Annotated in this window: 51 protein-coding genes, 3 tRNA genes and 1 pseudogene (2 of these 55 only partly in view); 7 read left to right on the top strand and 48 right to left on the bottom strand. The window is 59.2% G+C overall.

Going from position 1 to position 57,671, the window contains the following annotated elements:
* The 25 genes and pseudogenes from pheT to uvrB all read right to left on the bottom strand — a co-directional run.
* A protein-coding gene (pheT, locus tag AC1KVG_RS12370; protein WP_481094577.1) for a phenylalanine--tRNA ligase subunit beta crosses the window boundary here: on the bottom strand, positions 1–750 show its beginning. Its footprint begins 1,629 nt before the window's first position; the window shows 750 of its 2,379 coding nt (coding positions 1–750); it begins with the start codon at positions 748–750; its stop codon lies beyond the left edge, outside the window.
* A 111-nt stretch (positions 751–861) separates the two neighbouring features.
* Entirely contained in the window at positions 862–1,857 is a 996-nt protein-coding gene (gene pheS, locus AC1KVG_RS12365) for a phenylalanine--tRNA ligase subunit alpha (RefSeq protein ID WP_016903312.1), read from the bottom strand.
* Between the two features lie 290 nt (positions 1,858–2,147).
* Positions 2,148–2,507 (bottom strand): 50S ribosomal protein L20, encoded by a 360-nt coding sequence (gene rplT / locus AC1KVG_RS12360; protein WP_006449140.1) that lies wholly within the window; start codon positions 2,505–2,507, stop codon positions 2,148–2,150.
* A gap of 10 nt (positions 2,508–2,517) precedes the next feature.
* The gene (gene rpmI, locus AC1KVG_RS12355) at positions 2,518–2,715 is read right to left on the bottom strand and encodes a 50S ribosomal protein L35 (protein WP_006449141.1); all 198 of its coding nucleotides are present in this window, start codon (positions 2,713–2,715) and stop codon (positions 2,518–2,520) included.
* A gap of 240 nt (positions 2,716–2,955) precedes the next feature.
* A complete protein-coding gene (gene infC / locus AC1KVG_RS12350) occupies positions 2,956–3,498 on the bottom strand; it encodes a translation initiation factor IF-3 (RefSeq protein ID WP_080639730.1) in 543 nt (180 codons plus the stop codon).
* A gap of 48 nt (positions 3,499–3,546) precedes the next feature.
* On the bottom strand, positions 3,547–5,451 hold the full coding sequence (gene thrS, locus AC1KVG_RS12345; protein WP_481094576.1) for a threonine--tRNA ligase: 1,905 nt from the start codon (positions 5,449–5,451) through the stop codon (positions 3,547–3,549).
* A 295-nt stretch (positions 5,452–5,746) separates the two neighbouring features.
* Positions 5,747–6,043, bottom strand: a pseudogene (locus AC1KVG_RS12340) (VirB4 family type IV secretion/conjugal transfer ATPase); the annotation flags it as partial.
* Positions 6,044–6,109: 66 nt separating this feature from the next.
* Entirely contained in the window at positions 6,110–7,372 is a 1,263-nt protein-coding gene (locus AC1KVG_RS12335; protein WP_481094575.1) for an XVIPCD domain-containing protein, read from the bottom strand.
* Positions 7,373–7,550: 178 nt separating this feature from the next.
* A complete protein-coding gene (locus AC1KVG_RS12330) occupies positions 7,551–8,327 on the bottom strand; it encodes a hypothetical protein (RefSeq protein WP_481094574.1) in 777 nt (258 codons plus the stop codon).
* Positions 8,328–8,459: 132 nt separating this feature from the next.
* Positions 8,460–8,873, bottom strand: a complete 414-nt coding sequence (locus AC1KVG_RS12325) for a DUF4189 domain-containing protein (RefSeq protein WP_481094573.1) — start codon at positions 8,871–8,873, stop codon at positions 8,460–8,462.
* Between the two features lie 116 nt (positions 8,874–8,989).
* Positions 8,990–10,099, bottom strand: coding sequence for a TrbL/VirB6 family protein (locus tag AC1KVG_RS12320; RefSeq protein ID WP_481094572.1), 1,110 nt, complete (start codon positions 10,097–10,099; stop codon positions 8,990–8,992).
* 96 nt (positions 10,100–10,195) lie between these two features.
* Positions 10,196–10,945 (bottom strand): hypothetical protein, encoded by a 750-nt coding sequence (locus tag AC1KVG_RS12315; RefSeq protein WP_481094571.1) that lies wholly within the window; start codon positions 10,943–10,945, stop codon positions 10,196–10,198.
* A gap of 63 nt (positions 10,946–11,008) precedes the next feature.
* Positions 11,009–13,462 (bottom strand): VirB4 family type IV secretion/conjugal transfer ATPase, encoded by a 2,454-nt coding sequence (locus AC1KVG_RS12310; protein WP_481094570.1) that lies wholly within the window; start codon positions 13,460–13,462, stop codon positions 11,009–11,011.
* 103 nt (positions 13,463–13,565) lie between these two features.
* Positions 13,566–13,877 (bottom strand): VirB3 family type IV secretion system protein, encoded by a 312-nt coding sequence (locus AC1KVG_RS12305; RefSeq protein ID WP_481094569.1) that lies wholly within the window; start codon positions 13,875–13,877, stop codon positions 13,566–13,568.
* Complete coding sequence (locus AC1KVG_RS12300) at positions 13,870–14,283, bottom strand: TrbC/VirB2 family protein (protein ID WP_043907616.1); 414 nt, start codon at positions 14,281–14,283, stop codon at positions 13,870–13,872. The genes AC1KVG_RS12305 and AC1KVG_RS12300 overlap by 8 nt, the downstream gene beginning before the upstream one ends.
* Positions 14,284–14,341: 58 nt before the next feature.
* Positions 14,342–15,166, bottom strand: a complete 825-nt coding sequence (locus AC1KVG_RS12295) for a lytic transglycosylase domain-containing protein (protein ID WP_481094648.1) — start codon at positions 15,164–15,166, stop codon at positions 14,342–14,344.
* 62 nt (positions 15,167–15,228) lie between these two features.
* Positions 15,229–16,278 (bottom strand): P-type DNA transfer ATPase VirB11, encoded by a 1,050-nt coding sequence (gene virB11, locus AC1KVG_RS12290; RefSeq protein ID WP_005996067.1) that lies wholly within the window; start codon positions 16,276–16,278, stop codon positions 15,229–15,231.
* Between the two features lie 5 nt (positions 16,279–16,283).
* Positions 16,284–17,453: a TrbI/VirB10 family protein gene (locus AC1KVG_RS12285; RefSeq protein WP_481094568.1), complete on the bottom strand. Its 1,170-nt coding sequence runs from the start codon at positions 17,451–17,453 to the stop codon at positions 16,284–16,286.
* Positions 17,450–18,217: a TrbG/VirB9 family P-type conjugative transfer protein gene (locus AC1KVG_RS12280; protein WP_006449258.1), complete on the bottom strand. Its 768-nt coding sequence runs from the start codon at positions 18,215–18,217 to the stop codon at positions 17,450–17,452. Before AC1KVG_RS12280 ends, AC1KVG_RS12285 begins: the two co-directional genes overlap by 4 nt.
* On the bottom strand, positions 18,214–19,221 hold the full coding sequence (locus AC1KVG_RS12275; RefSeq protein WP_115040687.1) for a VirB8/TrbF family protein: 1,008 nt from the start codon (positions 19,219–19,221) through the stop codon (positions 18,214–18,216). Before AC1KVG_RS12275 ends, AC1KVG_RS12280 begins: the two co-directional genes overlap by 4 nt.
* A 129-nt stretch (positions 19,222–19,350) precedes the next feature.
* Positions 19,351–19,761: a TcpQ domain-containing protein gene (locus AC1KVG_RS12270; protein WP_006449256.1), complete on the bottom strand. Its 411-nt coding sequence runs from the start codon at positions 19,759–19,761 to the stop codon at positions 19,351–19,353.
* A 345-nt stretch (positions 19,762–20,106) separates the two neighbouring features.
* Positions 20,107–21,780: a type IV secretory system conjugative DNA transfer family protein gene (locus AC1KVG_RS12265; protein WP_481094567.1), complete on the bottom strand. Its 1,674-nt coding sequence runs from the start codon at positions 21,778–21,780 to the stop codon at positions 20,107–20,109.
* A gap of 37 nt (positions 21,781–21,817) precedes the next feature.
* Positions 21,818–22,060, bottom strand: a complete 243-nt coding sequence (locus AC1KVG_RS12260) for a hypothetical protein (RefSeq protein ID WP_023904420.1) — start codon at positions 22,058–22,060, stop codon at positions 21,818–21,820.
* A 190-nt stretch (positions 22,061–22,250) separates the two neighbouring features.
* Positions 22,251–22,325 (bottom strand) — tRNA-Val (locus AC1KVG_RS12255).
* A gap of 97 nt (positions 22,326–22,422) precedes the next feature.
* The gene (uvrB, locus tag AC1KVG_RS12250) at positions 22,423–24,444 is read right to left on the bottom strand and encodes an excinuclease ABC subunit UvrB (RefSeq protein ID WP_023904433.1); all 2,022 of its coding nucleotides are present in this window, start codon (positions 24,442–24,444) and stop codon (positions 22,423–22,425) included.
* Positions 24,445–24,595: 151 nt separating this feature from the next.
* Here uvrB and AC1KVG_RS12245 point away from each other — a divergent pair, with 151 nt between their 5' ends.
* Together AC1KVG_RS12245 and AC1KVG_RS12240 are read left to right on the top strand one after the other, a co-directional pair.
* Entirely contained in the window at positions 24,596–25,129 is a 534-nt protein-coding gene (locus tag AC1KVG_RS12245) for a GspH/FimT family pseudopilin (protein WP_481094566.1), read from the top strand.
* Positions 25,130–25,186: 57 nt separating this feature from the next.
* A tRNA-Asn gene (locus AC1KVG_RS12240) sits at positions 25,187–25,263 on the top strand.
* Positions 25,264–25,778: 515 nt separating this feature from the next.
* Here AC1KVG_RS12240 and AC1KVG_RS12235 read toward each other — a convergent pair.
* The 6 genes from AC1KVG_RS12235 to AC1KVG_RS12210 are packed head-to-tail and all read right to left on the bottom strand — an operon-like array spanning position 25,779 to position 32,585.
* On the bottom strand, positions 25,779–26,201 hold the full coding sequence (locus AC1KVG_RS12235; protein ID WP_481094565.1) for a type IV pilin protein: 423 nt from the start codon (positions 26,199–26,201) through the stop codon (positions 25,779–25,781).
* 21 nt (positions 26,202–26,222) lie between these two features.
* Positions 26,223–29,999: a PilC/PilY family type IV pilus protein gene (locus AC1KVG_RS12230; RefSeq protein ID WP_481094564.1), complete on the bottom strand. Its 3,777-nt coding sequence runs from the start codon at positions 29,997–29,999 to the stop codon at positions 26,223–26,225.
* Positions 30,000–30,008: 9 nt separating this feature from the next.
* The gene (locus AC1KVG_RS12225) at positions 30,009–30,539 is read right to left on the bottom strand and encodes a pilus assembly PilX family protein (protein ID WP_481094563.1); all 531 of its coding nucleotides are present in this window, start codon (positions 30,537–30,539) and stop codon (positions 30,009–30,011) included.
* The gene (locus AC1KVG_RS12220; protein WP_481094562.1) at positions 30,536–31,516 is read right to left on the bottom strand and encodes a PilW family protein; all 981 of its coding nucleotides are present in this window, start codon (positions 31,514–31,516) and stop codon (positions 30,536–30,538) included. The genes AC1KVG_RS12225 and AC1KVG_RS12220 overlap by 4 nt, the downstream gene beginning before the upstream one ends.
* An 11-nt stretch (positions 31,517–31,527) precedes the next feature.
* Positions 31,528–32,046: a type IV pilus modification protein PilV gene (gene pilV, locus AC1KVG_RS12215; protein ID WP_481094561.1), complete on the bottom strand. Its 519-nt coding sequence runs from the start codon at positions 32,044–32,046 to the stop codon at positions 31,528–31,530.
* Positions 32,043–32,585, bottom strand: a complete 543-nt coding sequence (locus tag AC1KVG_RS12210) for a GspH/FimT family pseudopilin (protein ID WP_481094560.1) — start codon at positions 32,583–32,585, stop codon at positions 32,043–32,045. The genes pilV and AC1KVG_RS12210 overlap by 4 nt, the downstream gene beginning before the upstream one ends.
* A gap of 139 nt (positions 32,586–32,724) precedes the next feature.
* Between AC1KVG_RS12210 and AC1KVG_RS12205 the strand changes: the two genes are divergently transcribed.
* Positions 32,725–33,762 (top strand): sensor histidine kinase, encoded by a 1,038-nt coding sequence (locus AC1KVG_RS12205; protein ID WP_481094559.1) that lies wholly within the window; start codon positions 32,725–32,727, stop codon positions 33,760–33,762.
* 7 nt (positions 33,763–33,769) lie between these two features.
* Here the strand turns inward: AC1KVG_RS12205 and ppnN are convergent, their stop codons facing one another.
* The 5 genes from ppnN to grxD form a co-directional block, all read right to left on the bottom strand.
* Positions 33,770–35,155 carry a nucleotide 5'-monophosphate nucleosidase PpnN gene (gene ppnN / locus AC1KVG_RS12200; protein WP_115040428.1) on the bottom strand — a complete coding sequence of 462 codons (1,386 nt, stop codon included), beginning with the start codon at positions 35,153–35,155 and terminating at the stop codon, positions 33,770–33,772.
* Between the two features lie 105 nt (positions 35,156–35,260).
* Positions 35,261–38,455: a TonB-dependent receptor gene (locus tag AC1KVG_RS12195; protein WP_481094558.1), complete on the bottom strand. Its 3,195-nt coding sequence runs from the start codon at positions 38,453–38,455 to the stop codon at positions 35,261–35,263.
* 555 nt (positions 38,456–39,010) lie between these two features.
* Complete coding sequence (locus AC1KVG_RS12190) at positions 39,011–39,610, bottom strand: YhgN family NAAT transporter (RefSeq protein ID WP_006450537.1); 600 nt, start codon at positions 39,608–39,610, stop codon at positions 39,011–39,013.
* On the bottom strand, positions 39,607–40,350 hold the full coding sequence (locus tag AC1KVG_RS12185; RefSeq protein WP_481094557.1) for an SDR family NAD(P)-dependent oxidoreductase: 744 nt from the start codon (positions 40,348–40,350) through the stop codon (positions 39,607–39,609). The genes AC1KVG_RS12190 and AC1KVG_RS12185 overlap by 4 nt, the downstream gene beginning before the upstream one ends.
* Positions 40,347–40,667: a Grx4 family monothiol glutaredoxin gene (grxD, locus tag AC1KVG_RS12180; protein WP_006450539.1), complete on the bottom strand. Its 321-nt coding sequence runs from the start codon at positions 40,665–40,667 to the stop codon at positions 40,347–40,349. Before grxD ends, AC1KVG_RS12185 begins: the two co-directional genes overlap by 4 nt.
* 121 nt (positions 40,668–40,788) lie before the next feature.
* On the opposite strand from grxD, the gene AC1KVG_RS12175 reads away from it, so the two are divergent.
* Entirely contained in the window at positions 40,789–41,367 is a 579-nt protein-coding gene (locus AC1KVG_RS12175) for a superoxide dismutase (RefSeq protein ID WP_481094556.1), read from the top strand.
* A 162-nt stretch (positions 41,368–41,529) separates the two neighbouring features.
* Here AC1KVG_RS12175 and AC1KVG_RS12170 read toward each other — a convergent pair whose 3' ends face one another.
* Together AC1KVG_RS12170 and purE are read right to left on the bottom strand one after the other, a co-directional pair.
* Positions 41,530–42,675, bottom strand: a complete 1,146-nt coding sequence (locus tag AC1KVG_RS12170) for a 5-(carboxyamino)imidazole ribonucleotide synthase (protein ID WP_481094555.1) — start codon at positions 42,673–42,675, stop codon at positions 41,530–41,532.
* Positions 42,672–43,175: a 5-(carboxyamino)imidazole ribonucleotide mutase gene (gene purE / locus AC1KVG_RS12165; protein WP_006450542.1), complete on the bottom strand. Its 504-nt coding sequence runs from the start codon at positions 43,173–43,175 to the stop codon at positions 42,672–42,674. Before purE ends, AC1KVG_RS12170 begins: the two co-directional genes overlap by 4 nt.
* A gap of 58 nt (positions 43,176–43,233) precedes the next feature.
* On the opposite strand from purE, the gene AC1KVG_RS12160 reads away from it, so the two are divergent.
* The 3 genes from AC1KVG_RS12160 to AC1KVG_RS12150 all read left to right on the top strand — a co-directional run bounded on the left by AC1KVG_RS12160 (position 43,234) and on the right by AC1KVG_RS12150 (position 45,500).
* On the top strand, positions 43,234–43,503 hold the full coding sequence (locus AC1KVG_RS12160; protein ID WP_023904445.1) for a Trm112 family protein: 270 nt from the start codon (positions 43,234–43,236) through the stop codon (positions 43,501–43,503).
* On the top strand, positions 43,500–44,384 hold the full coding sequence (gene nadC / locus AC1KVG_RS12155; protein WP_481094554.1) for a carboxylating nicotinate-nucleotide diphosphorylase: 885 nt from the start codon (positions 43,500–43,502) through the stop codon (positions 44,382–44,384). The genes AC1KVG_RS12160 and nadC overlap by 4 nt, the downstream gene beginning before the upstream one ends.
* A gap of 63 nt (positions 44,385–44,447) precedes the next feature.
* Positions 44,448–45,500, top strand: a complete 1,053-nt coding sequence (locus AC1KVG_RS12150) for a DUF2272 domain-containing protein (protein ID WP_481094553.1) — start codon at positions 44,448–44,450, stop codon at positions 45,498–45,500.
* A 228-nt stretch (positions 45,501–45,728) separates the two neighbouring features.
* Here the strand turns inward: AC1KVG_RS12150 and pnp are convergent, their stop codons facing one another.
* The 10 genes from pnp to AC1KVG_RS12100 all read right to left on the bottom strand — a co-directional run.
* Positions 45,729–47,843, bottom strand: coding sequence for a polyribonucleotide nucleotidyltransferase (gene pnp, locus AC1KVG_RS12145; RefSeq protein ID WP_229011885.1), 2,115 nt, complete (start codon positions 47,841–47,843; stop codon positions 45,729–45,731).
* Between the two features lie 168 nt (positions 47,844–48,011).
* Positions 48,012–48,272, bottom strand: coding sequence for a 30S ribosomal protein S15 (rpsO, locus tag AC1KVG_RS12140; protein ID WP_006450548.1), 261 nt, complete (start codon positions 48,270–48,272; stop codon positions 48,012–48,014).
* 156 nt (positions 48,273–48,428) lie between these two features.
* Positions 48,429–49,355 carry a tRNA pseudouridine(55) synthase TruB gene (truB, locus tag AC1KVG_RS12135; protein ID WP_481094552.1) on the bottom strand — a complete coding sequence of 309 codons (927 nt, stop codon included), beginning with the start codon at positions 49,353–49,355 and terminating at the stop codon, positions 48,429–48,431.
* Positions 49,356–49,437: 82 nt separating this feature from the next.
* Complete coding sequence (gene rbfA / locus AC1KVG_RS12130) at positions 49,438–49,830, bottom strand: 30S ribosome-binding factor RbfA (RefSeq protein WP_006450550.1); 393 nt, start codon at positions 49,828–49,830, stop codon at positions 49,438–49,440.
* Between the two features lie 173 nt (positions 49,831–50,003).
* A complete protein-coding gene (gene infB, locus AC1KVG_RS12125) occupies positions 50,004–52,715 on the bottom strand; it encodes a translation initiation factor IF-2 (protein WP_043889306.1) in 2,712 nt (903 codons plus the stop codon).
* Between the two features lie 95 nt (positions 52,716–52,810).
* The gene (nusA, locus tag AC1KVG_RS12120) at positions 52,811–54,322 is read right to left on the bottom strand and encodes a transcription termination factor NusA (RefSeq protein ID WP_006450552.1); all 1,512 of its coding nucleotides are present in this window, start codon (positions 54,320–54,322) and stop codon (positions 52,811–52,813) included.
* 4 nt (positions 54,323–54,326) lie between these two features.
* Entirely contained in the window at positions 54,327–54,917 is a 591-nt protein-coding gene (gene rimP / locus AC1KVG_RS12115) for a ribosome maturation factor RimP (RefSeq protein WP_481094551.1), read from the bottom strand.
* 211 nt (positions 54,918–55,128) lie between these two features.
* Positions 55,129–55,205 (bottom strand) — tRNA-Met (locus AC1KVG_RS12110).
* A gap of 203 nt (positions 55,206–55,408) precedes the next feature.
* Positions 55,409–56,869, bottom strand: a complete 1,461-nt coding sequence (gene nuoN / locus AC1KVG_RS12105; protein ID WP_043908815.1) for an NADH-quinone oxidoreductase subunit NuoN — start codon at positions 56,867–56,869, stop codon at positions 55,409–55,411.
* A 36-nt stretch (positions 56,870–56,905) separates the two neighbouring features.
* Positions 56,906–57,671: the 3' portion of an NADH-quinone oxidoreductase subunit M gene (locus AC1KVG_RS12100; RefSeq protein WP_023904453.1), read on the bottom strand. The gene runs 737 nt beyond the window's last position; 766 of the gene's 1,503 nt are visible here — the last part of the coding sequence; the start codon falls outside the window, past its right edge; the stop codon is at positions 56,906–56,908.

The raw sequence follows: 57,671 nt of genomic DNA, 5'->3' as shown, positions 1-57,671 counted from the left end.
ATCCACCAGCAGCGACACCTGCCGCACGCCACAGCGACGCAGGCGCTCGGCCAACCACACCGGCGTTTTTGCCGCCGGGTCGATGCCTTCGATCACACGACCGCAGTAACGCGGGGCCTCGTTGCCGGCCTCCAGCTCCACTGCCAAGGTACGCGTCGACACCGGCGCCACCGCGCCCGCATCAAAAGCCACCACTTCGCTGGCGCATGCGGCCGCCACATCGAAGGCGATACCGCGCACGCTGAAACAATCTGCGCGATTGGGCGTGAGCTTGATCTCGATGCTGGCATCGGGCAGCCCCAGATACTCGGCCAGGGCCTGACCCACCGGCGCATCGTCCGGCAGCTCGAACAGGCCGGACGCGTCGCTGTCCAGACCCAGCTCCTTGGCCGAACACAACATGCCGTTGGACGCCACACCGCGCAGCTTGGCTGCGGTGATGGTCAGCGCACCGATCTGCGCACCGACCAGCGCCAACGGCGCCACCAGACCGGCACGCGCATTGGGCGCGCCACACACGATCTGCAGCAACTCGCCCTGCCCTGCGTCGACGCTGCAGACCTGCAGACGATCGGCCTCCGGATGACGCACCGCCTCGACGATGCGCGCCACCACCACCTGCCCCAGCGCCTCGCCCAGTGGCGTGACCTCTTCGACCTCCAGACCGATCGCCGTCAGCGTCGCGGCAAGTTCGTCGCGGCTGGCCTGGATGGGAACGTGGCTGCGCAGCCAATTTTCAGAGAATTTCATGAGGAGCCGGGATTGGGGATTCGGGATTTGAGATTCGTAAAAAACAGTCGACGGGGGGCGGGACGAGGGCGCTGTTGCGAATCCCCAATCCCGAATCCCCAATCTCCGCCGTCAGGCGAACTGCCTGAGGAAACGCACATCGTTCTCGAAGAACGCGCGCAGGTCGTTGACGCCGTAGCGCAGCATCGCGAAGCGCTCCACGCCCAGGCCGAACGCGAAGCCGGTATAGCGCTCCGGATCGATGCCCACGCTGCGCAGCACGTTCGGGTGCACCATGCCGCAACCCAGCACTTCCAGCCAGCGCGTGCTGCCGTCGGGCTGCTGCCAGGCGATGTCCACTTCCGCACCCGGCTCCACGAACGGGAAATAGCTGGGGCGGAAACGCATTTCGAAATCGCGCTCGAAGAACGCACGCACGAACTCGGACAAGGTGCCCTTGAGGTCGGCGAAGTTGGAATGCTCGTCCACCAGCAGGCCTTCCACCTGATGGAACATCGGCGAATGGGTCTGGTCCGAATCGGAGCGATACACCTTGCCGGCCGCGATCATGCGCAGCGGCGGTTTGTGTGCATCCATGTAACGCACCTGCACACCGGAAGTATGGGTGCGCAACAGGCGGCCATCGCCAAAATAAAACGTGTCGTGCATCGCGCGCGCCGGATGGTGCGGCGGAAAATTCAAAGCTTCGAAGTTATGCCAATCGTCCTCGATCTCAGGACCATCGGACAGCTCATACCCCAAGCGTGCAAAGATCTCGACGATGCGCTCGAGCGTGCGCGTGACCGGGTGCAATCCACCGCGCTCGCTGCGACGACCCGGCAAGGTGACATCGATGCGCTCGCCAGCCAGACGTGCGTCCAGTGCAGCGTTTTCCAGCGTGTGTTTGCGCTCTGACAGTGCAGCGGTCAGCGCGTCGCGCGACAGATTGATCGCTTCGCCAGCGGCCTTGCGTTGATCGGCCGGCAGCGTGCCGAGCTGCTTGAGCTGGGCGGTGATGCTGCCGCTCTTGCCCAGCAATGCAACGCGCAAGGCTTCCAGTTGGTCCGGCGTCTGTGCGGCGGCCACATCGGCCAGCGCGCGCTCGGTCAGGGATTGAATCTCACTCATTGCACTCGCGCCTCAACTGCTCAGCCGAACGGTGTTTCCGGATGCACCGGAACGCATTACCACATGACTCTTGCCAACCATCCAAATCTAGAGATGCCGGCTATTTAAAACGCAAAAGGGGAAGGACTCGCGCCCTTCCCCCTGCATATCTGCGTTTCATCACCAAAAGCAGGCACACGAGTGTGCGGCTGCTTGAGACGATTAACCCTTCAACAGTCCGCACATGGATGTGCGGGCTCTTGCGAAGGACTCGCACCAACGACGTGCGGGCTCCTGCGAGGGACCTGCATTTACGCCGCCAGCGCGCCCTTTGCCTTCTCAGCCAGCGCGGCAAAGCCGGCGGCGTCGTGCACGGCGATATCAGCCAGCACCTTGCGGTCCAGGGTGATGCCAGCCTTGAGCATGCCATTCATGAAACGGCTGTAGCTCAGACCATTGATGCGGGCAGCCGCATTGATGCGGGTGATCCAAAGCGCACGGAACACGCGCTTCTTCTGCTTACGGCCAATGTAGGCGTACTGCTGTGCCTTGATGACCGCCTGCTTGGCAACACGGAAGACCTTACGACGGGCGTTGTAGTAGCCCTTCGCCAGGTTCAGAATTTTCTTGTGGCGGCGGCGCGCCTGCACACCACGCTTTACTCGTGCCATGGTTCAGTCCTCAGAGATAGGGAAGCATACGATCGAGACGGCCTGCGTCCTCGGGACGGACGTGGTTCGTCTGCCGCAAGTTGCGCTTCCGCTTGGTCGCTTTCTTCGTGAGGATATGGCTACGGTTTGCGTGGCCGCACTTGTACTTGCCGGAGGCGGTCTTGCGGAAACGCTTGGCCGCCGCCCGGTTGGTCTTGATCTTGGGCATTGCAATGTCCTTGATGGTGTTTTGTCACTGACCCGGGCGGCAGTCTTGCGACCACGCTTTCCATCCTTGCCCTTGCCTGCTTGTAAGTCCGTGATCGAACACGATCCGGACAGGTCCTGTACCACTTGCGCGGCGCCCCGGTAAAACCGGGCCGCGCAGTATGCCCGTTGCCGGGAATTCTTGCAAATCGCTGCTGTCTGCACTGCGACCGACCCCGCCGGGGCCGGTCGCAACGCGGGATCAGATCTTCTTCTTGGGCGCGATCATCATGACCATCTGCCGCCCTTCCAGGCGCGGACGCGACTCGATGACGATGTCTTCGCCAAGATCGGCCTCGATCCGGGACGCCATTTCGCGACCCAGCTCCTGGTGGCTCATTTCGCGGCCACGGAAGCGGATGTTGACCTTGACCTTGTCGCCCTCTTCCAGGAAGCGACGCATGTTGCGCAGCTTGATCTGGTAGTCGCCCTCGTCCGTGACCGGACGGAACTTGAGTTCCTTGATCTCGACCTGCTTGGTCTTTTTCTTGGCCTCGTTGGCCTTTTTCTGCTGCTCGAACTTGAACTTGCCGAAATCCATGATCTTGCAGACCGGCGGATCGGCCTGCGGCTGGATTTCGACCAGGTCCAGGCCTTCTTCCTCGGCCTTGGCGAGCGCTTCGTCGCGCGACAACACGCCGACCATCTCTCCGTCACTGCCGATCACGCGGACGCGCGGCACGCGGATTTCTTGGTTCTTGCGGTTCTGTTTGTTGTCAGGGGTACTGATATTGCAATCTCCCAGGGGAATCGAACCGGCGCGTCCGGATCATCCAGACCGGCCGGGGTTGGCTCACGCTGCCTGCTCTGCCTGCAGACGCTCGACGAAGGCCGAGACCGTCATGGTCCCGAGGTCTTCTCCCGAACGTGTCCGCACGGCGACGGCGCCATTTTCCTTCTCGCGGTCACCGACCACGAGCAGATAGGGCACGCGTTGCAGCGTATGCTCGCGAATCTTATATCCGATCTTCTCGTTACGCAAATCGGCGTTTACACGGAAGCCTTGATTTGCAAGGGTTTTCCGAACCGAGTCCACATAGTCTGCCTGGGCATCGGTGATATTTGCGACAACGACCTGGACCGGGGCGAGCCAGGAGGGGAACGCGCCGGCGTGGTGTTCGATCAAAATGCCGATGAAACGCTCCATCGAACCGACGATCGCCCGGTGCAGCATGACCGGATGCTTTTTCTGGCTGTGCTCATCCACGTACTCGGCGCCAAGGCGGCCGGGCATCATGAAATCGACCTGCATGGTGCCCAGCTGCCAGGTGCGGCCGATGGCATCCTTGAGGTGGTATTCGATCTTGGGGCCATAGAAGGCGCCCTCGCCCGGTAGCTCCTGCCACTCCACCCCGCACACGCCCAACGCGCTGCGCAGCGCGGCTTCGGCCTTGTCCCAGGTGACGTCGTCGCCCAGGCGCTTTTCCGGGCGCAGCGCGATCTTGATCTCGATGTCGTCGAAGCCGAACGCGGTGTAGACCGCCAGCGCCTGCTGATGGAAGGCAGTGACTTCGGCTTCGATCTGCGATTCCAGGCAGAACACATGCCCGTCGTCCTGGGTGAAACCGCGCACGCGCAGGATGCCGTGCAGCGCGCCGGAGGGCTCGTTGCGGTGGCACGCACCGAACTCACCGTAGCGGATCGGCAGGTCGCGGTAGCTGTGCAGGCCCTGGTTGAACACCTGCACGTGGCCAGGGCAGTTCATCGGCTTGACCGCGTAGGTGCGCTTCTCCGACTCGGTGAAGAACATCGCGTCTTGGTAGTTGTCCCAGTGGCCGGATTTCTGCCACAGCGACACGTCCAGGATCTGCGGACAACGCACTTCGCCGTAGCCGCTGTCGCGATAGACCTTGCGCATGTATTGCTCGACCACCTGCCACAGCGACCAGCCCTTGGGATGCCAGAACACCAAGCCGGGCGCCTCTTCCTGCAGATGGAACAGGTCCTGCTGCTTGCCGATGCGGCGATGGTCGCGCTTGTCGGCTTCTTCCATACGCAGGATGTAGGCGTCCAGCTGTTTCTTGTCGGCCCAGGCGGTGCCGTAGATGCGCTGCAGCTGCTCGTTCTTGGCATCGCCGCGCCAGTAGGCGCCGGAAATGCGGGTCAGCTTGAACGCCTTGAGGAAGCGCGTATTGGGCACGTGCGGACCACGGCACATGTCCACGTATTCCTGGTGGTAGTACAGGCCCATCGCCGTGATGTCGTCGGACATGTCCTCGATCAGACGCAGCTTGTATTCTTCGCCGCGCCGGGCGAACACCTCGATCACTTCCGCGCGCGGGGTGATCTTCTTGATCACGTCATAGTCCTGCGCAATCAGCTCCTGCATGCGCTGCTCGATCGCGGCCATGTCGTCCGGCGTGAACGGGCGCTCGCTGTAGATGTCGTAGTAGAAGCCTTCGGCGATGACCGGACCGATCACCATCTTGACCTCCGGGTACAGCTGCTTGACCGCATGCCCGACCAGATGCGCGCAGGAGTGGCGGATGATCTCCACGCCTTCGGCATCCTTGGCGGTGATGATGCGCAGGCTGGCGTCGTGGTCGATGACGTCGCTGGCATCGACCAGTTGGCCGTCGACCTGACCGGCGATGGTGGCCTTGGCCAGGCCGGCGCCGATCGACTGGGCGACCTGCATCACCGAGACGGGGGATTCGAATTCGCGGCGGCTGCCGTCGGGGAGCGTGATGTTGATCATGGGCAAGAATGAGGTCTGTGCTGGCTGCAGCGCGACGGCTGCAAAGGAGATCTGCCCACTGCGGGACAGGCTCGGATAGGGATGCGGCGAGAGGTGGTGCAGAAAGAACGCCGTGCGGGCGCCGTGCGAACTGGCGCGGCCGGAATCAGCAGTGGGCGGTGGTAGTGCTCATGTCGCACGCTGGGCCGGCGCGGGGCGCGGGCCACCTTCTCGCAAGTGGTCTTGAAGACGAATGGTAAACCAATCAGCCCGGCGTTGCGCATGCCAGCACGGGGCCGACGGGCGCGTGGCAGGATGTCGGAGACCTATTCTTGGCGAATTCCTTCAGTACCCCCTTGCCATCGAGGATCTTCCAGAATTCGTCCATCACACAGATCAGTGGGCGCCCGTCGATCAGCGCTTCCAGGCGATGCAGCAGGTAATTGATCACCGGCACCCGCACTTCGGCGTTGTCGATCACGTCGGTGTAATCGAAGCCGATGATCGAGGCGCGCGTCAGGTCGATGGTATCGACCGGGTTATCGAACACCCAGCCCAGCGAGTTGCCGGCGGTCCAGCGATGCAGGCGTGCATAAAGCCCATAAAGGCCAAGCGTAAGATGGCCTTGGCAGAAGCCAAGGCCATCATGTTTGCAATCGCTACAACATGTGAGCGTTGATTACAGCGTAGGGCCGCGCGTATCAGGGCCTGGCGGCTGTGCATGCACTTGCTGTACCTGGCGCTGGCTTTCCTCGGCCACTTGCCGGCTGCTGTGCTCCAACGGCTGGGTTTGCGCCTGATCGCGGTCAACAAACACACGGCGCATCGCCGGGTCCGTCATCTCTCCCTGTACCGCGAAGAAGCCGTCACCGCTCTTGTTAGGCACCACGTGGTCAATGCGCTGTAGACCACTGACCTTGGCCTCGAACACGATCTGCCCGGCCGCTTGCTGGAGTTCCTGGCGGTTGGAGAAACCACCCCGTTCGCCCAAGGCTTCCAGCTTGCTGACCGCACCGTTGTACATCGCGTTATCTGGATGACGAGGGTCGGATAGTAAGGGGCTGGATGCCTGTGCCGGCGCAATGGGAGCGGCGCTCTGCTCGGCTTGCTTGGGTGTTGGCTGGGACAATGCCTTAGCCAAAGCCGCCTGCGTTTGGTTGCCCACCACACCATCTACCTGCAAACCACGCTCGCGCTGGAATTGCTCGACGGCGTATTTAGTGTTGCCGCCGAAGTCGCCGTCCGCCTGCAGCGGCTTGCCATCGCGGCCAACAGCGCCGAGCTGTATAAGCTGACCTTGCAGCTGCTTCACTTGCTCGTTGCGCTCGCCTTGTTCCAGTTTGTCGTCATGCGACGCATCGCGCCCCGGCGGCTGAGGTGTAGCGGAAGTATTCGCATGCACCGCATGCGAACGTCCCGGCTGCATGTATTGGTCTAGCCCATCACGATTCCGTGTGATGTCGTGCATGTAGTCATAGTTACTAGTGCCGTTGCTATCACTAAACTCACGACCACCGCTGATCGCAGCACGAGCACCACCGTAACCAGAGATATGGCGGGCTTTGAGAAATCCAGCCACCTTGGTCGGGCTGTCGTCGCTATCCAATATTCCTTCACGAGTAGCTTGGCGATATGCCTTATCGCTATTTATCTTGAAGGCGCCATCCTGCAAGTCGGCGGAGGCTTTGTATCTCTCGAGACTAAGGCCGTCTTTCCAGTTCGAGGAATCCTCGAGAAACCGCGTCATCCCACCACTGGTCGCCCACTTCCACTCAGCGCCTCGCACCTTCTCTGGATCGTAACCAGCATCCCGCATAGCGGCAGTGAGCTTTGCACTGTCCACATAGCCCGCGTCAGCAAGCCAACCGGCACCCGCCTGGTAGCGACCCACGTAGCCTTGTCTGTTTGTGATGGACAGGTCACCGCCATTGCTCTCGGTCATTACGGTTGATGCAATCAGTCGACGCGTCGTTGCCTCGTCTAGCCCTGCGATATTCCCTTGACTATAAGCCTGAGCGGTGGCCGCCGCTTTTTCTCGTCTATCAGCCATGATGCATGTCCTCTGGATATGACGGTTAGGGTAAAACGCCACCCTTCTAGTGACGCCGGATGTTGCGGAGCTATAGCTCCTTGCACTGCAACTCTTTAATTCTCTTGTCGGGCTTTACTTTAGTGAAAAGAAAGGTGGTGTACCCAGGACCTCGTGAACCCTCACCATCGTCGATATAGGCCTCAAGATAAAGCTGGTAATCTTTCACACCTATTTCGTAAAATTTCGTTTGAGTATCGGGGCCGCCGTTCATATCTGCCGCGCAATCGCCAGCGATCAATTGCACAGTCGATGTAGCAGGTAGCTGACGTCGTACCACATCAACGTATTTAGGGCTGACATAGAATTTCTTTATTGCAACGGAATGCACATACTGCGCATCCCCTTCGAGAGTAATCCCAGATTCGCCCTCATTGATATTCTTTACCCCAGCATCTACTCCTTCGTTTCCGTCAGGAACGTCAACCAATCCAAAGCCATCGAGAACAATTATTCCGCTGCGGGACCTTGAGTTTTGGGGGCTAGTGCTGTCGGGATTTAGCTGCGGAGAAGACTCCTGCCACCGTACACCGGGGACTACATCTAAATTTTCCCAGGGCGTACCGTTCTTGACAGCAAGTAACGAAACGACTTGATAAAGTGATGTCATTCGTTCTTTTCCTTCTGAGCTTTTCTGTTGAGAGAGAGGCTCATTTTTAATTTCCTGTGAATTCTGCTGCTTAGTTGCGGAAGTATCGACCGCTTTTTCTGGAAGATCATCCTGCTGGCACCCGGCTAGCAGCAGGAACCCAATAAAGATCAAGACGGCGGATAGATTTCGTGAAAAATTAACCACTTCACGCCTCATTATATATATGTGAAAAATTAATTTTTGTCAAAACCCAGGAAGGACACTGAAGATAATTATTGAGAAACTGGAGCATCCGACTCTAGAATCAACAGCGAAGGAGAAGGAACCACAGACATCGCTCCAATCGCGTTAGAATTTATTAAACTCAGGGAGAGAGCATTTTGAGTATACTATTTCACACCCAGATTTATTTCCGCCGCCGCACTTTGACAGCGCCCTCTCCTCCGCTTCTCTGACTGAGCCGCCGGTTGCTATGCCACCTGAACCTGAACCACCAATGGAGTTAGCAAGAGAGACACACTGATTTTGATATGCCAGCTCCACCTTGCAATTTATTCCTCCACCCGTAGAACATTGACGAAGCGCCTCCTCCTCAGCATCTTTTTTGGTGGGCTTTCCTGACGTAGCGCCGACACTATTGTCCGAAGCCCTAGCAATCGCTCCCCAAGTTTTGATCCACTCGCCGTCGGGCAAAGGCTTCGCTGGTTCGCTTTCGCTAGAGCCCGCAACAGGCTCATCAGGAATACACTGAATATTACCCATCTGAGTACCTATCGGGCAGCGTGTTTGCGCATATGCGTCAAAAGGTGCAGAAGCCGCCGATAAGGACAGAAAAATCAGTAAGTAGCGTCTCATACCGTTCCCACATGTATTGATAATCATGCGTTGCCAGGAGAATTTCTATTTGCAGACCCCATCAAACCTGTTGTTCGCGTACTATCATTTCCGGTGTCAGCGGATACCCGAGCTGTATTATTGGCAGGTATACGTGATGCGTTATCCGTTCTATCCATATCTGGAGTCTGGGGCCTATAAGAATTCTGCGCATTCGGCCCCTGCCGATTAGCGTTAGACGCTGCATCCGACGAGCCCAGCGACCCAATCGCCGAATAAGGGGCAAACTGGCCCAGCGTGCCCTGGAAGAATGCCGCCGCCATTGGCGGTGCGGTCAGGATCAATGTCGTCAACACCAAGCCCACTCCTCCCTGCTGCAGCGCCATGCTGCTAATGCCTTCGCCATTGCCGCCGTTGACGGCCCACTTCGCGAGAAACGCCACACCCACGGCGCCAACCACCTTGGTCGCCAAGCTCACCGTAAACGTCAGCACCGACAACGAGAACATGGTGCCTAATCCGTATAGCAGCCACTTGCTGAACAGCGACTTCGTGGCCTGGAACAGCAGGCACAGGATGAACAACGGGCCAAACCCGACCACCAGTGCCATCGCCAACTTATTCAACAGCAGCATCGAGCCGGCCACCACTCCAGGGCCTGCCATACCGATGCCGGTGAACCAGCGCGCCCGGTTCTTGGCGTCTTCGCTTTCTTTATCGCCGCCTGTCTTGATCTGATCCAACCCGGCCAGCGCCATCTGCATCAGCATCAAGTTTTGATCGATCGCCTTGTAGGGGCTATCCGAGTCCCCGGTGACTGTCTTGGTAATCGCCGAGCTGATCCCGTCGGTCAGGGTCCAATACAGTTGCGGGGAGCCCTTGGCCATACTCGTCGCCAACCCGATGATCAGCGCCGCACGCAGCGCCGTCACCACCAGGCCCATTGCTGCTTCGCGCGACTGGCCGGTAACGATGCGGTAGCCCTGGATGAAGATCCACAGCGTCAACACCGTTAGCGCCACCATGCCTACCCAAGCCGTCGTCCGCTGCAACAATTCCCACTGAAAGATCGAGATCTCGTCACGAAGATAGTCGTTGATGAGACGGAAAAATTCGTAATTGGCGATGTTCGTCAGGAAATCACTGATATTCATAAGTCACCACATCCACTGAGACGGCTGCGCCGTAGGGCAACTGCTGCCCGATGTTGAGTCCATTGCAATACACGCTTCCACCACAGTGAGTGCGCATTACTTCTTCTCATCGATCATCAATGGCCGGTAACCCTCAGGCTCCTTGCTCTTGATGGTCTCGAATGCCACCTTCATCGCTGCGCCGGCGATCGCCGTCTTGCCAAGGCTCCACAAATCGCCAGTGATCTGAGACCACCAGGAGGATTCGCCCTCCGGATCCGGTGGCTTGGTGCCACTCATCGCTGCCAACGCCGCACCGGTCTGCTTGTCGGTTAAATAGGCCAGACGCCTGTCGTAGGCAAACATCGCCGACTCCATCTGCTGCCGATCGATGTCCATCATGGCCTTCAACGCCAACAGCTTATTGGTATTGCTCTCAAGCAATCCAACTTGCCCGTCCTTGATCCCTGCCCGGTCCTTCTCAAGTTTTCGCAGACGCTTCAACCGCTCAGTGGTGATCTCGTTCATCGCCACCATGTAGTTGTACTGCGCATTGCGCGTGCGTTGGGTCAGCTCGCACACCTGCTTCTGCACACTGGATACCGGGGTACCAGAGGTAGAGGATGCGCATCCTGTCACACCGAAATCGTCAGGCACCTTCTTCAGCGCCTCCTTGGGCTTCTCCACCTCTTTGCCACTGGATTCTTCGCCTTCGCCCTTGCCGACCTTCTGATTCTCAAGCATCTTTTCGGTCGTCTCATTGAGCTTATTGTCGATCACTTCCCACTGCGCACTGGCGGCTCCGGCCATGCAGAGCAGCACCAGTCCCGTGAACACGCGAGAAAAATGTCTGAACTTGGTTGTCATGGTGTTTTGCCTCCTGACACAGATGAAGTTGATGCGTGGAAAGTGTGCTGCCGATGATGGGGACTATGCATCTTCGGCCTCCTTGTCTTTGACGGCTTTGCGCTTCCCCGACCCCTTGCGGTGGGCATAGAAATCGCTCAACCACTGCTCGGGCGTCAGCTGATCGACGGTGACGCCCAACTTACTGGCCTTGCCGGCCAGGATCTGATGCATGATCTCGATGTTGTCGGTCGAGGACGAAATCACCGACAGCGCATCGTCCATCCCGCGCAGGTTGAGCTGGCACACCGCCGAGGCATGGCCTTGCTTGACCAGGAAGCAGCGCGAGCGCTCGTCCAGCGAGACCACTACCTGGTACTCGGCATCGGTCAGCTTGAGGCCTTCGATGTAATCGTCGCGGCTGGCGTTCGGGTTGGGCAGCAGCACCATCGTGGCGGTCTGTTCGATCAGCGCCGCGGCGATATCGCTGGCCAATGCATCTTCCGGGCTTTGCGTGGCGAAGATGCCCAGGCCGTTCTGTTTACGGATGGTCTTCTGCTTGTTCTTGGCGAATTCCTTCAGCCCCCCCTTGCCATCGAGGATCTTCCAGAACTCGTCCATTACGTAGATCAGCGGCCGGCCGTCGATCAACGCTTCCAGGCGGTGCAGCAGGTAATTGATCACCGGCACCCGCACTTCGGCGTTGTCGATCACGTCGGTGTAGTCGAAGCCGATGATCGAGGCGCGCGTCAGGTCGATGGTATCGACCGGGTTGTCGAACACCCAGCCCAGCGAGTTACCAGTAGTCCAGCGGCGCAGGCGCGCATACAACCCGTCGTCGCCCATGTTGGGCAGGCTCTTGCGGAAGTTGCTCATGCTGCGCAGGTGCATGGGCGTATCCAGCATGCCTTCCACCGCGCGGTAGATGTCTTCTTCCTCACGGGCGCTGTACTCGGCCTTGCCGCCCAACACCTTGATCAATTCGGCGAGAAACTGCGTGTTGGCTTCATTGCGCTCGCACTGGAACGGGTTGAAGCCGGTCGGCACGCCATTTTCCAGCGCCAGATAATTGCCGCCGCACGCACGCACGAAGATCTCCGCGCCGCGGTCCTTGTCGAAGAAGAAAATGGTCGGGATCGGATCGAACTTCTGTACCTGGCTCAGCAGGAAGTTGATCAGCGCCGTCTTGCCGGTACCGGACTTGCCGATGACCATCGTGTTGCCGATCGCCTTCTCGCCGAGGGAATTCTCGGCAGGATGCGTGGCGTGGAAGTTGAAGTAATAGGGCTGCCCGTTGGTGGTCTGCAACGTGGTAACGCAGTCGCCCCACGGGTTGTTGTGCTGCTTGCCCTGGGCAAAGTTGTGCAGCGGCGACAAACCGAGGAAATTGAGCGAACTAAGGTTGGCGATACGCGTGCGGAAGCGCCAGTTGCCCGGCAGCTGCGCATAGAACGAAGAAGCGATTGCCAGATCTTCCTTCGCGGACACGAAACCGGCGTTGGACAATTCGGCGCGTGTCGTCGCGATCTGCCTGGCCAACTTCTCTTGGCTATCGGCATAGACCGCCAAGGTAAAGTGATATTCGCCCAGTACGAAGTTGCCGGAGGCCACGTCATCCATCGCCAGGTCCAGGTCGCGGATCTGGCTGGACGACTTGTCGCCCGACGAAATCATCATTCCCTTGGTGCGTTCCAACACCTTCAAGGCATCGTGGCGCCCGACCGGGCTGAACGAATGCGTCATCACGTATTCGAAATCAAGATATTTCAGGCCATTGAGAATGCCGGGATAGGTTCCGTCCGCATATTCCTTGACGTTGAGGATCGCACCGAAATGATTGATGCCATCCGGCGTGCGAATGACAAAATCGCCGGTCTTGTTGGCGAACATGTGCTTGCTGACAGGCAGATACGCCGGCACAGGCGCCTGCAGGACCGGGACAGGCTCGTCGATCCGGTTGAGCAAGTAGCCGAGAAACTCCAGTGTCTCGGAAAATACGACACCATTCTTGGCCTCATACATGCCAAGCCGGTAAGGTGAATAATCCTTCAGTACCGCCTCGACGTTAGTGGCCAACTCGACGATCTTTGAGATGGCCTGCTCTTCCTCGGCACGAATCCTGTCAGGATTTGCAGATTTTTCGACCATGCGCCGCCCCGTCACCACCGGGCGATAGATCATGCTGAAGTACAACTCGTTTTGCATGATTTTTTGCGATGAAAGCGCCGCGTAATACTCGTCGGACAGCGTCTGATTGAACGATTGCTTGAAGCGCCCACCCGTGCCAATTTTCCGACGACGGCGAACGTCGTGAACCCAGAATGCGATATTGGCGAAATCCGGTGCACGCAATGTTTGCAGCAACCGATTGAACGTGTTGTGCCGCTGCTCGAGTTCGAACTCGTCCCGCCCAACGAAGGGCAAGCCAGCCAGATGCCAGATCAACAAATAGTCGCCACCAGTCGTCTTGACGACGGACGGTGCGACATGTGTCGAAATGGAAACAAATTCGCCGATCGGACTGTCTGGACTGAACATGGTCTTACCGATTTAAGAAGGGAGCATCACACCAAGAATTACGATCTAAAACGCCAACCCCACGCGAGCTGCACGCGTGGGGCTGGTTAAACGATTCACGTGCTCATCGCGATTTACCCGGGGGACCCTTACGGTATTCGTTGGGAGTAAATACCCACATCCCGGAATAACGCTGAAGGTTTCGGGCCCGCATTCGGAAAAGCCAGCGCAATCCAAGCAACCTGAAGATCATTTCGTCCCTCTTTGCCATTTGCTGCATGCCAAAGATGATGACGGGGATGGTTAACAGGTACCAAAGATTGAGGTACATCCCCAACAGCAGGCCACCGCCGGCACCGATGAAAAAGGGGATGTAAGGCACCCCCAGAAACATCGCCGGACGGGTGCAGCCGCGGAAGAGGACGTCTTTATGCATAGTACTGAGCGATCTGCACCAACGCAGCACCGACTCCCGAGCAGTCGTTCGCAGCAGCACCATCCTTGTTTTGAAGAATCATGTTGGCGATCTGGCCAGCTGCGCCAATCAGAACACCACCGATAAGGATTGGGGAAACCTCAGAGATACGCTTGTGTGCAAAGGCAATTTGATACCCGGCCACGATAACCGCAATGGTGACCACTGCAATCGAACCCATGTTCAGAAGCTTCTTCACATTATTCAGGAAGCCGCAAACCTGAGTGTCCGTGCCACCAAGGCCGTTGCCTTCTGCTGCTGCACCACCGGCAACCATCAGCAGCGAGATGAATACCAGCGCCTTCACTGCCTGGGTGCCAACCATCTTGGCATCTGCCATTGTCTTCTTGTCGATTTCAAACTTCATGTCTAACTCCTTGGGAACAGAGGGGGTCCAGCAGCCGTATCCTTGGCGATCTTCCATCCTAAAAAACAAATGCGCTATCTACTTGCGGAGCCGCCTGTGGTGCACGCGGCATTGAGACGGGATTTGCGGGTAGATCAGTCTGCGTCGAGGCCTGCGGTGCGATGGCGGGCAACGCCACCCCACGCCCCTGGCCTGTCGGCTTTATCACATACAACTCGTTCTCCGCCGCAGGAGCCACAGGGGTGGCCCGGCTCGGCAGAGAGTAAGGTGCTGACGGTGCCGATAGCATAGGCCCAGACGGTGAAGCCACCGTGTTGCCCGCCCCGGATAGATCCTGAATACGACGCGCGACGATCGCATCTGCCAATTCGGCGGCCGCCTGCTTGAGCGGATTGGCAGGCCGCAACTGCACCTGGCGGGTCGGCACGACCGCAATGGGCTCGGGTCCAGAGGATGCTACCGACTGACGAATGGATGCATAGATCTTTTGGACATAACCATGTTTGAAACCGGTCTCGAAATTGCCGGAGTAGTAACAGCTGAACGACTTGCCCCAATTAGCGCCTGAGCGCGAATGGCACTCCGCTAAAATCCTTGAAGCAGCGACAAGATTGGGGCATTTGTCGAATGCCATCTCATAACTGGTGAGCCCGTACTTCTGCAGGTTGTAGCGATTGACCTGGCCTAGTCCGAGGGAGAAGTTGTAGCCTTTCTGCTCCAGCATCTTGGCAGTAGCCACTGCTTCAGCCAAACCCCGTGGCTCACGCACTAACCGCCCGCCAACCACACCGATGGCATACGGATTGCGCGACGACTCGACACGGACAACGTGCTGCATTACCTCGCCAGGAACAGCAAGTCCAGTGCACCCCATCAGTTCCATGCCAGGCAACATGTCATTACTCCTTGCAAAACCAAACCAGCCCCAACGAAAAAATTTACCTCTCAACCGCCGCGCAAGGTTCTCAGAGGATCGAAGTCGATGCCTGTGATGAACCGCCGTCCCGCGTGCGCCTTGATATGAACCACGATGTCGATGGTCATTCTCAGCAAACGCTTGATCACCTCGAACTCCAGACCAGAGCCTTCGTTGGATGCTTTCACCATCAAGGCCAACTGGTCCCAGGTCTGCTCGACACTACCGGCGTGGCAACTGGTGATGGAACCCGGATGTCCCGAAGCGCAGTTACGGATGAAGTAGAACGACTCGTCACCGCGCAACTCGGCCAGGATGATGCGATCCGGCTTCATGCGCAGACACGCCTCCATGCAACTCTTGGCAGTCACGTTGCTGGCGCTCTGCCCGCCCTTCGAGTACAGCAGGTGCACGGAATTAGGCTGACTGATGAACAGCTCGCGCGCGTCCTCGATGGTGACAAGACGTTCTTCGTTGGGAATATGATTGACCAATGCTTTCATGAAGGTGGTCTTGCCGCTGCCTGTAGCCCCAGCCACGACCACATTCTTCTTGTACAGCACGCACTTTTTAAAGAACTCGGCATAGTCACGCTTGCGGCGTAACTCCAGCAACTCCTGATCATGGTCGCTGACATCCGCAGACTGTTCCAGCACCTCGTCGAAAAAACCGTCGTGTTTGTATTGCTCCAGCGACTTGGTGTGCTTGGAAGGAAGCCGGATCGTGATGGATACCTTGCCGGCATCACATGCCGGCGGCATCACGAACTGCGCGCGCTGCCCGGTCGGAAAAGTCAGTGACACCACCGGGTCGGCGTCAGTAATACGTTGCCCGGTATTGCTCTCGTTGACGACAGCCGTACAAAACTGCCGAGCACGGTCGTAGGTGAGGGACGGCACATCAACCCGCTGCCACCCATGAATGGTCTCAAGATACAACTCACCCGGACGATTGATGCAAATCTCGGTCACGTCAGGCGAATTCAGGTAATCCAGGATTCCCAGCACTGAGTACTGGTAATCCAGGAAGTCGTTCGAAATGCGCGCTGTCGGGGAATCATCGATCGTCATGGCAGCCATGTCATTCACTTCGGCAGGACCGCCGAGAAATCGACGTCCTTGGCAACATAAACGTTCAACACGGTGCCCTGATTGATCGTCAAGGTTGCCGGACGGCGCCCAGACTTTTCGACAGCCTGCTCGGCAAGCTGCTGCATGCTGCGGGCGGTATTACTTTCAAAAGGCTGCTGAGTGACGATCCCGCTGCCAACACCGATTGTGGTCGTTTCTGGACCATATTCGGCAGCCGCATACTTGAAGGCATCGCTCAGCAGACTGATGAACAGAGCCGATGCAATCTTGTTGCCCCAATGGGCGTTGTAGTTCCCTGGATGGCCAGCGCTGCCCAACGTATCGATGCCAGGCCCCACGAGCGTGACATCCAGACCGGTCGGCGTGGTGACACGATCCCAGACCACCTGCAGGCGCCGTGTCGTTGGCTCTCCGGCGCCATACTGACCAAGCATCTTGGAACCCTTCGGCAGCAGCAGGTTATGCCCGTTGATGGAGTACACCGGCTCAGTCACGATGCAAGATGTATAGCCACCGAAATCGGAAATGATCCGGGTCTCGAGAATGCAGCGAATGTACGTACCACGCACCAACAATCCGTCCGGGTTGCTAATCGGCTTTGCCAGTGTGACAGCAGTGTCTTCCTCTCCAGGTGCAGCTGGCGGACCAGGTTGACCGGGCATGCCTGCGCCATTCACAGCGGATTCGGCGAGGATTCGGCGCTCCAACAATGTAGGACCGCGCTGACGTTCCGGCGCAGAACCGGCCTCTTCGCTATCAACAGTCGGCATCGGCGGCAGTGGCGGCAGACTCGGCTGCTGCGCGAGAGGCACGGGTGCCTCTTCGACGGGCGCAGTCATATTTTGCGGTAGCGCAGGCGCCACAACAGTCTCAGCTCGCGGCTTCGGCGGTGCCGAATCGTCCCCACTTTGCGTTGCTAGCCAGAAGATAACGAGAATCAGCAGAGCAGCAATGGCAGCCAGAAACACGAGCGCCTTACGATTCAGCCGCTTGATGTCGCTGGAGCGCAGCACCGGCTCATTAGCATCCAGGTCAGGCGTGGCACCTGCCTGTTGACGTGCAAAGTACGGGTTGTTGCGCTCATCGTACTCGCCGTTTCGCGATTCTTCCCCGCGGTTTGCCGGGGAGCGATCATCTGGGCTGTTTGGAATATTCGAGTTCACTTTTGCTTGTTCCTTCGCAGACCGAGGACGTTATCGCCGTGGCGAACCACCAGGAAAGGATAGGTCCCATGCACAATCAGGGTGTTGCCTTCCACCGTCGTATTGACGAGAAAATCCTCGGCGTGTTCTTTCTCTCGAGCGAATACCGCCGGGAAATTCCCAGTCGGAAACCGCGTCAAATCCATGTTGATGTAAGTGAACTTGCCATCATCGTACACCCGGCTTGGAATCAACCAGGATTTCTTGGTACGCGTGGAGTAATCATAATCATAGTAGTAACGACGATCCTTTAGGATCTTTGCGTTCAACAGTGGACCTTTCTTCGATGTGTCTGCATCTTCCACGTTATTGAAGCTCGTGTCTTTCGGGTAGGTAAACACAACCTTGTATTGAACACCCGCCTGCTTCGCCTGCTCAAGGCGCTGCCAATCTGTTGCAACCACCTTGAGCTCAAGAATGTAGGAATGCGTCGCCGTACGAATCATCATGTTCGTGTCGACGTCGACGTTTTTGGGTTTCAGATAAAACACATTCTCACGCCGAGTGAGTTCCCAGCCACCAGTGAACCCGGTGCTGTAGTCCAGGATTTTCTCATTCGGGCTTAGCTCGACCTGAGTGGTAATCCCCAGACCCGTACGCACCTGATAGATACGATCAGGCGCATATTCGTATTCCTGAACCACCTGCGCCGCTGCTGAAAAAGCACATAGTGCAAGTGGCAGTGCTGAAAATAACGCAGCCCTGTACCGATTAAAGAGTTTCATCGACCGCTTGCTCCATTGACATTATTCGGCGTCCCTTGGGGTTGAATCGCAGGCTGACCCGGTGGCTGCATCTGATCGGGAAACGCTGGCTGTGCTTGCTGTTGCGGCACGCCACCCTGCGGCAAGGCTCCTTGCTGGAGCGGAACGCCGCCTTGCGGGACTGCACCAGAGACATTTGCCGCATTCGGATCGACAACGCCCGTGCCAGGCTGCTGTGCAGCTGCTTGAGGTTGCGCGTTGATGACGGCACCAGCCGCAGGCGCTGCTGGCAGCGAGGAGTAGTCGTTATCAACCCGATAATCTGTCACCCGAAATCCAAGGGGATTTTCGACACGCAGGCTATCACTCATCTCCAGATTGTCCTGATAGACGAATCCCATGGTCGCAATTTTGTTATCGAGCAGCGTGGAGAGCGTTGAATTCTTGTCATATACGGTTCGCTGGAAGCGCACTGTCGCACCTTTGTAAGGCTGGCCTTTCCCACCAATCAGCGTGATACTCAGGATATTGACGCGAACTGCACGAAGCTTGCCGTATGTATTCAGCGGCCGTAGCGGATTGTTTGATGAATGCAATGCACGATATTCGTTCACAACATTTGTCGTGCCCATTGCTGACACGGTATTCCAGTCACGTTGACCGATGATCGACAAGTCGAACGATTCGCGGGCAATGATGAAGCGTGCGATATTGCTGCGCGCCAAGGCCTCACTCGTCGTAATCGTCCGCCCACCAAAATTCGCTTCAAGCTTGGCGATAGTGCTTGTGCCCGAATAGGCGTCTGCCATGACCAGATAGGGCACTTTCTCCTTCAACGGCAGCATGTAGTAATAGCCGCCCGCAGTCATGACCGTCACGACCATCGACAAAGTCGCCACAATCCAAGCACGCTTTTCACTGCGGCGCGCAAGATCAGCGATGCTCACCTCGTAATTAACCGCCTTCTGGACGGCTGCACCGACTTGGGCAGATCCATCTTTCTCACTGACCTTCTTACGCAACATGTCTAGATCCGTCACCGTGGGGCCTTGTCAGGCCTGAAACTGTTGCCGCGATGGGTTGCGGGCATTTGGGAGGCATGGACGTCCTTGTAAATGTGATGCCACAGGTGCATCGCATCAGTCGACGCTTCCTTAAAGCTTGGATCCGGTTGATACCGCTACGGGCTGTACGAGCAGCTTGTTGGCAGAGACTGACACCGAGACTCCTTGCGCCGCGTACACAGCACTGAGCTCAGTTGCAGCCTGCTGCACGCTGGTGGTGCTGATATTCGAAACTGGTGCGATCAGGGTGTAGTCCGACGGCAAGTTGTAGGACAACTGCATGTTGGAGTCTGCGGCCCAACGCTCAAGCATCGTCTTCAGCGTGCCATCCATCGGCGTGGCCTGATACGTGTAGGAGGTGTAGAGCGGAATTTCGGTCGGGGCCTCGTCAAAGTGATTGACGTGCTTCCAGCGCCCGCCAAAGTCAGGAGCAGGCTTGGTCGCGCAGGCGCCAGCCAACATGGCAGCCGCTAACACCAATGACAGCTTGGACACATACATCGGATTCACTCTGACTTCTCCAACTCAGGAAATTTCGGGCTTGATGATGGACAGCACTGCGGCCCCGCGCACCTAACAGTGGCGGAGCTATGCGGGCTTTGAGAAACCGGTTGGAAACGCGAGGCGCACATGACCCGCCCAAGCGGGCGAAGCAGTGCAGCGCATACGCGCAGAAGAAGATGAGCACACAGAAGAACCATCCATAGCCTTACTCCTATACGACCCCGTCCGGCGCCGCCCCTTAACAAAAAATCAACAATGCAGGAATTTTGGGTAACTTTGCCCTTAACGGACACATGAGTCAAGAATTACCCATCCACATGTGCACCCAAAGAGTGATGGATATCACACTTTAATGGAAAGCGTTTTCACGTCCGTCTTGGGCAGCAGTCGCGCGGTGAAGTAACGATCTTCGTAGTAGCGGATCTTGTCGCACTTCACAGGATGCGGAATACCTTCATACAAGAACACTTCTTTCTCGCTGCCCATTGCCTTGAGCTCCTGAGGAAGCATCAGTGCACGCCGCTCTTCGGAAACACTACGGGTCGTCTCTCGGCCCCGGGTGATGTTTTTCTTCTTGATCGTCGTGTAACCCAGCATCTCCGAGTAGTCGTTCGCATCCTGCTGCTCGCGCGGCGCGTACAGGATCTGCAGCGCGTGGTTGGTGATGATGGTGCGCGACAGGTCTTTACCGTAGGTCGCGTCCAGCTGCGCCATGCTCTGGATGATCGGTAGCAGCCTGAGGTTGTACCCGGCCATGTACGCGACCGCGGTCGCGATGATGTCCACTTTGCCGATTGAGGTGAATTCGTCCATCAGCAGCAAGCACTGGTACTTGAGTTCCGGATTGGACTTCGGAAGCTCCCGCGTGTTGAGGTTGATGATCTGGCTGAAGAGCAGGTTGATGATGAGCCTGCTCTCGGCCAGCTTGTTGGGCTGGATGCCGATATAGATGGTCATCTTCTTCTTGCGAAGATCGGTCAACATGAAGTCGTCAGCACTGGTTGCCGCATCCAGTACGGGGTTGATCCATGCGTTGAGCGGCTCTTTCAAGGTGCCCATGATCGATGCAAAGGTCTCATCGGCCTGTGACAGCATGTTGGCAAACGCCGAGCGTGCGTTGCTGCTAAGGAATCTGCGCTCGGAGAGCGACTTCAGATATTTCTTCAGGTCTGTGCCATCTCCGGACGACAGCCGATAAATGCCGCCGAGCGTGGGCGCACCTGCGCCACCAGGGAAGCCAAGTGACAGTTCCTCATCCTGGTTTTCGAACAGGTACAGCGCGAACGCCATGAACGCGTTGCGCGCCTGGCTGACCCAGAACTTCTGGTCGTCCGACCCGTCCGGGTACAACATCGCCGCAATGCTCATCAGATCCGAGACGCGGAACGCCGGATCATTGGAGACGTAGGTCAGCGGGTTCCAGCGATGCGTTCGGCGATCTTCAGCGAACGGATTGAACAGGAAGACCTCATGCCCCTGACTGGCGCGCCAGCCACTGGTCAGGTCGAAGTTTTCCTGCTTGATGTCCAGGACAACGATCGATTCCTGATATTCGAGCAGATTGGGGATGACCACACCAACGCCCTTGCCGGAGCGCGTGGGCGCGGCAAGAATCACGAATTGCTGCCCGCTCAGTCGCACCAGCTTGCCGTTGAACTTGCCGACGACGATGCCATTACCGCTCGGCTTGAACAACCCGTGCTTGGAAAGATCTGCGGCTCCGGCAAAGCGCGCGTCACCATGCAGCGCACGTGGCTTTGGCTTGAGCACAAGCACAACCGTAATGGCCCAGACGATCCCCGGCAGACCAAAACCGAGGACGCCCGACATCTTGATCTTGGTCGCGTAAGGCGCCACTTCGGGCAACCCTAATGCGCTGACATAGCGGTAGTAGGTGTCCCAGGAATACAACCCGGTATCGAGTCGCAACAGCAGCAATGTCAGATACCCGGACAGGGCATATCCAACGAGCAACGTCACCGCAGTGGCGATTGCAATTATTTTAGCTTTGGACACGCGACCCTACTCCTTAGGCTTACATCTCGACGGCCGTCTAGCGACGGACAACCGGCTTGTGATCGATCAGATCTGACTTGCGCCCGCCGCTCTCGCTCTCGACCAGCGAGTCGATCCAGACCTTGGCTTGATCCAGGGAGAGATCCGGCGTTATCCGGGTACCGGCGTCTGTCACAACGGCATATGCCACCACCGTGTCAGGCGCGTAGATTTCTTCCCGGGTGATTGCCACCACACGGTATCTCCCTCTGGTCAGCACGGTGTGCTGATACTCGTCCATTGCCAGCCTTCCTTTCGTCAGCGCGGAAGCGATGCTAAAGCAAGACGTGTGATGGAGAAAGCGGTTTCAACAACGCTGACAGATCCGCAGACCAGCCTTATGCACACGACGAGTGCCGATGGCTATATTGGGATAACAGCAAGATGATCGTGTTCAAACCACTCAAGTCGCCGTGCATCCGGACTTGGAGTGGTGGGCGGTACAGGGTTCGAACCTGTGACCCCTACCATGTCAAGGTAGTGCTCTACCGCTGAGCTAACCGCCCGTTTCCTGCGTCAGCATTGCGCTGTGCAGGGCGCGCATTCTAGCGCAGGGTTTCGCGGGCCACAAGCCCTCCCTGCACGTGAGCACCCTGCCCCGCCCTACGCCAGGCTCGCCGCCTTCAATTTCTGGATCTGGTCGCGAATCTGCGCTGCGGCCTCGAACTCCAGATCCTTGGCGTGCTGGTACATCTGCTGCTCCAGGCTCTTGAGCTTGCCGGCGATCTGGGCCGGCCCCATCGCGCGGTAGTCGACAGTGTCTTCGGCGATCTGACGTGACTTCGAACGGCCCTTGCCGGCTTTCTTCTCGGCGGCATCCTCGCGCGCGCCTTCCATGATGTCGGAGATCGGGCGCTGCACGGATTTCGGCGTGATGCCATGTTCGAGGTTGTACTCGACCTGCTTCTCGCGACGACGGTCGGTTTCGTCGATCGCCGCCTGCATCGAACGCGTCATCTTGTCGGCATACAGGATGGCCTTGCCACGCAGGTTACGCGCGGCGCGCCCGATCGTCTGGATCAACGAACCAGTCGAACGCAGGAAGCCCTCCTTGTCGGCATCCAGGATCGCCACCAGCGACACTTCCGGCATATCCAGGCCTTCGCGCAACAGATTGATGCCGACCAGCACGTCGAATTTGCCCAGGCGCAGATCGCGGATGATCTCCACCCGCTCCACGGTGTCGATATCGGAATGCAGGTAGCGCACACGAATCCCATGCTCACCCAGGTATTCGGTAAGGTTCTCGGACATGCGCTTGGTTAGCGTGGTCACCAACACGCGATCGCCGAGCTTGATGCGCTCATGGATCTCGGACATCAGATCGTCGACCTGCGTGCCGACCGGGCGGATCTCGACCACCGGGTCGATCAGGCCGGTCGGGCGCACCACCAGCTCGGTGATCTCGCCTGCAGACTCACGCAGTTCGTATGGACCCGGCGTGGCCGACACGTAGATGCTGCGCGGCGAGCGCGCCTCCCACTCTTCGAAACGCAGCGGCCGGTTATCCAACGCGGACGGAAGCCGGAAGCCGAATTCCACCAGCGTTTCCTTGCGCGAACGATCGCCCTTGTACATCGCGCCGATCTGCGGAATGGTCACATGCGACTCATCGATGACCAATAGCGCATCCGGCGGCAAGTAGTCGAACAACGTCGGCGGCGGTTCGCCAGGCGCTTTGCCGGTGAGATGCCGCGAGTAGTTTTCGATGCCGTTGCAGAAGCCGACTTCAGCCATCATCTCGAGGTCGAACTGGGTGCGCTGCGCCAGGCGCTGAGCTTCGACCAGTTTGTTCTGCGAGTACAACTGCTCCAGCCGTTCCTTGAGCTCCTCCTTGATCGTATCCACCGCACTGAGCGTGCGCTCGCGCGTGGTCGCGTAATGTGTCTTGGGATACACGGTGTAGCGCTGCAACTTGCGCAAGGTTTCGCCGGTGAGCGGATCGAACAAGGTCAGCTGCTCGATGTCGCCGTCGAACAACTCAATACGCAATGCCTCGGTGTCCGACTCGGCCGGGAAGACATCGAGCACTTCGCCACGCACGCGGAACGCGCCGCGCGTCAGCTCGAATTCGTTGCGCGTGTACTGCAGATCGCTGAGATGACGGATCAACTTGCGCTGATCGATGTGCTCACCAACTGAGAGGATCAAGCGCAGCGACAAATAGTCTTCCGGCGCGCCCAGACCGTAGATCGCCGAGACCGTAGCCACCACCAACGAATCGCGCCGCGACAGCAACGTCTTGGTGGCGGACAACCGCATCTGCTCGATGTGCTCGTTGATCGAACTGTCCTTCTCGATGAAGGTATCCGACGACGGCACATAGGCCTCGGGCTGGTAGTAGTCGTAGTAGCTGACGAAGTACTCCACCGCGTTGTTCGGAAAGAACGACTTGAACTCGCCGTACAACTGCGCCGCCAACGTCTTGTTCGGGGCCATCACCAGGGTCGGCTTCTGTACCTGCTCAATCACATTGGCGATGGTGTACGTCTTACCCGAGCCAGTCACGCCCAACAAGGTCTGCTTGGCCAGGCCTGCTTCGAAGTTGGCCACCAGCTTGTCGATGGCTGCCGGCTGGTCGCCGGCTGGGGAGTACGGGGATACGAGCTGGAAACGGTCGGTCATGGAGCGGTGCCCTCACATCGACTTTCAAGTATAGCGACCGTGAGATGACGGCTTCGTTTGCACTTTTCCTACAAAAACATCGGAGTCACGGCAGTGACGCTTTCTTCGCAAAGCGCCATTCTGGATCAACGAATCTTCAGAGCACTGGAACATGAGGCTGCATTGCAACCAGAACGGCATCGGTATGATTGAAATGATCGCTGTGTTGCTATCAATGGCAGTGCTTGGTGCCATCGCGACACCATCGTTGATAGCGTTGCGCGACGCTCAAATCACCAGAGCACTGATGCTCGATGTGTCAAGTCACTTGGCAATGACAAGGTCAGCAGCCATTACACACGGGGTCGATGCGTTGATGTGTCCACTTGGGAACGATCGGCAGTGCGCGGACACCCACGACTGGAGCCAAGGGTGGTTGATCTACCTGGATCCGGATGGCAATCGATTACCGGACAGAGACAGCGACATCATCTTTGGCTACGAGACACGTAATGCTGACCGTACGCGCCTATCGACGTCTAAGGGCAGAGAGCGAATCCGGTATCTATCCAGTGGGAGAACGGTAGCCAGCAACGCAACCTTCTACATCTGCAGCGGAAGCAGCCTCAAAGGCCGCATCATCATAAATATGGGCGGCAGAGTGCGCTCCAGTCGGCCAACCTCGCCCACGGACTGCCCAGCCTGAAAAAATTTGAGATAGGACTTGCGGACGCAGCGGAGACTCCCTATAATTTGCCTCCCCGCCCGAATAGCTCAGCCGGTTAGAGCACTTGACTGTTAATCAGGGGGTCGTTGGTTCGAGTCCAACTTCGGGCGCCAAGATCAGAACACACAGAGGCCGCGCATTGTCGCGGCTTTTGTGCGTTCATGCGTAGTAAGAGAGCAAATTTCACTACCCTGTGTCGTTGCCCAAATCCATACAACGCGCAAATCGGTCACGGCGCCGGATCAAAACTTACCGACAACTAGTCCCGCTCCCGGCAGGCCTGCAAAGTCTTCAGCAGACCAAGAGACGTCAAATACCTTGGTAACGCAATGCGTGTTCGCGCATTATCGCGAGAGCTGGGTCGACCCCGCGCTCATGGCTCGACCCATATTATCAGCCCCACGCACTGTTCCGCTTTCAAAAGTTGCATTCGCCGCATCGGTTGAGGATTCACAATGCCGAATTGCTAGGCAACTCCATAGAACTCAGGAGGCAACGACCAACTCGGTCAATGGCCGACCATGATGCTGGCTATGATTAAAGGCAACCAGCCGACCTGATGACCTCGTGCATATAGCTTGTTCCAAGCAAACTACCGAACTAGACGCTCGATTGCTGCTGCTACGCGTTACCAGCACTTGCTAGGCCCATCGGTTCCGGTTGCTCCACGCGTCCCGCGCTGATCGATGCTAAGCGTCCCACATTTAGCGTCCACCTGACGCGTAGTCGGCACAGCTTGAATTACATATGCTCGAGCAGTGGGATCGCCCGAGAATTGAACCCCGTAGAAATTCGTCAGCCCCTCGCAGGCAGCGGGAGCTGCGGCACCTACATAAGTAAGCCGCGTAGTGTAGTACCGCTCCATTAACTGCGCTCGCTCCAGCAAACAGCTAGCCGCCGCCGCACGCCGTGACTTGACCACATATTGACTATAACTGGCCGTAGCAATTGCGGCCAGGATAGCCACGATTGCCACCACGATCATCAATTCCAGCAATGTGAAACCTTTCTGTGCAGAGAAGTGTCTCTGCCCCACACCGAACGAGTTCATTTCGCGACATACAGACATTGATCAATCCCCTCTCTTTACTTCTCGCCAAGAAACGCGGCCCACATTGCGAACCTCTTGAACATTTACGGTCGCAGATCCACCTGATGAGCCACCGACAGCTGCCACCCCCTGTAGCAAGCTAGCCTGTGTGGTCATGCCAACTCCGAGATTGACAGAGCCAATCGGGATCTTGCTTCCATCGCCGGCAGTCAACACGTCGTCATTGAAGCTGCCGTTACCATTGACATCGAAGTATGAAATCCTGGTGCTAGTGCCAGTAAATGCGTCCAGTGAGTTCAAATACCCTGTTCCGTCAGGCGTGCAAGCGCTCGCTGTCGGTATGGCACTTGAAAAAGTAAGAACGTCACGTCGGAGCTGGGCACCACTGATTACCCGCTCCCCCTCAGCCGACTGACTAGGAGGGGTGAGTAGATCGACATACCAACCCTTGGAAGTGGAGGGCAAAGCTGAGTTCGCCTCAAACGAGCGGCTCGTTCCGTCGACAAGAACCAAACTACGGGATGTCAAGTTTACCCCGTCGCCAGAACGACGCTTGACCGTCCCGTCCTCTACAAATCCATAGATGCTCTGAACAGCTCTGCTGGTCATATCACCCGTCGTCATCAGCCGACCGGTACCAAAAAATATCCAGGTCTTAAATGTCGTGGGATGCATGGCAATCGTAATACCGCCGGTGATTGGCTGCCGCACAGCGGGGTTCGATCCCGTGTAGGTGGCGCTGAAGATCGGCGCGCTCCCGGAAACGCCCCATGAGGTGGTTCTCGCTGCGGACAAATCGAACTTCCAAACGTTCCCGAGTAAGTCTCCTGCATACACATAATCCACCGTACCGCTACCGTCGGAATCCCAACCGACCGGCTCTGATAACCCATTTGAATCCGGACTATCGGTCACAACAGAGCCAACGTTGGTATCGATTTTTTTGATGAGAGCACCCGTATTAATGTCATACAAGAAAAGAACGGCACGGCCATTGGTACTATTGACGCCATTACTGACGACAACAGCCGTGCTACCATCATTGAGTCTGGCTATGAAAGGCTTGCCTTGTACAAGCCCCATATCAGCGTCATTCCTTCCGACTTCCCACTTGAAATTACTCACGCCAAAGGTGGCCGGATTCGTAACGTCGAGAGAAAAAATACCCTTCCCCCCCTTCCCCAGCGCGCCAACCAAGAGGTTCTTATTCGGAGTCTGAGTACGGTCGGAAACGATAATCGGGCCATCGACAAAGAAGCGATGACCATAATCCGGCCGACTCAGCGATCCGAGATCAATCCAGTTGATACTGTTGGGGATAAAGCCAAACAGCTCGACACCATTTGCAGCGTTGAAAGCATGCAACATGCCATCATTAGCACCCACATATAGCGTATCGGTATCTTTGACATATGCCGGAGAAGAACTGACCACGTCACCAAGAAGATGAACTCGGTTGCGCAAGGTCCCTTGGTTTTGTAGCTCAAGCGAGCGATTACCTCCGAGGTATGCCGCGTTGTCCGTCCCTGTTACGGGATAATTACTTACCCCTGTCCTAGTCAGATCCGCAACTTGCTGGGTAGTAGCCGAGGCGGGAAACGCAAGCCCGGCCGCTCCATCCGAAGTAAAAACCTTCCTATTATTCACAGGAATATTTTGAGACGCGGTCCAGCTCGCTGCGGTCGCAATTCGACCATCGGTAATTGCATACGACGCCAACTCACCCGACCAAACACCGGATACGTAAGTGGCTTGATAGAGACGGGTATCTGCATTGACCGATGTTGAATTTGCGGAAATGTTTGAGAACGAGCCGGTCCGCTGTACGACTGCATCCAATGCTGCCCGCAAACCACGAGTAAACTCATCTGGGTCGCTTGCAGCAACGAATCTACCGCGCCCGTTCACCGAGGCATGCCATAGATCATCGATAGTCGTGACATTATTTGCGGTCGGCGCCCCCCAAGAGCGCGTCCCATCAGTGAGGCCAGGAAGATCGGTGTTCGGATTAAGCCGCCCCTTTAATCCAATTGAAATACCGAAAGTCACCATATGCTGCCAGAAGCCGGGGTCGGCTGCCGTGGTTGGCACTATGTTACTCATGTCCGTACGCAGATCTTGCTTCCAATAACGCATCGCGACGTCCGCGAGCGTGTTCGAGGAACCATCGCTATACGGCGCAGCAGCTTTGTAGGTATAGGTAGGGGCATTGGGATCCGGCCTCGCAATAGCAGCGCCATCAGTTCCGTCCTGATTTCCACCGGAACTAAAATTATCATCCCCGTTCCAGTACCCATCAGTTGTCAAGATCGTAAAATTTTGACGACACTGAAGTTGATTCGAGCCTGTTTCTGGCCCATATGGACCGTTCCTGCCATCACTGGAGTAATATAGACCGGCATTATTCAGCGCACTACGAAGCGGCGTACCATCTTCAGCCTTGGCACCAAAAAGACGATTAAACCAGCGTGCGCGGTTGTTATTTGCGCCAGAAGCTCCGCTAGGGTTATCAAATAGGCCTTGATTGTACGTCACGGGAATTGGAACCGACTGCGTCGGCCAATTTCCAGTCGCATCATCTCCGTTACGGCCCCAAATGGTCCTGAAGCCAACGCGAACATCCGATCCAAGTCCATTGAACGCAGCCGCCGCACCGCCTTTTGCGGTCTTCGTCCGTGTACGGTAATAGGAGTACCAGATGGCGAAATTTGATCGCTCAGCTGCATCGTCACGACCAGTGGGCCTTGCGTATGTGCAATTCCGCCATCCCCACCCCGACGTCGTCGTGTCACAGCCTGCTGACTGCTCACCGTTATTATTGGTGATGATATCGTAACCATACTGGACTGAGACACCCGAATAGCTTGAGCCCCCGTATACCAAAACACTGTACGTACCTGCTTCCGGGGTAGCAAAACTGCAAGTCTCCGAATTTCCCTCACTTGTTTTACTACAATCGGCTGAAATCGGTCTCGCCTGTGCATTCCGGCTAACGTACAAATCGGCGCATCTCGAAAATCTACTACAAGACGCGGCACTACTTATGCTTATAACCAAATTACTCGCATTGGCCGGCACGGTCACAGAGTAATAAGTGTTGCTGTCACGATTACCCCTCAAACCGCTAACCAGCACGCCGCTATTTGGAGATGTGGTAACTACGCCTTCGAGACGCTCACTCCGCACGACCTTGTCATTCGTCAAAATTTGATAGCGATAATACTGCCTGACATCCGACAGATCAGTAGCATCAGCTTTAGGCATATAGAACGTCTGGGTCGACGCACTTAAATCCACCGTTGAACTTACCGTATTTGCCGCAGTATTTTGCACAAAAAGAGCATTACTGTAAGCGGATTCCATGGTCGTTCCGCCAGTTAACGGCGCACCAGTCGAATCTACCCACGGCTTATAATCCGCATTTGGATTGTAGTATATCGTGTTTGTTACATAATTTTGATCATAAATTGCGTTTACATTGACATCTGTCGTCAAATAAGTATTATCTCTCGTCGTATTATCGCCTGTTGGCGCGCTCGCGACACCGCCCCCGCTCATACTTGCGATGTCCGGATTATACATATAGCGCCACTGCATTGATCCCGAATCATCGAGAACAAAAAGAAGGTTAGGCGGTACGCGAGCGGCCGTTGTTAGCGGCGATGTTGGCAGTGTGATACCCGCGTTTACGGGAATCGCGAGCAGCGTCGCAAAATAGGCACACGCGACCGGCGTGGCTCGTGCGAACAAGCGCCGCCAAATGGAAACAGGCTGGCGTCCGGATTGAATAGCTGACATGACGCCCCCTTATTGAACGATATAGTTTGTTTGCAACATCACTGTTGCTCGACCGTCTGCATTGGCAATTGCGGTAATTCGGAAGCGCGGCGCAAGGCATTGTCCATCCAGCGGAAACTTGCGGTCGCAGCCCGGCCATGTCGGCGCTTCGCCCATGTACTCGATAATGTAACGAGCATTTGGCGTTGGAATTGCGTCTTCACCAAGATTATTTCTAGCATTTCGCCACCCGTTGAAGCTGGTATCCAGCCACCGATCTGCATCTGCGGCGACAGGAGTACCGCATATTCCGTTAGCACAGCCGCTCGATGGCACAGAGCTGACCGCAGTGGCATTTGCAAGCGCTTCACCTTGTCGCAATGCGGATTCGGCCGCCTGAAAACCCAGACTACGATCATAGAGATTTGCGCTCATACGCTCTTCCAGCGTGGTCGTACGTAACACAGCTAGGCCAAGCAGAGTCATCAGCAACAGCAGGATCAAAACGACAATCAGCGACGCCCCATGCTGAGGGACTATGGGATGGACACTCCTCTTCATGGATTACGATTCCGTAGACTGACGATGTGAATCAACTGGCGCTCAATTCCGCCCTCGGCACCTACTGACCCTTCAGCATTTGAAATACTCAATGTGATGCGCGCTGCCGTTACATTTGCCCAATCGCTCGCACCTAGAGCGCTAGCGGCCTGATAGCTAGCTTTTCCATTCACAAGATAGAGCAAGCTGAGATTTTTTACGCCCTGTGCGACTTCTTGTGTGGTAACTGTTCCATTTGCTGTCGCAACCTGCTGATAAAGGGCTGGCCCATCGGCGCCATTCCCGATATACCACCGCGATGCATGCAGCCTCACCAAGACCGAATTGGGAGCGGTGTACGCAAACTTTGTTCCGGTCCCGCAATCCAAAGGCACACCCAAGCCCAGGGTGCAGTTACCAGGGGTTCCTGCCAGCCCATGGAAGATATCTTTTCCGCTGACGGAAGAGACTTGAAAGACCGAAGCTTGTCGTGCATTACACACGACCGCCAAGTCACCCGCAGAAATTCCGTGACCAGCAACATTGACAGAAAACTTACCGGTTGCGGTGTCATGGGCGGTGATCGTGGTGACATTCTCATCTGCGGCAAAGAGCTGAACAGCCTCGGTGGAGGCAACACGCTGCGCTACCGCCGTGCCAGTGACAAGATCGGCGGCGGCCTGACTTGAAGAGTACCCCTGAAATGCATCGCCCCATCGATTAAGGTTGCTCCACCAGCTTGCAGTGGAGTTATTCAATACATTCGAAATAGGCAGATTATTGACGCACGGATTGCCTGCCGCTTCGCGCACATCGCGCGCCATCAATTCGAATGCGGTGCGTACGCCCTCCTGAACCCTGCCAAGACTCTCTGTAGCACGGTATGTCCTGCTATTTGAGAGAAAGATCCCGATTGCGGCGCCCACCACGAGAAGCCCGAGAAACATTGCCACCATCAACTCGATCAAGCTAAAGCCTGACTCGTTGGCATTCCTCATTGGACTCGCACTCATAGTTGCACCTTCGTGGCAAACACTTCTGCAGTGCTGCCTTGCGCTTTGCCACTCGCAGTCGCGTTGGTAGACCGACCATCATTCCAACGAAGAGAAACTTTACAGATATCCGTGGCACACTCAATCTTGCCGCACACATCTGTGTCTGGCGTACCATCAACTCCAAGCGTGGCACGCCAGCTTTTTATCCATGCTGCCTGATCGAGAGCGGCCAGCGAACCACTCCCGTCGGTTGTACACAAAAATCCAGCAGTGTTGTATGCCCCGGCAAGCGCCGCCTGACGGTTTGCGCGCATTGCATCCAGCACGGTGTAGGTTGAAATCACCGCCTGACTGCGCTCTAGCGAACTTTGGCTGTTACGTAACGCCGCAGCCTGCATTGCCGCGATGCCAAGCAGACCAATCGCCATGACCAGCACGGAGATCATCACTTCGATAAGTGTGGTACCCGAATGCCCTCTGGCGTTCTGCACAGACCGGCCTGACGCGCCTCTATTTGCACTCGAAATAATCATTGACAATTCTCAGCCTTTTTCTTTATCAGCACACGAGCGCCGCTTATTAAGCTGACAACGCGAGCATTCTCTACAGGACGTGCCGCATCGATGCATAGGGTAATAGCTGCCGTGGAGAGCATTCCACCCGCTGCTCGCGCCAGGCCATCGGAGCTGAATGTCACTGCAGATACATCAGCTACCACCTTAACTTTTGCAGTTCCGGAGACGTCGCTCAGTACCTCGCCATCATTATCCACCCGAGTAATCCAGCGACTCCAGGTCGTGGTCCCGGAACAATTCACTCCGTCACTCGACGCACAAAGGCTCACCTTGCGGTTGAGTCGAATTGATTCGGAGCGAGCATGCTGCAGCGACGCAACCATGGAATTAGCTTGAGTTGTCAAGCGGTTGCTGTTAATAAGCGCACTGAAGCTCGGCGCTGCTATTGCCGCCAAGATGGCCAAGACCGCAACGGTCACAAGCAGCTCTAACAGCGTAAATCCGCTTGCCTTCAACACGCGGCCCGGAGACGGGCGGCGAAAACCAGGAAGATGCATCGGAGATCCCCATCCCCATATTGACGTCTAGTACGGTAGAGTCAAGCTCATGCGGGCACCAGCGACTACCGACAGGCGGTTAGACTGCCAGTGCGAACGGCCGACTAGTCGCCATCCACTCTCCCGCCAAGTGAACAGCATGCTGAATTCCTCAGCTTCAACTGCCTCCGCCGTCATTGCCCCTCTAGACTTGCTCTTACAGCCACGTGTGATCGCGTACGTGATTCTGACCGGGGAAATGCTGGCTGCAGTACTCACGCTGGCTCCAGGAATCCGGGAAAGTCGATGGATCTATTTTGGGCTGACCTCACTGTTGATTCAGTGGATAAGTATATTGACGCTTGCAACACTCCATGTCTTGCGACGTCAACTGCGCCCATTGCGGCCGAACACAATCGCGAATCTGTCGCTAGCTACACTAGTTGCAGTAGCCGGAGTCGCCTGCATCATTGTCTGGGCCGTCTTTGGCAACTTGCTTAGTCTTCTCGGTGGCAGCTGGTGGGGGTTTTGGCTACAGGTCAACGGAATTGCGCTTACGGTCGGACTGCTGGGCCTGCTGGCATTTCAAAACCACTGGAGAACTCAGCAGATGGCGGTTCGCGCAAAACAGGCTGAACTAGATGCCTTACAAGCACGAATTCATCCGCATTTCCTGTTCAATACTTTAAATACAGGAGCCGCACTGGTGCATCAGCGCCCGGAGGCTGCCGAGCGCCTGCTGCTGGATTTATCGGATCTTTTTCGCGCAGCACTTGCCGGCCCTAGCCAAATGCTCCTTGAGCAGGAGCTCTCCCTGACGAGACGCTACTTAGAAATAGAGCAACTACGACTCGGCACACGCCTACAAGTAGAGTGGCAACTGCCGACACCATTGCCAATAGTGCTGGTGCCGACACTCTGCATCCAGACACTGACCGAGAATGCCATACGCCACGGTGTCGAACCGGCGACCGAAGGGGGCACTGTCACGTTATGCGTCACCGCAACCAACAACCAATTGCAGATTCAAATTACCAACAGTTTGCCAAATGCACTGCCGGTCAGCAGCAACGGCCACCGTATCGGATTGAATGCGGTACGCAGTCGCGTAGAACAATTGACAAATGGAATTGGAAGAGTCCACACCACCATAAAGGATGGTCGTTACTTCGCGACCATCCATTTACCTTGGTCATGAGACGATTTCAGGTCACAACCCGATAACAAGGCCGGTAATCCCCCGAGATCTTCATCCGGCGCTGCTCGACAAATCCGCGCAGGAGCTCATCCAGCGCCTGCATGATGTCCGGGTCGCCGTGGATCTCGAAGGGGCCGAACTCTTCGATGCGACGCATGCCGTCTTCCTTGACGTTGCCGGCGACGATGCCGGAGAAGGCGCGGCGCAGGTCCGCGGCCAGCGCGGGTGCGGGGCGGCCGTGGTGCAGGTCCAGGGCGGCCATGGCCTCGTGGCTGGGTTCGAACGGTTGCTGGTATTCGAGCGGGATGTGCACCGACCAGTTGAAGTAGTACGAATCCTTCTGGTCCTTGCGGTGCGCGCGCACCTCATGGATGCCTTCGGCCATGCGACGCGCCACCGCGACCGGGTCGCCGACGATGATCTCGTAGCGCGAAGCGACAGCTTCGCCCAGGGTGAGGCGGATGAAGCGGTCGATCTGCTCGAAATACGGCGCGGCAATGGTCGGGCCGGTCAGGATCAGCGGGAACGGCAAATCAGCGTTCTCTTCGCGCAACAGGATGCCGAGCAGATAGAGGATTTCCTCCGCCGTGCCGACGCCACCGGGAAACACCAGGATGCCGTGACCGATCCGAACGAAGGCCTCAAGGCGCTTCTCGATGTCCGGCATGATCACCAGGTGGTTGACGATCGGATTCGGCGACTCGGCCGCGATGATGCCCGGCTCGGTGACGCCGATATAGCGGGTGTGGTGCTTGCGCTGTTTGGCGTGGGCGATGGTGGCGCCCTTCATCGGGCCCTTCATCGCGCCCGGGCCACAGCCGGTGCAGATATCCAGGCCGCGCAAGCCGAGCTCGTAGCCCACCTGCTTGGTATAGAGATATTCGTCGCGCGAGATGGAATGGCCACCCCAGCACACGACCAGATTGGGGTCGGACGGCTGCAGGATGCGTGCGTTGCGCAGCTGGCCGAACACGGCGTTGGTGATGCCCTCGCTGGTATCGAGATCGGCGCGCTGCGCTTCGAGCTCGATCGCCATGTAGGCCAGATCGCGCACGACGGCGAACAGCAGCTCAGCCACACCTCGGATGATCTCGCCATCGACAAACGCCATCGCTGGCGCATTGCTCAGATCGATGCGGATGCCGCGATCCTGCTGGTTCACCTGGATGTCGAAATCCGGATACAGATCGCGCGCGGCGCGCGGGTCGTCCGAAGCGCTGCCGCTGGTGAGCACTGCTAGCGCACACCGACGCAACAGCTCGTGCATGCCGCCACTGGAGGCATCGCGCAAGCGCGCCACTTCCGCCTTGGACAACACATCCAGACCGCCACGCGGATAAATCCGCGCATCCACCACCGGCAGCGCCCGTGCTGCCGTACTGCTGAGTTCCATAGCTTGCTCCTGTCGTATCTCAGAACTTTAGCGTACTCACCCACCCAAAAGAAAACGGCCGGGAGAACCCGGCCGTTTTTGCAGACTTCGACACTCTAGCCAGCTTTAGAACTGGTAGCGGAAGCCCAACTGCAGCGCCCAACGGGAGATGCCCTTGTCGTCGTAGACGGTGGACAAGTCCGGTTCGTTGAAGCGGTAGACATATTTGCCGGTTGCAGCATCGATACCGCCGTACTCAACAACGCCCTTGAAGCCTGGGAACCCGTACTCGTCGACGCGACCCCACTTCTTATTGAGCAGGTTGCCCACGTTCATGACATCGACCCAGATCTGCGCCTTGTTGCCATCGAAGAAGCCAGGCAGTTCCTGCTCGAGATGCAGATCGAACTGATTCACCCAGGAGTTGCGAACGGCATTACGACCGGCCAACTGTCCCTGGTGCGAAGACAGATACTTGTCGTTGTTGACGTAGCTCCAGAAGGCATTCTCTTCAGCCGCACTTCCGAACAGCACATCGCCACGGCCATTCGGAATGTAGAGCAGGTCATTGGCGCGGCCATCACCATTGGCATCGTTATCGAACGTATAGCTATACGGACGACCGCTACGCCCCTGATAAATTAGACCAAGCTTGGTGGCGTAGTCACCGAAGAAGTTGTGCTTCCACTGTAGTGTACCGAGGATGCTGTCCTTGATCTCGTAAGCGGAAGTAGCGTTGACCTCTTCATTCGCCTGGAAGGTCGCTACATTCAACAGCTGCGAGCCCGACGTAGAGCTAGTCAGGCCGCTCACTTCCTTCGCGTTCGAGTACGTGTAAGCCAGGCTCCACGACCAGTCGCTGTCGTTGAAAGGTTTATTCAAACCGACGGTGAAGCTCTGCGTACCGCCCTGGTCTGTTGGACGCGCAATGATTGCATCGTTGAAGCCCTGATTGCTGTTGGCACGTGTCAGCGCGTTGCCAGTGAAGCGGCCCAAGCTATCCCAGCTCGCACGGTTGCGACCAACTGCGTTCCAGTAGATCTGACGACCATCCTGACCAACCGCAGTCGGGGCACCAAGATTGAGTTGCTGGTAGTAGATAGCCTCATTGACCTTAGTAACCACGCCTTCCAACGAACCGATAATGCCGTACCACGGCAATTCGGTATCGAATGCCAAGTTGGCTTTCCACACCGATGGCTGCCCAAGACCCTTGTCGACAAAGTCGACCGATTGGGTCGCTCCGCCGGTACCGGTGGGCTGGTTGTTAATATCCGGAGTGAAGCGAATACCGCCAGTGGCAATCTCGTTCGCGTTGCGGAAATTGTAGTCCGTATAAGCCAGACCGGTGTTGGAGAATGGATTGGACAGCCACACAGATGCGGCAGCACCCTGGAACAGACCAACACCACCACGTAACTGAGTGGGACGCTCGGCATCGAACGTGTAATTGAAGCCAAAGCGCGGCTGCCAAAGATCATTACCATCGAGCGTGGCGTCGTTACGCACGCCGAAGGCGTTGAACGCGGCTTGATTGAACTGCGGGCTGTCCGGAACCATCTGTTTGTCGTAGCGCAGGCCGAAGGTCAACGTCAGGTTGTTGTTGACTGCCCAGGTGTCCTGAACAAACAGGCCGAGGTTGCGCAGGCCCCACTTGGCTGCGATGTCATCAATATTACCGGTGTTCGAAGACGAATACCGGTAAGACACAGGACGATTGGCGCGGTAAGCAGCGATCGAATCAAAGTTGTAGGAACCGAAAACGCGCGGACCAAACAGGTTAAAAATATCGTTGTCTTCGTAGTCGAAGCCGAACTTCACCGTGTGATCGTTGAGGAACAAGTTGCCAGCGAAAAAAGCGTTCCATGTTTCGGTGCGCAACTCGTTGGCCTGAGTATTTGCTTCGGTACCGAGGTTCACCGAGTTTGCGCCCACGCGAACATTGATGGCCGGCAGCTGCGACGCTGCAGTACGCACAGCCGAGTAGTCGCGATAAGACACCTTGGCCTCTGTGGAGAAGGTCTCGGTCCAGTCGCTGAATAACTGAGCGGTATAGGTCTCCAACTCAAAATCGCGAGCGTAATGGAACGAGTTCAGAGCCAAGGAACTGGTGCTGAAACCATTGAGATTGGCGGTACTCTGCTCGGACTTGCCGTAACGAAACGAGCCTCGGTGCTTGTCGCTGATGTTCCAGTCGAGCTTGAAGCCCTTTTCCTCGGAGTCGGAATCCAATGCAGGCAACGTCAAGGTTCCGGGATCAAAACCGTACACATTGCGCGAAATATCGGCGATCTCGTCGACCTGCGCCTGGGTGATGTTTACCGTATTGCTTGCGCCAGAACCTGTCGGGCCAAAGCCGCTGTTACCGGTGAAAACACCTTTGCCCTTGTACTTTTCGTAGTTTGCGAAAAAGAACAGCTTGTCCTTGACGATCGGACCACCCAGGGTCAGACCGTAGGTCGACTCGCGATCAAATAGCTGCGGACGGATGTCGTTCTGATTCTTGCCAGACCAATCGTTCTCGCGATAGGTGCCATAGACCGAACCGTGGAATTCGTTGGTGCCCGACTTAGTGACCGCATTGATCACGCCACCGGTGCCGCCACTGATCGTGACGTCGTAATTGGCCACGTCCACGGAGATTTCATCGATGACGTCCATCGAGAACGGCTGGCGCGGGGTTGGCAGGCTGTTGGATTCCAGGCCGAAGGCGTCGTTGGTGCTGATGCCGTCGACGCGGATCGCGTTGTAGCGCGGATTCTGGCCTGCGATGGAGATTTCGTTACGCGCCTTGTCGGTCTGCGCGACGCGTGGATCCAGACGTACGTAGTCCTGCAGGTTGCGGTTGATCGACGGCAGCGATTCGATTTCTTCACGGGTCACATTGGTGCCGGTGCCCATTTTGTTGGCGCTGAAGATCGCCGAACCGTAGTTGCTGGCGATCGCCTGCACCGTGCCCAGCGTGGCCAGATCTCCGCCCAGGGCTGCATCGACCTGATTGACCTTGTCCAGGTTCAAATACACGCCTTCACGTGTCGTGTTGCCTGCGCCGGAAGCGGCGATGGTGATGGTGTACGGCCCACCCACACGCAAGCCGCGCGCGTTGTAGCGTCCGCTGGCATCGGTGGTGGCGCGGCTGACGGTGCCCGATTCGACGTGGGTGATCGTCACTTCGGCATTCGGCACCGGCTGACCGCCGCTGCTGGTGACCAGGCCAGCGACGCCGGCAGAGGTGCTCTGGGCAAATACGGGAGCAGCGGCAAGTGCGGCAACAAGGCCAAGCGTCAGCTTGGACATGCGAAGACAACGGGGGTGGGTCATTTCGGTAGCCTCGATACAGGTTGGGCAGTGACAAAAAGGCGCAGTCAGCCCAACCGTTCCCGGGGATGGGCTGCCGATGATCTGGGGTCCCTCGCCGCGCGGCTGGTTGCTGCCGCAACGGTTAACAACAGATTAACACGCTAAGGCCTGATTGTGACGGCGGCGTGACAAACTTCGCGCAGTGCAACATGAACTTCGCATGTGAAGGCGCAAACGCCATATCGTGCAAAGTCGCAGAGGGAGTGAGACGTGGGTCTCGGATGAAGCGCGCGGGTGATTCGACGCTTGCGATGTCGAATGGGCGTCGCTTTGCGCATCGGATGCGATGTGAAGCCGTCTACCAGGTTGATGCGGAGTCATGCCATGGCGCAGACCGCTCATCGCTAAGCCTGCAGCCGAGCCGGGCCGAATGAGCAACATCCCAGATCAAGCTGCACGCAACTCGCGGAGTGAGAGACAGCTAGTACACCGGATCAATCTTGCGCTTGGGCTCCAGTCAACCGCCGGCCGCACCAACTTCATCCACGCACGCCTAGTGCCCTGCCCTAGCTCGCCCTAAATCGACACTGGCAACTTGAAGTAAGTGCCCAAGCCATCCAGAAACATCTGCACCGAAATGGCCACCAGCAGCATCCCCATCAACCGCTCGATCGCGGTCAGTGCACGGTGACCAAGCAGTTTGTACAACAGCGGGGCCGAGGCCAGGATGGTGGATGCACCGATCCAGGCGATCATCAGCGCCAGGCTCCAATCCCATAACCGGGTCGGTTCGTTGCTGCCCATCAGCATCACCGCAGCCATGCCGGACGGGCCGGCCACCAGCGGGATGGCCAGCGGCACGATGAAGGGTTCGCCATCGGGGATCTCGCCCATCAGGCCCTCTGGGCGCGGGAAGATCATGCGGATGCCGATCAGGAACAGCACGATGCCGCCGGCGATCGCCACCGATTCCTGGCGCAGATGCATCAACTCCAGCGCGTACTTGCCGCCCCACAAAAATGCCATCAGCACGAACAAAGCGATCAGCAACTCGCGCGCGAGCACGAAACGCTGGCGCTTCGGCGGCAGCGGCTTGAGCACGCTGAGGAACACCGGGATGTTGCCCAGCGGGTCGAGAATCAGGAACAGCAGCAAGGCTGCCGACAGGATGGTCATACGGAAGGACTCCAGATCGCACCACGGTGCGCAGCGCCCGCCATGGACAGCAAGGTGACGCAGGCGGAAGCGTAGTCCGCGGGATCGACCGCCTCGCTATCTTCCTGATGGGTGAAAGCACGTGCGCGCAAGGCGGTGCGCATCGGGCCGGGCTGCAGTCCGCTGATGCGGACCGGGCCGGCGGCGGTTTCGTGGTGCAGGCTGGCGAGCAGGCCACGCTGTGCATGCTGGGCAGCGCCATAGGCACCCCAATAGGCCTGGCCAACGAGCGCCGGATCGTCCACAACGAAAACTACCGCCGCGTCGTCCCGCTGGCGCAGCAGTGGCAGGCAGGCCTGGGTCAACCAGGCGCGCGCAGTGAGGTTGATATGCAGGTTGCGTGCGAAGTCTGCAGGGGCGGCGAGTTCGGCCGGCGTCAAGCCTGCGAAGTCGGCGGCGCAGTGCAGCAGGCCGTGCAAACCACCGAGCTCGGACTGCAGCCGTTGCGCGAGCGCGGCGTAATCGTCCGGCGTGGCGCCGGCCAGATCCAGCGGATACAGCAACGGCTCCGGACCCAGCCTGGCGACCGCATCGTAGACCCGCTCCAGCGCGCGCAACTTGCGACCGAGCAGCACAACCGTCGCACCGGAAGATGCGCAGGCCTGTGCAGCGGCAGCGCCCAGGCCGCCGGCGGCACCGGTAATCAGCACCACGCGCTCAGCCAGCGCAGCCGCCTCGGGCTGGCCCTGCAACGCACTCACGGCTGATAGGCCTCACTGACGATGCGCTTGAGTTCGCCGGCTTCGAACAGTTCCAGCGTGATGTCGCAGCCGCCGATCAGCTCGCCATGAATGAATAACTGTGGAAAAGTCGGCCAGTTGGAATAACGCGGCAGATTTGCGCGCACTTCGGGTTCTTCCAGCACGTTGACCGTGCGCAGCTGGTCGGCGCCGGCAGCGACCAACGCCTGCACCGCGCGACTGGAAAACCCGCACATCGGGAACTGTGGGGTGCCTTTCATGAACAACACGATCGGGTGTTGTTCGACTTCGGCCTGGATCCGTTCCATCACCGGCATTGGACTCTCCTGACTGGGAGCGGCAGGCCCGACCGCCGGGTCGGATAGACTTCCGCAAAGGCGCGCATTGTAAGCCTTCAGCGCGACCTGTCGCCGCACTCCCTTCGCTGCCCTTGCCATCATGCCGATCGAACACCTTGCACTGCCCTACTCCCGCGCCGCTCTGGAGCCGCATCTCTCATCCGCAACATTGGAGGCGCACCACGGCATCTGTCATCGCAGCGAGGTCGAACGGCTCAATGCGCGCATCGAAGGCAGCGAGTTCGCCGAGCTGACGCTGGAAGAGATCATCGCGCAGGCGCAAGGCACGCTGTTTCATCTGGCCGCGCAAGTGTGGAACCACAATTTCTACTGGCAATGCCTGCGCCCACGCGGCGGCGGCGAGCCACTCGGCCGGCTGGCCGACAGCATCGCCACATCGTTCGGCGACTTTGCGCACTTCAGGCAGGAATTCAACCGTGTTGCGCTGGGTACGTTCGGCTCGGGCTGGGTGTGGCTGGTGCAGCGCCCGGACGGCGCCTTGGCGGTCGTTGCCACGCCGAATGCGTCCACGCCGCTGACCGGGCCGGACACGCCACTGCTCGTCTGCGACCTGTGGGAACACGCGTACTACCTGGATTATCAGCAGGATCGCGCGCACTACCTGGACGCGTTCTGGAAGCTGATCAACTGGGAGTTTGTGGCTAGCCGGTTGGGCTAGCCATGCAGTTGGGCTCAGCGGTGAGTAATTGTGGTCGCGGTGAATAGAGCGATCGACTGCTGCAGCGCCGCGCGTGGCGGCTATCGATCTGCGCGACAAGGCTTAAGTACGAGTCGCGCGTTTTGCCTCTATCACTGCGTCACCGCTCATACGCCTTGAAGATCACGCCTCGCTCAAGCGTGCAATCACCGGTTCAACCTGCGTTTCACGCTGCAAGGCACTGCCCGCATTGACCAGTGCGCGCGCAAGCAGCGGCGGCGTATCGGCGCGTAGCGTTGCATGGCCGACTTTGCGGCCTGCACGCGATTGCTTGCCGTAGTCGTGCCAGTGCCCGCCGGGCACTGCCAGAAACGCAGCAGCGTCCGGCATCGTACCCAGCCAGTTGAGCATGCAGGCGTGCCCGCGCATCGCGGTGCTGCCGAGCGGCAAACCAAGCACCGCACGCACATGGTTTTCGAATTGCGAGGTCTCTGCGCCTTCAATGGTCCAATGGCCGGAGTTGTGCACGCGCGGTGCCATCTCGTTGGCGAGCAGCTCGCCATCGCGCACAAACAGCTCCAGCGCAAACACACCCACATAGTCCAGCCGCTCGGCGATCGCGCGCGCATGCGCCTCGGCTGCCGCCTGCAACTCGGCACCCACAGTTGCAGGCGCAAGACTGGCCGAGAGCACGCCGTCCACATGCCAGTTTTCGGTCAGCGGCCAGGCGCGGAACTCGCCATCGCGGCCGCGCACCGCCACCACGCTGACCTCGCGCTGGAACGGCACGAAGGCTTCCACGATCAGCCCTACTTTCGCAGCCTGCGCGCCAAGCGCTTCCCATGCGGCATCGGCATCGGCCAGCGTCCTGATGCGGAACTGACCCTTGCCGTCGTAGCCGAAGCGGCGCGTCTTGAGCACACAGGGCGTACCGATGCGCACCAATGCCGCATCGAGTCCCGCACGATCGTCGATCGCGGCGAACTCGGGCACCGGAATGCCAAGCTCGCCGAACAAGGTTTTTTCGCTGAGCCGGTCCTGCGCCACCGCCAATGCGGCAGCACTGGGAAACACCGGCACCTGCGCGGCCAACTGCTGCGCGCTGGCGGCCGGCACGTTTTCGAAATCGAAGGTGATCACATCCACCTGCGCTGCGAATGCGGCAAGCGCAGCCGTCTCGTCGAATGCGCCGACCTGCAGCGGTGCCACCTGCCCTGCACAGGCATCGGCGGACGGGTCGAACACCGCAAAGCGCAAGCCCAACGGCGCGCCGGCCAACACCAACATGCGTGCCAGTTGGCCGCCACCCAGAATGCCAACCGTGGTCATTGGCGCGGGTCGTCGCTGGCCATCACATCGTCGGTCTGCTTGGCACGAAACTGCGCCAATGCCAGGCCGATCTGCGCCTGCTCGGGTGCCAGCATCGCCGCGGCGAACAACGCCGCATTGGCGGCACCGGCATTGCCGATGGCAAACGTGGCAACCGGAATCCCGGCCGGCATCTGCACGATGGACAACAATGAATCCATGCCGTTGAGCGCTTTGGACTGCACCGGCACACCCAGCACCGGCACCGCCGTCTTGGCCGCCAACATGCCCGGCAAGTGCGCCGCGCCGCCAGCGCCAGCGATGATCGCACGCAGGCCGCGTTCGCCCGCCTGCTCGGCATAGGTGAACAACACATCGGGGGTGCGGTGCGCCGAGACCACCTTGACTTCGTAAGGCACGCCCAAGGCATCGAGCTTTTGAGCTGCGTGTTGCATGGTTTCCCAATCCGAACGGGAGCCCATCACGATGCCGACCAGCGGCGCGGAGTGGTTGGAGGTCATGGCCCTGCCCTGCGGTAAAGACGTATTCTAGCCAATCTCCACGCAAGACAAGACTTCGATGGATCGCAAACTGCTCGACCTGCTGTGCTCGCCCGACACCCGCCAACCGCTCTCGCTGCTCGACGGCAAGGGCCTGGAGGCACTCAACACCGCCATCGCCGGCGGGAACCTGCAGCGTGCCGACGGCACAGTGCAGGCACAGCCGCTGCGCGAGGCGCTGATCACCCGCGACCGCAAGCAGATCTTCCGCGTCGACGACGGCATTCCGGTGCTGCTGGCCGAGGAAGCCATCGGCACTGCGCAGATCGCCGACTTCCCCGAAAAGTGAGTTCTTCCGCACGCACGACCGTGCCGGAGGCGCCACCCGCCGCGCTGGTGGATGCCGATGTGGCACGCGCGCTGGCCGAGGACATCGGCACTGGCGATGTCACCGCCGCGCTGTTGCCAGATCAGGCCGACAGCGCGTATCTGCTATGCAAGCAGGATGCGGTGATCGCCGGCCGCCCCTGGTTCGACGCCACGCATCGTGCGCTCGACCCGCAGGTGCGTATCGACTGGCACGTGCACGAAGGCCAGCACGTACGTGCCGGCACCGTGCTGGCCCTCCTGCATGGCCGCAGCCGCAGCCTGGTCAGCGCTGAGCGCACCTCGCTCAATTTCATGCAGACGCTCTCGGCTACCGCGACCACTACCGCTGCGTACGTTGCTGCGGTGGCCGGCACCGGCACGCGCATCCTGGACACCCGCAAAACGCTACCGGGGCTGCGCGCCGCGCAGAAATACGCAGTGCGCTGCGGCGGTGGCGACAATCACCGCATCGGCTTGTTCGATACGGTGATGCTCAAGGAAAACCATATTCGCGCCGCCGGCTCGTTGAGCGCCGCCGTGCATGCCGCACGTGCGCAGCAACCGCAGTTGCCGCTGGTGGTCGAAGTGGAAACGCTGGAGCAACTACGCGAAGCATTGCAGGTGGGCTGCACGCGCATCCTGATCGACGACTTCGACCCGGCAATGCGCCGCGAAGCCGTGCGTATCGTTGCCGCCCTGCCACTTGAACAACGCATTCCGCTCGAAGTGTCAGGCAGCGTGGATCTGGCCGGCATTGCCGCGATTGCCAACGATGGCGTGGACTGCATTTCCATCGGCGGCCTCACCAAGCACGTGCAGGCGGTGGATCTGTCGCTCAAACTCGGCTCGCCGCCACACTAGATTTCACGTGTGCCCGCAGGCAGCTCTGTCAGCCTGCTGCGATTGTTCAGTACTGGATCTGCGATGACTGTAAAACCTTGGCCGTGGATCTGCGTGTTGCTGGCAGGATGGGGCGGCAGCGCGGCTGCTGCGGAAGTGTGCGACATGCCGCCACGGTTCGGCACCAGCCCGGCAGCGATCGCCATCGTGCGCAGCGCCTGCAACGAACACCGCTTGTGGCAACACCCCTTCATCGATACCAAAGGTCGCCTGGCCAGTCTTGGCGTGACCGAAGCCGAATCGGGCTATCTCGCCGACCATGGCGTGGTCGCATGGCAACGCGTCGCAGGCTACTGGCGCGACAGCGGCACGCTGGCATCGATGGGCGGTCGCCCCGGCGCATCCAATTGCGCAGCGCTGGATGGCACGCGCTATACCGCCAGCGAGTGCCGCGCGTTTGTGGTCGACAATCCCTGGTCGGCGGCTTTCATCTCATGGGTGATGACGCAAGCCAGCCTGAGCGGCTTCCATCGCTCCGCGCGCCATTTGGATTACATCCGCAGCGCCTATAACGACGGCGCCAGCGGCCCGTATCGGTTCACCGACCCTGCAGTGGAAAAACCCGCCCCTGGCGATATGCTCTGCCTGCTGCGTGGACGCACTGTGTCGCTCGGCTATGCCGGCCTCAAGGCCGCGCTTGGCGGTAGCGCACCGATGCCGTGGCAATCGCATTGCGATGTGGTGATAGCTGCCAATGTCGGTGGCGACCGCACGCTGTATTTGATCGGCGGCAATGTGTTCAACACGGTGATGATGCGCAAGATGCCGCTGGATCGCGCTGGCCGCGTGGTGTTGCCGACGCCGCAGTCGGACACTGCTCAGGACCAGAACGAAGACAGCCTGGGCATCGCCAGCGAATGCACGCCAGCGCATGAAGAACTGTGCGATTTCAATCGACGCGACTGGGCTGCCTTGTTGAAGCTGCGTCCTGATGCGGTAATGACCGCGCCACCACCGAGTGAGCCATTGCCGGCGCCTTCCGTTTTGCCCGCAGATCAACCGATGCCGCCGGGTTTTCCGCGTGTTGTGCCGCCGCGTCCCGAAGCGCAACCTGCGCCGACGCAGCAGCCTGGGTAAGAAGGATCAGAGCCCCTCTCCCGCCGGGAGAGGGGTTGGGGTGAGGGTACGAGGCGAAGCCCTCGCGTCGTTCGAACTGCACGAGGCTTCGCTCGTACCCTCATCCGCCCCTGCGGGGCACCTTCTCCCGGAGGGAGAAGGAAAGCATTGCTATCGGACAACAAAAAAGCGGGCCGAAGCCCGCTTTTTCGTCATGCATCACCCAAGTGATGCATTAGCCCGCAGCGATTACTCGGCCGAAGCCGGCACGCCCTCGCCTTCTTCCACTGCCTTGATCGACAGACGGATGCGGCCCTGCTTGTCCACTTCCAGCACCTTGACGCGGACCAGATCGCCTTCCTTCAGCTTGTCGCCGACCTTCTCCACGCGCTCGCTGGAAATCTGCGAGACGTGCACCAGGCCGTCCTTGCCCGGCAGGATGGTGACGAACGCACCGAAGTCCATGATCTTGGCGACCTTGCCTTCGTAGATGCGGCCCGGCTCCACGTCCGAGGTGATCTGCTCGATGCGCGACTTCGCAGCTTGCGCGGCAATCGCATTCACCGAGGCGATGATGATCGTGCCATCGTCCTGGATGTCGATCTGCGTACCGGTTTCCTTGGTGATCGCCTGGATGGTCGAGCCACCCTTGCCGATCACTTCGCGGATCTTGTCCGGGTGGATCTTGATGGTCAGCAGACGCGGCGCGTAGTCGCTCAGCTCCAGACGCGGGGTGGTCAGCGCCTTGGACATCTCGCCCAGGATGTACAGACGGCCAGCCTTGGCCTGCTGCAATGCCTGCTTCATGATCTCTTCGGTGATGCCTTCGATCTTGATGTCCATCTGCAGCGCGGACACGCCTTCGGCAGTACCGGCCACCTTGAAGTCCATGTCGCCCAGGTGATCTTCGTCACCCAGGATGTCGGACAGCACCACGAAGCGGTCGTCTTCCTTCACCAGGCCCATGGCGATACCCGCCACCGGTGCCTTGACCGGCACACCTGCATCCATCAGCGCCAGCGAGCTGCCGCACACCGAAGCCATCGACGAAGAACCGTTGGACTCGGTGATTTCCGAGACGACGCGGATGGTGTACGGGAATTCTTCCAGGCTCGGCATCACCGCGAGCACGCCGCGCTTGGCCAGACGGCCGTGACCGATTTCGCGGCGCTTGGGCGCACCGAAACGACCACACTCGCCCACCGAGTACGGAGGGAAGTTGTAATGGAACAGGAAGTTTTCCTTGTACTCGCCGCTGACCGCATCGATCACCTGGCCGTCGCGGGCGGTGCCCAGCGTGGTGACCACGATCGCCTGCGTCTCGCCGCGGGTGAACAGCGCCGAGCCGTGGGTACGCGGCAGGATGCCGGCCTGCACCGAGATCGGACGCACGGTATCCAGTGCACGGCCGTCGATACGCACCTTGGTCTCCAGGACCGAGTCGCGCATGGTGTGGTATTCCAGCTCGCCGAATTCCTTCGACAGCTCGGCATTGCTCCAACCTTCCGAGGCAACCCGGCCGGCCAGCGACTCGAGCACGTCCTTCTTGATCGCGGAGATCGCGTCGCGACGCTGCAGCTTGTCGCGCACCTGGAAGGCACCGGACAGCTGCGCGCCGACCGCTTCCTTCAGTGCATTGATCAGCGCGGTGTTCTTGGCAGGCGCAACCCAGGTGCTGGGCTTGGTGCCGGCTTCGACGGTCAGCTCGTTGATGACGTTGATGACCTTCTGCAGCTCGCGGTGACCGAAGGTGACCGCGCCCAGCATCACTTCTTCGGACAGCAGCGCCGCTTCCGACTCCACCATCAGCACCGCATTGGCGGTACCGGCAACCACCAGCTCCAGCTGCGAATCCTTCAGCTCAGAGATGGTCGGGTTGAGGATGTACTCACCGTTCTTGTAGCCCACCTTGGCGGCGCCGATCGGGCCGTTGAAGGGGGTACCGGCCAGCGACAGTGCGGCCGATGCGCCGATCAGCGCGGCGATATCGCCGTCGATGTCCGGGTTCATCGACATCACCGTGGCGATGATCTGTACTTCGTTCTTGTAGTCCTCCGGGAACAGCGGACGGATCGGACGGTCGATCAGGCGCGAGATCAGCGTTTCCTTCTCGGTCGCACGTCCTTCGCGCTTGAAGAAGCCGCCCGGGATGCGGCCGCCGGCATAGAACTTCTCCTGGTAATCAACCGTCAGGGGGAAGAAGTCCTGCCCTTCGCGCGCACTTTTCGCGGCGACGGCGGTGACCAGCAGTACGGTGTCGTCGAACTTGACGATGACGGCGCCGCCTGCCTGGCGAGCGATTTCGCCCGTCTCCAGGGTGACGGTGTGCTTGCCGTACTGGAAGGTTTTGGTGATTTTTGCCACGGAGGTTTTTTCCTTAGGTGTTGCTGTCTTCGTTGGACCGTCGTCGACCCATGCCGAGAACGGGCGGCCGGGAGGCTCCGGCCCATGAACTACATCGTGCAAATAACGGAATTCGAACGACCAAAACAAAACCGCGGCGCATCGCTGCACCGCGGTGGTAGGACTCGATTAGCGGCGCAGGCCGAGCTTTTCGATCAGCGACTTGTAACGCTCGCTGTCCTTCTTCTTCAGGTAGTCGAGCAGGCTGCGGCGGCGGTTGACCATCTGCAGCAGACCACGACGGCTGTGGTGATCTTTCTTGTGGGTCTTGAAGTGACCGCTCAGCAGTTCGATGCGGGCGGTCAGCAGAGCGACCTGCACTTCCGGGGAGCCGGTGTCCTGGGCGCTGCGCTTGTTGTCTTCAATCACTTTCTGGGTGTCGACGGACATGTGTTTTCTCGATAGATGCGTGGTCGACAGGAACGTGCATGACGCACCGCCGGACTCGCCGTTTGCTTGGGATGAGCGCGCTTGGCGCTGGAGGTGCCCCGAACGGGGCCGCGAAATTGTAACGTCGTGCGAGCCCGGGGACAAGTTGACTAAAACTTAACAAGCCTGGGCTTCGTTCAGTCCATTGAACAAGCGCTGGGGCGACAATCGCCCTTCCATGTCCACCAGGCCTAGGCCCAAGGGGATTCCGTCAGCCCCGAACACAGCCACCTGGCCAGCCGGAAATGCAGCATCGCGCAAGCGCTGGCCCATGCGGAAACGGGCCGTATGTGCCTGGTCCAGGGTGATCCGCGCAAAATCGGCCAATCCGGCCCGGATCGGCAGCAACAATTCCTGCGCATCGGTGCCGGCGTCCAGCGCCGCAGACAGCGCTTCCAGCGTGATCATCTGCGGGCTGCGGAACGGCTCGACCCAGAGCCGACGCAACGATGCGATATGCGCGCCGCACCCAAGCACCTCGCCCAGATCGCGCGCCAGGCTGCGGATATACGTGCCCGAACCGCAGGTCACACGCAGTTGCAAGCGTGGCGCGGCATATCCGATCAGTTCGATCGCATGCACATCGACTTCGCGCACCGGCGCCTCGATGATCTCGCCGCGGCGTGCCTTGGCGTATAGCGGCTCGCCGCCCTGCTTGAGTGCCGAGTAGATTGGTGCCTGTTGGGCGATACGGCCGATAAATGGCGCCAGCGCCGCACGCAGGGCGTCTTCGCTCAACTCGGGCACCGCACGCTCGCGCAGCGGTTCGCCATCGGCATCGTCGGTATCGGTGGTGACGCCCAGCACGACCTCGGCGTCGTAGGCCTTGGCCGAACCAAGCAACACGCCGGCGATCTTGGTGGCCTCGCCCAGACACAACGGCAACAAGCCGGTGGCCAGCGGATCCAGGCTGCCGGTGTGGCCGCCCTTTTCGGCGCGCAGCAAACGGCGTGCGGACTGCAATGCGGTGTTGGAGCTGACTCCGGCCGGCTTGTCGAGCAACAGGATGCCGTGCAACGGGCGATAGACGATGCGGGGTTTCAAAAGATCAGTGCTCGAATCGGGCGCCATGCGCGCCCGTTGAAATCATAGCCGCGTAGAAAGAGGCGGCCGTCCCAGACAGCGCTCAGCGCTGCTCGGCGTCTTCGTCGCTGGAGGCGGCCTCGGGGCCGATGTCGTCCAGGTCACGCAGCAGGTTGTCGATGCGTTCGCCGCGATCGACCGAATCGTCGTAATGAAAGTGCAGCTCGGGCACGTGGCGCAGCTTCATCGCACGCGCCAACTGCGTGCGCAGCTGACCGGCGATTTCCTTGAGCCCCTTGACCGCTTCGACCGAGCGCTCCTGCTGCAGCGCGGTGACGAACACCTTGGCATGCGCAAGGTCGCGGGTGACTTCGACATCGGACACACTGACCGATGGCAGGCCGTGATCGCGCACGGCCGCGTGCACGATCGTGCCGAGGTCGCGACGCACCTGCGCCGAGACGCGGTCGGTGCGATGGAATGATTTGGTTGGCATGGTCGTGGACCTGGTTGATTCGGAGGGCCAGATGGCACCGAAGCCAAAAACGAACGTGGGCGGCCATGCCGCCCTCGCCTTGCAAAACGTGCTGTCCAAAAATCGGGCGTTACCGACTCCAGCTTGCCGACGCCGGGGCCTGCAGGCCCCGGTCGCCATGACAGCCGCAGCCGTTACAGCGTGCGCGCGACTTCGATACGCTCGAAGCACTCGATCTGATCGCCGGCCTTGACGTCGTTGTAGGCCTTCACGCCGATACCGCACTCGGTACCGTTGCGCACTTCCTCGACGTTTTCCTTGAAGCGACGCAGCGATTCCAGCTCGCCTTCGAACACCACGACGCTGTCGCGGAGCACGCGGATCGGCTTGCTGCGCTTCACCACGCCTTCGATGATCATGCAGCCTGCAACAGCGCCGAACTTGGAGCTGCGGAACACGTCGCGGACCTGCGCGATACCGATGATCTCTTCGCGGATTTCCACGCCGAGCAGACCGGAGGCGACCTGCTTCACCTGATCGATCACGTCATAGATGATCGAGAAGTAACGCAGATCCACGCCATTGGATTCGACGATCTTGCGTGCCGATGCATCCGCACGCACGTTGAAGCCGATCATCGTCGCCTTGGAAGCGGCGGCCGAATTCGCATCGGACTCGGTGATGCCGCCCACGCCGGAGTGGATCACGTTGATGCGGATGTCGTCGTTGGACAACGCCACCAGCGACTGCTTGAGCGCTTCCACAGAACCCTGCACGTCGGCCTTGATCACCAGGTTCAACACCTGCTGACCTTCGCCCTTGCCCATCTGCGCCAGGATGTCTTCCATGCGGTTGGTTGCCGAAGCCACCAGACGCGACTCGCGACGCTTGGTTTCGCGCTGCTGCGCCACGTCCTTGGCCAGACGCTCGTCGTCGACGACCACGAAGTCGTCGCCGGCTTCCGGCACGCCGGACAAGCCGAGCACCTGCACCGGGATCGACGGGCCCGCCGAGGTCGGCTGATGACCGGTCTCGTCGAACAACGCACGCACACGGCCGTACTGGATACCGCAGACCAGGTAATCGCCCTTCTTCAGCGCACCCTGCTGCACCAGCACCGTGGCGACCGGGCCGCGGCCCTTGTCCAGCGACGACTCGATGACGGTACCGCTGGCGCGGCCTTCCGACAGCGCCTTCAGTTCCAGCACTTCGGCCTGCAGCGAGATCGCATCCAGCAGCGTGTCCACGCCGGTACCGAGCTTGGCCGACACTTCGATGAACTGGGTGTCGCCGCCGAAGTCTTCGGCCACCACGTTTTCGGCCAGCAATTCGTTCTTGACCCGCAGCGGATCCGCGCCGGCCTTGTCGATCTTGTTCACCGCCACGATCAACGGAACGCCCGCCGCCCTGGCGTGCGCCACCGCTTCCTTGGTCTGCGGCATCACGCCGTCATCGGCAGCGACGACCAGCACCACGATATCGGTGATCTTGGCGCCACGTGCACGCATCGAGGTAAACGCGGCATGGCCGGGCGTATCCAGGAAGCTGATGACGCCACGCCCGGTTTCGACGTGATACGCACCGATGTGCTGGGTGATGCCACCGGCTTCGCCCGAGGCGATCTTGGTGCGACGGATGTAATCCAGCAGCGAGGTCTTGCCGTGATCGACGTGACCCATGATGGTCACCACCGGCGGACGCTGCACGGCATCGCCTTCGGCACCTTCGGCATGCGCCAGCAGCGCATCCTCGAAGTCGGCATTGTCGGCACGCGTGGCCTTGTGGCCGAGTTCTTCGGTCACCAGCGACGCGGTGTCGTGGTCGATGCTCTGGGTGATGGTCGCCATGACGCCCATCTTGAACAGCGCCTTGACCACATCGCCGCCCTTGAGCGCGAGCTTCTGCGCCAGATCGGCCACAGTGATCGTTTCGCCGATCGCCACTTCACGCACCACCGGTGCGGTCGGACGCTCGAACCCGTGCGGGCCGCTGTTGCCCTGATTGCCGCCCCGCCCGCTGTCGTTGCCGCGGCGCGAAGAAGACGAACCCGGACGACCGGTCGGCTTGCTACGCACATTGGAACGCCGCGCGCGATCAGCAGCGGACAGATGCAACTGCCCGGCAAAGCGCTTGGTCGCATCGTCGTCTTCGACGCCGGCCACCATGACGTGCGAACCGCGCGTCTTGTGCTTGGCCGCATTATTGCGATCGTCCGGACGTGCCGGCGTGGCCGGACGCGACGCGGGCGATGCGCCAGCCGGACGGGCCGGACGCGGTGCAGAAGACGGCGACGACGGCGCACGTGCTGCAGGAGCGGAAGACGGCGTAGGCGCGGCGGCAACCGGCGCCGGCGCACTGGCAGCCGCAGCGGCTTCCTCGGCAGCCTTGCGCTCGGCTTCGATACGGTCCTTCGCGGCCTGCTCTTCATCGCGCTTGCGCTGAATCGCTTCGTCGCGCACGCGGTCGCTTTCTGCAAGCGCCTGCTGCTCGTCGAGATTGCGCTGACGCGATGCGGCGAGCTTGGCTAGGATGTCAGCGCGCTCTTCGTCCGGCGTCATCGGCGCAGCACGGCCGCTGCCTTCATTTTCGGACTTCACGTAGGTGCGCTTCTGCCGCACCTCCACGTTGACCGTGGTTTTGGTGCGGCCGGCGCTGACCGTGACTTCCTGCAGCTTGCGCCGATTGAGCGTGATCTTCTTGGCTGCTTCGGTTGCCGCTTCGGCAGGCGTCTCGGCCTTGCCATGCGTGCGACGCAGGAAGCCAAGCAGTTTCATCTTCTCGGTGCTGGTCACGACCTGGTCGGGACCGCTGAACTTCATTCCGGCCTCGGCCAGTTGAACCAGCAGTTTATCGACCGGCGTATTGACCAGTTCGGCAAGCTTGCGGATGGTGGTTTGCTGCGACATTCGGATCCTATGATCTGGTTGGCGCCCCCTCGCCCAGAGCAAGGGAAGCGCTGATTCTAAGCCCTGATGGGGTCAGGGCGCGGTTCATTGCCGGCTCATTCGCCGCGCTCCAAACGGGCGATCTCCTCGGCGCGGGCCGCCAGGATCAGCGCCGCGGCGCGCTCCTGGGTCAAGCCCTCGATGCCGAAGTCGACGATCTCGTCCGCTGCCAGGTCGGACAAGTCCTCGCTGGTGCGCACGCCGTGCTCGGCCAGAGCAAAGGCCGTTTCCTCGTCCATCCCCTCCAGCGCCAGCAGGTCCTCGGTGGGCTGAGTTCCTTCCAGGCCTTCTTCCTCGGCCAGCGCGGCGTTGAGCAGCGCATCGCGGGCACGGGCACGCAACTCTTCGACGATGTCTTCGTCGAAGCCTTCCACCGCCAGCAACTCGCCGACCGGCACGTAGGCGATTTCTTCGACCGTATTGAAACCTTCGGTCACCAGAATCGCTGCGATTTCTTCGTCCACTTCCAGGCGATCCATGAACAACTGGCGCGCGGAGGTCTGTTCGGCTTCGGACTTGGCGGCCACCTGGTCGGCGGTCATCACGTTGAGCTGCCAACCGGTCAGGCGGCTGGCCAGACGTACGTTCTGGCCGCCCTTGCCGATCGCCTGGGCCAGGCGATCTTCCGCCACGGCCAGGTCCATCGAATGCTTGTCTTCATCGACGATGATCGACTGCACTTCGGCCGGCGCCATCGCATTGATGACGAAGTTTGCCGGATTCTCGTTCCACAACACGATGTCCACGCGCTCGCCATTGAGCTCGTTGGACACCGCCTGCACGCGCGAACCGCGCATACCGATGCACGCGCCGATCGGATCGGTGCGGGTGTCGTGCGCAATCACGGCGATCTTGGCGCGGTCGCCCGGATCGCGTGCGCAGGCCTTGATCTCGACCAGGCCCTGGCCCACTTCCGGCACTTCGAGCTTGAACAGCTCGATCATGAATTCCGGCGCGGCGCGGCTGATGAACAGCTGCGGGCCACGTGGTTCCGAACGCACTTCGGCCAGATAGCCGCGTACGCGGTCGCCCGGACGCAGCACATCGCGCGGAATGCCCTTGTCCTTCGGAATGAAGGCTTCGGCATTGCCGCCCAGATCGACAAAGATATTGCCGCGCTCGGCACGCTTGACCACACCGGTGATCAACTCGCCGACGCGATCCTTCCATGCGTCCACAACCTGCTGACGCTCGGCTTCGCGCACACGCTGCACGATCACCTGCTTGGCAGCCTGCGCGGCGATACGGCCGAAATCCGGGTTTTCGATCTGTTCTTCGATGTAGTCGCCCACATCCACGCCGTCGGCTTCGTCGATGGCATCCATCAGACGCACCTGGCGATCCGGCGACTCCATCACCACATCGTCGGCAACCACTTCCCAACGACGGTAGGTTTCGTAGTTACCGTCCTTGTGATCGATGGTCACGCGCGCCAGCACGTCCTGGTCGGGATAGCGCTTCTTCGCTGCGGAAGCCAACGCGGCCTCGATCGCATCGAAGATCACTTCGCGCGGCACGCCCTTTTCATTGGCCACCGCATCCACTACCAGCAAAAGTTCCTTGCTCATTTAGTCACTCCGCGCGCGGCTTGCCAGCCGCCGACTCGTTGGATGGTTTCTTCTTCTCGTGCCCGGGTTTTTTCGGGCCGGGCTTATTCGGTTTTTGCGGCGCCAGGCCCAAAGCGACCCAATCCGGCAGGATGCGCGCCTTGTCGATGTTGTCGAAGCCGATCTGCACGTCCTTGCCGTCGATGGCAAACACCACGGCGTCGGCCTCCGCCTCGATCCGCAGGATCTTGCCCTGAAAGCGGCGCCGACCAGCCTGCGCCAGCTTCAACACGATCTTTGCGGACTCGCCGACATGACGTGCGAACTGTTCAAGCGTAAACAAGGGACGGTCCACACCCGGCGAAGACACTTCAAGCGTGTAGTTACCGGTGATGGGATCTTCGACGTCGAGCTGGGCGGAGACTTCGCGGCTCACGCGCTCGCAGTCATCGACGTTGATCACACGCTCGGGCTGTTCGGCCAGCGGCACATCGATATACAAGCGCAACGTGGCGCCACCTGGAGCGGGAAGATATTCCACACCCAGCAGTTCCAAGCCCAAGGACTCAACCGTTGGACTCAGCAGATTCGCGATTTCGGTCGCTTTTTCGCTCACAGACTGCCCTGATCAAATGATTGCCAGTAGAACCCCGGCAACCGGCAGCAAACTTTCCGGTTCCGGAAAAAACAAGGGGCCCGATGGGCCCCTTGCGTGAAAAAAGCCCGACCTCTCAGGGTCGGCGCAAAGACGGGAACATGCGTCTTTGCGATCCAAGAACATGAACTGCTGCCCTAAGGCAAACTGCATTAAAGCAGCAATTCAAACTTGGTAGCGGGGGCAGGATTTGAACCTGCGACCTTCGGGTTATGAGCCCGACGAGCTGCCAGACTGCTCCACCCCGCAGCAGAAGCGGAATTATGAAGAACTTGAGCGGCAATTGCAAGCCCTAGTTTTTCATCGATTGAAAACCTTGGAGGTCTTCAACGTCGCGGCAAATGATAACCGCATTGCAACAAAAACGAAACAGCAATCACGACTTTATTTCAGTAACGCGTCAAAGGCGCGCCTGACGCACGCGCCCACAACGGTATGCAGGCACGTAAGTCTTACGCAAGGCCCGCAAATGCGCGCTGGCACCACACCATGATCGGGCTCCAGGCCAGACCGAGTGCCAGCAGTGCGAGTGCGTTGACGCCGAGGACGGTACCAAGCACGCGGTCGTTGTTGGCCGGCAACGGCTCACCCACCGGCTCATCGAAGTACATAACCTTGATGACGCGCAGATAGTAGTACGCACCGATCACCGCGCAGAGCACGCCGACCAACGCCAGCCACAACATATCGCCCTTCACCGCGGCGCCCAACACGGCCAGCTTGGTCCAGAAGCCAAGGAACGGTGGGATACCTGCGAGCGAGGCCATGATGCACAGCACCAGGCCGGCCATCCATGGATTGCGTGCGTTGAGCCCCTTGAAGTCGTCGATGTTCTCGGCTTCAAACCCGTTACGCGACAACGCGATGATGGCGCCGAACGCAGCGGTCGACATGATGGTGTAGCTCACTGCGTAGAACATCGCCGCGGCATAGCCTTCTTCGCCGCCACCGGCCACGCCCATCAACAGGAAGCCGATATGCGAGACGGTCGAATACGCGAGCATACGCTTGAGATTGGTCTGCGCAATCGCCATCAGGTTGCCGATCACCAGCGACAGTGCCGACAGGCCGCCGATCAACAGATGCCACTGCGGCGACAACGGACCCATGCCGACTTCGAGCAGGCGATAGGCCATACCAAAGGCAGCCAACTTGGGCGCGGAACTGATGAACAACGCGATCGGTGCCGGCGCACCCTGATACACGTCGGGCAGCCACATGTGGAACGGGGCAGCGCCAAGTTTGAAGGCCACACCGGCGATCATGAAGATGGTGCCGGTCAGCAGCAGCGTGCGCTCGTTGGAGCCTTCGATCGCGTCGTGGATACCCGCCAGGCTCAAGGTGCCGGTGGCGCCGTAGACCAGCGACATGCCGTACAGCAACAGACCCGACGCCAGCGAACCAAGCACGAAATACTTCATCGCCGCTTCGGTGGCCAGGCCGTTATCGCGATTGGACGCGACCAGGGCGTACGAGCACAGGGCCAGCAGTTCCAGACCCAGATACACCATCAGCAGGCTGCCTGCCGAGGCCAGCAGCATCATGCCCGCGGTGGCGAACAACACCAGTACCGGGATTTCGCCCTGATAGAGATTGCGTTCGCGCAAGTAAGTCCAGCCGTAGACCAGGCTCAACCCACTGACCAGAACGATCACCGTCTTCATGACGTCGGCTGCGGTGTCGCGGACAAACATGCCGTGGAAGGCTTCGCCCTGCCCGCCCGTTCCGGTCGCCAGCAACGCGAACACCACGGCCAGCACGGCTACGGAGAACAGGTGGGTCCAGACCTTGTGCCGCTGGCTCATAAACAGATCGAGCATCAACAGAGCAAAGGCGCCGCCGATCAGCACCAGCTCCGGTGCGAGCGGAGCCAGGTCAGCGGTGGTCAACGGCGCGAGCGTTGGCGTGGTCATCATCAAATCCTGAAAATCGGTACGTACGGCAAGCAGTTACAGCTTGGTCGCGGCAATCTGGGTAGCCAGCTTGGCGATCGATGGTTCCATCAGATCGGTCAGCGGCTTCGGATACAGGCCCAGGGCCAGCACGCCAGCGGCGAACACCCCCAGCACGAATGCCTCACGGCCATTGATGTCCTTCAGCTCGGCCACGTGTGCGTTGGCCACTTCACCGAAGAACACGCGCTTGTAGAGCCACAACGTGTAAGCCGCAGTGATCACCAAGGTGGTGGCCGCGCCGAAGGCGATCAACGGGTGCTTCTGGAAGCTGGCCAGGATCACCATGAACTCGCCCACGAAACCGCTGGTACCCGGCAGGCCGGCATTGGCCATGAAGAACAGCATGGCGAAGGTGGCAAACCACGGCATCACGTTGACCACGCCGCCGTAATCGGCGATGCGGCGGGTATGCATGCGGTCGTACAGCACGCCGATGCAGGAGAACATCGCACCGGACACGAAACCATGCGAAATCATCTGCACCATCGCACCCTGCAGGCCCAGACGTGCGGCATCGGTGCTGCCGTAGTCGCGCACCAGGGTGAAGGCGATAAAGGTGCCGAGAGTGACGAAGCCCATGTGCGCGATGGACGAATACGCCACCAGCTTCTTCATGTCGTCCTGCACCAACGCCACCAGGCCGACGTAGATCACCGCGATCAGCGACAGCGTGATCACCAACCAGGCGAACTCATGGCTGGCGTCCGGCACGATCGGCAGGTTGAAGCGCAGGAAGCCGTAGCCACCGATCTTCAACGCG

Source organism: Xanthomonas sp. NCPPB 3959, assembly GCF_056675575.1.
The sequence above is the reverse complement of the archived record's forward strand: the minus strand, read 5'-3'. Positions and strand labels throughout refer to the sequence as shown.

Excerpts from the sequence above, each read along its gene's own strand:
- pheS (WP_016903312.1), bottom strand. The coding sequence starts at position 1,857 with ATGAGTGAGATTCAATCCCTGACCGAGCGCGCGCTGGCCGATGTGGCC.
- rplT (WP_006449140.1), bottom strand. The coding sequence starts at position 2,507 with ATGGCACGAGTAAAGCGTGGTGTGCAGGCGCGCCGCCGCCACAAGAAA.
- rpmI (WP_006449141.1), bottom strand. The coding sequence starts at position 2,715 with ATGCCCAAGATCAAGACCAACCGGGCGGCGGCCAAGCGTTTCCGCAAG.
- thrS (WP_481094576.1), bottom strand. The coding sequence starts at position 5,451 with ATGATCAACATCACGCTCCCCGACGGCAGCCGCCGCGAATTCGAATCC.
- AC1KVG_RS12335 (WP_481094575.1), bottom strand. The coding sequence starts at position 7,372 with ATGACCGAGAGCAATGGCGGTGACCTGTCCATCACAAACAGACAAGGC.
- AC1KVG_RS12330 (WP_481094574.1), bottom strand. The coding sequence starts at position 8,327 with ATGAGGCGTGAAGTGGTTAATTTTTCACGAAATCTATCCGCCGTCTTG.
- AC1KVG_RS12325 (WP_481094573.1), bottom strand. The coding sequence starts at position 8,873 with ATGGGTAATATTCAGTGTATTCCTGATGAGCCTGTTGCGGGCTCTAGC.
- AC1KVG_RS12320 (WP_481094572.1), bottom strand. The coding sequence starts at position 10,099 with ATGAATATCAGTGATTTCCTGACGAACATCGCCAATTACGAATTTTTC.
- AC1KVG_RS12315 (WP_481094571.1), bottom strand. The coding sequence starts at position 10,945 with ATGACAACCAAGTTCAGACATTTTTCTCGCGTGTTCACGGGACTGGTG.
- AC1KVG_RS12310 (WP_481094570.1), bottom strand. The coding sequence starts at position 13,462 with ATGTTCAGTCCAGACAGTCCGATCGGCGAATTTGTTTCCATTTCGACA.
- AC1KVG_RS12305 (WP_481094569.1), bottom strand. The coding sequence starts at position 13,877 with ATGCATAAAGACGTCCTCTTCCGCGGCTGCACCCGTCCGGCGATGTTT.
- AC1KVG_RS12300 (WP_043907616.1), bottom strand. The coding sequence starts at position 14,283 with ATGAAGTTTGAAATCGACAAGAAGACAATGGCAGATGCCAAGATGGTT.
- AC1KVG_RS12295 (WP_481094648.1), bottom strand. The coding sequence starts at position 15,166 with ATGGAACTGATGGGGTGCACTGGACTTGCTGTTCCTGGCGAGGTAATG.
- virB11 (WP_005996067.1), bottom strand. The coding sequence starts at position 16,278 with ATGGCTGCCATGACGATCGATGATTCCCCGACAGCGCGCATTTCGAAC.
- AC1KVG_RS12280 (WP_006449258.1), bottom strand. The coding sequence starts at position 18,217 with ATGAAACTCTTTAATCGGTACAGGGCTGCGTTATTTTCAGCACTGCCA.
- AC1KVG_RS12275 (WP_115040687.1), bottom strand. The coding sequence starts at position 19,221 with ATGTTGCGTAAGAAGGTCAGTGAGAAAGATGGATCTGCCCAAGTCGGT.
- AC1KVG_RS12270 (WP_006449256.1), bottom strand. The coding sequence starts at position 19,761 with ATGTATGTGTCCAAGCTGTCATTGGTGTTAGCGGCTGCCATGTTGGCT.
- AC1KVG_RS12260 (WP_023904420.1), bottom strand. The coding sequence starts at position 22,060 with ATGGACGAGTATCAGCACACCGTGCTGACCAGAGGGAGATACCGTGTG.
- uvrB (WP_023904433.1), bottom strand. The coding sequence starts at position 24,444 with ATGACCGACCGTTTCCAGCTCGTATCCCCGTACTCCCCAGCCGGCGAC.
- AC1KVG_RS12245 (WP_481094566.1), top strand. The coding sequence starts at position 24,596 with ATGAGGCTGCATTGCAACCAGAACGGCATCGGTATGATTGAAATGATC.
- AC1KVG_RS12235 (WP_481094565.1), bottom strand. The coding sequence starts at position 26,201 with ATGAACTCGTTCGGTGTGGGGCAGAGACACTTCTCTGCACAGAAAGGT.
- AC1KVG_RS12230 (WP_481094564.1), bottom strand. The coding sequence starts at position 29,999 with ATGTCAGCTATTCAATCCGGACGCCAGCCTGTTTCCATTTGGCGGCGC.
- AC1KVG_RS12225 (WP_481094563.1), bottom strand. The coding sequence starts at position 30,539 with ATGAAGAGGAGTGTCCATCCCATAGTCCCTCAGCATGGGGCGTCGCTG.
- AC1KVG_RS12220 (WP_481094562.1), bottom strand. The coding sequence starts at position 31,516 with ATGAGGAATGCCAACGAGTCAGGCTTTAGCTTGATCGAGTTGATGGTG.
- pilV (WP_481094561.1), bottom strand. The coding sequence starts at position 32,046 with ATGATTATTTCGAGTGCAAATAGAGGCGCGTCAGGCCGGTCTGTGCAG.
- AC1KVG_RS12210 (WP_481094560.1), bottom strand. The coding sequence starts at position 32,585 with ATGCATCTTCCTGGTTTTCGCCGCCCGTCTCCGGGCCGCGTGTTGAAG.
- AC1KVG_RS12205 (WP_481094559.1), top strand. The coding sequence starts at position 32,725 with ATGCTGAATTCCTCAGCTTCAACTGCCTCCGCCGTCATTGCCCCTCTA.
- ppnN (WP_115040428.1), bottom strand. The coding sequence starts at position 35,155 with ATGGAACTCAGCAGTACGGCAGCACGGGCGCTGCCGGTGGTGGATGCG.
- AC1KVG_RS12195 (WP_481094558.1), bottom strand. The coding sequence starts at position 38,455 with ATGACCCACCCCCGTTGTCTTCGCATGTCCAAGCTGACGCTTGGCCTT.
- AC1KVG_RS12190 (WP_006450537.1), bottom strand. The coding sequence starts at position 39,610 with ATGACCATCCTGTCGGCAGCCTTGCTGCTGTTCCTGATTCTCGACCCG.
- grxD (WP_006450539.1), bottom strand. The coding sequence starts at position 40,667 with ATGCCGGTGATGGAACGGATCCAGGCCGAAGTCGAACAACACCCGATC.
- AC1KVG_RS12175 (WP_481094556.1), top strand. The coding sequence starts at position 40,789 with ATGCCGATCGAACACCTTGCACTGCCCTACTCCCGCGCCGCTCTGGAG.
- AC1KVG_RS12170 (WP_481094555.1), bottom strand. The coding sequence starts at position 42,675 with ATGACCACGGTTGGCATTCTGGGTGGCGGCCAACTGGCACGCATGTTG.
- purE (WP_006450542.1), bottom strand. The coding sequence starts at position 43,175 with ATGACCTCCAACCACTCCGCGCCGCTGGTCGGCATCGTGATGGGCTCC.
- AC1KVG_RS12160 (WP_023904445.1), top strand. The coding sequence starts at position 43,234 with ATGGATCGCAAACTGCTCGACCTGCTGTGCTCGCCCGACACCCGCCAA.
- AC1KVG_RS12150 (WP_481094553.1), top strand. The coding sequence starts at position 44,448 with ATGACTGTAAAACCTTGGCCGTGGATCTGCGTGTTGCTGGCAGGATGG.
- rpsO (WP_006450548.1), bottom strand. The coding sequence starts at position 48,272 with ATGTCCGTCGACACCCAGAAAGTGATTGAAGACAACAAGCGCAGCGCC.
- rbfA (WP_006450550.1), bottom strand. The coding sequence starts at position 49,830 with ATGCCAACCAAATCATTCCATCGCACCGACCGCGTCTCGGCGCAGGTG.
- infB (WP_043889306.1), bottom strand. The coding sequence starts at position 52,715 with ATGTCGCAGCAAACCACCATCCGCAAGCTTGCCGAACTGGTCAATACG.
- nusA (WP_006450552.1), bottom strand. The coding sequence starts at position 54,322 with ATGAGCAAGGAACTTTTGCTGGTAGTGGATGCGGTGGCCAATGAAAAG.
- nuoN (WP_043908815.1), bottom strand. The coding sequence starts at position 56,869 with ATGACCACGCCAACGCTCGCGCCGTTGACCACCGCTGACCTGGCTCCG.